The sequence below is a fragment of the Oricola thermophila genome (assembly GCF_013358405.1).
Lineage (GTDB): Bacteria > Pseudomonadota > Alphaproteobacteria > Rhizobiales > Rhizobiaceae > Oricola > Oricola thermophila.
Map to the genome: position 1 here is coordinate 1,637,708 of NZ_CP054836.1, position 56,999 is coordinate 1,694,706.

At 63.3% G+C, this 56,999-nt stretch carries 56 protein-coding genes and 1 tRNA gene (1 of these 57 cut by a window edge); 35 read left to right on the forward strand and 22 right to left on the reverse strand.

Annotation, left to right across the window (positions count from 1 at the left end; translation table 11 throughout):
* A protein-coding gene (locus HTY61_RS07945; protein ID WP_175276283.1) for an MFS transporter crosses the window boundary here: on the forward strand, window positions 1–1,192 show its 3' portion. 92 nt of this gene lie to the left of the window's left edge; only the last 1,192 of its 1,284 coding nucleotides appear in the window; its start codon lies beyond the left edge, outside the window; its stop codon occupies window positions 1,190–1,192.
* Window positions 1,189–2,343 (forward strand): ribonuclease D, encoded by a 1,155-nt coding sequence (gene rnd / locus HTY61_RS07950; protein ID WP_175276284.1) that lies wholly within the window; start codon window positions 1,189–1,191, stop codon window positions 2,341–2,343. The genes HTY61_RS07945 and rnd overlap by 4 nt, the downstream gene beginning before the upstream one ends.
* Window positions 2,344–2,350: 7 nt before the next feature.
* Here the strand turns inward: rnd and ppx are convergent, their stop codons facing one another.
* From ppx to HTY61_RS07975, 5 genes are all read right to left on the reverse strand, one after another.
* Window positions 2,351–3,868: an exopolyphosphatase gene (gene ppx / locus HTY61_RS07955; RefSeq protein ID WP_197945410.1), complete on the reverse strand. Its 1,518-nt coding sequence runs from the start codon at window positions 3,866–3,868 to the stop codon at window positions 2,351–2,353.
* 32 nt (window positions 3,869–3,900) lie between these two features.
* Entirely contained in the window at window positions 3,901–6,108 is a 2,208-nt protein-coding gene (locus HTY61_RS07960) for an RNA degradosome polyphosphate kinase (protein ID WP_175276286.1), read from the reverse strand.
* A gap of 100 nt (window positions 6,109–6,208) precedes the next feature.
* On the reverse strand, window positions 6,209–6,910 hold the full coding sequence (locus tag HTY61_RS07965) for an HdaA/DnaA family protein (RefSeq protein ID WP_175276287.1): 702 nt from the start codon (window positions 6,908–6,910) through the stop codon (window positions 6,209–6,211).
* A gap of 38 nt (window positions 6,911–6,948) precedes the next feature.
* Entirely contained in the window at window positions 6,949–8,067 is a 1,119-nt protein-coding gene (locus HTY61_RS07970; protein WP_246272964.1) for an AI-2E family transporter, read from the reverse strand.
* Window positions 8,064–8,636: a CDP-alcohol phosphatidyltransferase family protein gene (locus tag HTY61_RS07975; RefSeq protein WP_246272965.1), complete on the reverse strand. Its 573-nt coding sequence runs from the start codon at window positions 8,634–8,636 to the stop codon at window positions 8,064–8,066. Before HTY61_RS07975 ends, HTY61_RS07970 begins: the two co-directional genes overlap by 4 nt.
* A 163-nt stretch (window positions 8,637–8,799) precedes the next feature.
* Between HTY61_RS07975 and purM the strand changes: the two genes are divergently transcribed.
* On the forward strand, window positions 8,800–9,882 hold the full coding sequence (gene purM / locus HTY61_RS07980) for a phosphoribosylformylglycinamidine cyclo-ligase (protein ID WP_175276289.1): 1,083 nt from the start codon (window positions 8,800–8,802) through the stop codon (window positions 9,880–9,882).
* Window positions 9,879–10,466, forward strand: a complete 588-nt coding sequence (gene purN, locus HTY61_RS07985; protein ID WP_175276290.1) for a phosphoribosylglycinamide formyltransferase — start codon at window positions 9,879–9,881, stop codon at window positions 10,464–10,466. The genes purM and purN overlap by 4 nt, the downstream gene beginning before the upstream one ends.
* Here purN and HTY61_RS07990 read toward each other — a convergent pair.
* Window positions 10,463–12,565 carry a molybdopterin-containing oxidoreductase family protein gene (locus tag HTY61_RS07990; RefSeq protein ID WP_175276291.1) on the reverse strand — a complete coding sequence of 701 codons (2,103 nt, stop codon included), beginning with the start codon at window positions 12,563–12,565 and terminating at the stop codon, window positions 10,463–10,465. The genes purN and HTY61_RS07990 overlap by 4 nt on opposite strands.
* 47 nt (window positions 12,566–12,612) lie before the next feature.
* Here HTY61_RS07990 and HTY61_RS07995 point away from each other — a divergent pair, with 47 nt between their 5' ends.
* From HTY61_RS07995 to HTY61_RS08005, 3 genes are all read left to right on the forward strand, one after another.
* The gene (locus HTY61_RS07995; RefSeq protein WP_175276292.1) at window positions 12,613–13,470 is read left to right on the forward strand and encodes a 23S rRNA (adenine(2030)-N(6))-methyltransferase RlmJ; all 858 of its coding nucleotides are present in this window, start codon (window positions 12,613–12,615) and stop codon (window positions 13,468–13,470) included.
* 123 nt (window positions 13,471–13,593) lie between these two features.
* Window positions 13,594–14,013, forward strand: a complete 420-nt coding sequence (locus HTY61_RS08000; RefSeq protein ID WP_246272966.1) for a hypothetical protein — start codon at window positions 13,594–13,596, stop codon at window positions 14,011–14,013.
* Between the two features lie 22 nt (window positions 14,014–14,035).
* Window positions 14,036–14,722: a ribonuclease T2 family protein gene (locus HTY61_RS08005; RefSeq protein ID WP_175276294.1), complete on the forward strand. Its 687-nt coding sequence runs from the start codon at window positions 14,036–14,038 to the stop codon at window positions 14,720–14,722.
* 29 nt (window positions 14,723–14,751) lie between these two features.
* On the opposite strand, the gene HTY61_RS08010 is transcribed toward HTY61_RS08005, so the two are convergent.
* On the reverse strand, window positions 14,752–14,904 hold the full coding sequence (locus tag HTY61_RS08010; RefSeq protein WP_175276295.1) for a hypothetical protein: 153 nt from the start codon (window positions 14,902–14,904) through the stop codon (window positions 14,752–14,754).
* Between the two features lie 137 nt (window positions 14,905–15,041).
* Between HTY61_RS08010 and HTY61_RS08015 the strand changes: the two genes are divergently transcribed.
* Entirely contained in the window at window positions 15,042–15,644 is a 603-nt protein-coding gene (locus HTY61_RS08015) for a glutathione S-transferase (protein WP_175276296.1), read from the forward strand.
* Window positions 15,645–15,705: 61 nt separating this feature from the next.
* On the opposite strand, the gene HTY61_RS08020 is transcribed toward HTY61_RS08015, so the two are convergent.
* Window positions 15,706–16,350 (reverse strand): outer membrane protein, encoded by a 645-nt coding sequence (locus tag HTY61_RS08020; protein ID WP_175276297.1) that lies wholly within the window; start codon window positions 16,348–16,350, stop codon window positions 15,706–15,708.
* A 242-nt stretch (window positions 16,351–16,592) separates the two neighbouring features.
* Here HTY61_RS08020 and HTY61_RS08025 point away from each other — a divergent pair, with 242 nt between their 5' ends.
* The 6 genes from HTY61_RS08025 (at window position 16,593) to HTY61_RS08050 (ending at window position 21,772) form a co-directional block, all read left to right on the forward strand.
* Window positions 16,593–17,537: a calcium/sodium antiporter gene (locus HTY61_RS08025; protein ID WP_175276298.1), complete on the forward strand. Its 945-nt coding sequence runs from the start codon at window positions 16,593–16,595 to the stop codon at window positions 17,535–17,537.
* A gap of 22 nt (window positions 17,538–17,559) precedes the next feature.
* On the forward strand, window positions 17,560–18,321 hold the full coding sequence (locus HTY61_RS08030; RefSeq protein ID WP_175276299.1) for an SDR family oxidoreductase: 762 nt from the start codon (window positions 17,560–17,562) through the stop codon (window positions 18,319–18,321).
* 65 nt (window positions 18,322–18,386) lie between these two features.
* A complete protein-coding gene (gene uvrC / locus HTY61_RS08035) occupies window positions 18,387–20,393 on the forward strand; it encodes an excinuclease ABC subunit UvrC (RefSeq protein ID WP_175276300.1) in 2,007 nt (668 codons plus the stop codon).
* A gap of 58 nt (window positions 20,394–20,451) precedes the next feature.
* Complete coding sequence (gene pgsA / locus HTY61_RS08040; protein WP_175276301.1) at window positions 20,452–21,039, forward strand: CDP-diacylglycerol--glycerol-3-phosphate 3-phosphatidyltransferase; 588 nt, start codon at window positions 20,452–20,454, stop codon at window positions 21,037–21,039.
* Between the two features lie 6 nt (window positions 21,040–21,045).
* Window positions 21,046–21,300: a molybdopterin converting factor subunit 1 gene (gene moaD / locus HTY61_RS08045; RefSeq protein ID WP_175276302.1), complete on the forward strand. Its 255-nt coding sequence runs from the start codon at window positions 21,046–21,048 to the stop codon at window positions 21,298–21,300.
* Between the two features lies 1 nt (window position 21,301).
* Entirely contained in the window at window positions 21,302–21,772 is a 471-nt protein-coding gene (locus HTY61_RS08050; protein WP_175276303.1) for a molybdenum cofactor biosynthesis protein MoaE, read from the forward strand.
* A 44-nt stretch (window positions 21,773–21,816) separates the two neighbouring features.
* On the opposite strand, the gene HTY61_RS08055 is transcribed toward HTY61_RS08050, so the two are convergent.
* Window positions 21,817–21,892, reverse strand: a tRNA-Ala gene (locus tag HTY61_RS08055).
* Between the two features lie 98 nt (window positions 21,893–21,990).
* Window positions 21,991–22,632, reverse strand: a complete 642-nt coding sequence (gene trhA / locus HTY61_RS08060; protein WP_175276304.1) for a PAQR family membrane homeostasis protein TrhA — start codon at window positions 22,630–22,632, stop codon at window positions 21,991–21,993.
* Between the two features lie 131 nt (window positions 22,633–22,763).
* On the opposite strand from trhA, the gene HTY61_RS08065 reads away from it, so the two are divergent.
* Window positions 22,764–23,204: an acyl-CoA thioesterase gene (locus HTY61_RS08065; protein WP_175276305.1), complete on the forward strand. Its 441-nt coding sequence runs from the start codon at window positions 22,764–22,766 to the stop codon at window positions 23,202–23,204.
* Window positions 23,205–23,256: 52 nt separating this feature from the next.
* On the opposite strand, the gene ndk is transcribed toward HTY61_RS08065, so the two are convergent.
* Window positions 23,257–23,679, reverse strand: coding sequence for a nucleoside-diphosphate kinase (ndk, locus tag HTY61_RS08070; protein WP_175276306.1), 423 nt, complete (start codon window positions 23,677–23,679; stop codon window positions 23,257–23,259).
* A gap of 215 nt (window positions 23,680–23,894) precedes the next feature.
* Between ndk and HTY61_RS08075 the strand changes: the two genes are divergently transcribed.
* Window positions 23,895–25,781 (forward strand): ABC-F family ATP-binding cassette domain-containing protein, encoded by a 1,887-nt coding sequence (locus HTY61_RS08075; RefSeq protein WP_175276307.1) that lies wholly within the window; start codon window positions 23,895–23,897, stop codon window positions 25,779–25,781.
* Between the two features lie 15 nt (window positions 25,782–25,796).
* Here HTY61_RS08075 and HTY61_RS08080 read toward each other — a convergent pair whose 3' ends face one another.
* Genes HTY61_RS08080 through HTY61_RS08095 form a run of 4 tightly spaced genes read right to left on the reverse strand, consistent with a single transcriptional unit; the run spans window position 25,797 to window position 28,708 of the window.
* On the reverse strand, window positions 25,797–26,087 hold the full coding sequence (locus HTY61_RS08080; RefSeq protein ID WP_175276308.1) for a hypothetical protein: 291 nt from the start codon (window positions 26,085–26,087) through the stop codon (window positions 25,797–25,799).
* Window positions 26,084–26,752 (reverse strand): class I SAM-dependent methyltransferase, encoded by a 669-nt coding sequence (locus HTY61_RS08085; protein WP_175276309.1) that lies wholly within the window; start codon window positions 26,750–26,752, stop codon window positions 26,084–26,086. The genes HTY61_RS08080 and HTY61_RS08085 overlap by 4 nt, the downstream gene beginning before the upstream one ends.
* Window positions 26,749–27,201 (reverse strand): DNA polymerase III subunit chi, encoded by a 453-nt coding sequence (locus HTY61_RS08090; RefSeq protein WP_175276310.1) that lies wholly within the window; start codon window positions 27,199–27,201, stop codon window positions 26,749–26,751. The genes HTY61_RS08085 and HTY61_RS08090 overlap by 4 nt, the downstream gene beginning before the upstream one ends.
* Window positions 27,202–27,211: 10 nt before the next feature.
* Window positions 27,212–28,708, reverse strand: a complete 1,497-nt coding sequence (locus tag HTY61_RS08095; protein WP_175276311.1) for a leucyl aminopeptidase — start codon at window positions 28,706–28,708, stop codon at window positions 27,212–27,214.
* Window positions 28,709–28,980: 272 nt separating this feature from the next.
* On the opposite strand from HTY61_RS08095, the gene lptF reads away from it, so the two are divergent.
* The 6 genes from lptF (at window position 28,981) to rsmA (ending at window position 36,578) form a co-directional block, all read left to right on the forward strand.
* Window positions 28,981–30,159, forward strand: coding sequence for an LPS export ABC transporter permease LptF (gene lptF, locus HTY61_RS08100; protein WP_210268628.1), 1,179 nt, complete (start codon window positions 28,981–28,983; stop codon window positions 30,157–30,159).
* 1 nt (window position 30,160) lies between these two features.
* Window positions 30,161–31,249, forward strand: a complete 1,089-nt coding sequence (gene lptG, locus HTY61_RS08105) for an LPS export ABC transporter permease LptG (RefSeq protein ID WP_175276313.1) — start codon at window positions 30,161–30,163, stop codon at window positions 31,247–31,249.
* Between the two features lie 65 nt (window positions 31,250–31,314).
* Window positions 31,315–33,600, forward strand: coding sequence for an LPS-assembly protein LptD (locus HTY61_RS08110; protein ID WP_246273018.1), 2,286 nt, complete (start codon window positions 31,315–31,317; stop codon window positions 33,598–33,600).
* A 133-nt stretch (window positions 33,601–33,733) separates the two neighbouring features.
* The gene (locus tag HTY61_RS08115; RefSeq protein WP_246272967.1) at window positions 33,734–34,678 is read left to right on the forward strand and encodes a peptidylprolyl isomerase; all 945 of its coding nucleotides are present in this window, start codon (window positions 33,734–33,736) and stop codon (window positions 34,676–34,678) included.
* 20 nt (window positions 34,679–34,698) lie between these two features.
* Window positions 34,699–35,730, forward strand: coding sequence for a 4-hydroxythreonine-4-phosphate dehydrogenase PdxA (gene pdxA, locus HTY61_RS08120; protein ID WP_175276315.1), 1,032 nt, complete (start codon window positions 34,699–34,701; stop codon window positions 35,728–35,730).
* On the forward strand, window positions 35,727–36,578 hold the full coding sequence (rsmA, locus tag HTY61_RS08125; protein WP_175276316.1) for a 16S rRNA (adenine(1518)-N(6)/adenine(1519)-N(6))-dimethyltransferase RsmA: 852 nt from the start codon (window positions 35,727–35,729) through the stop codon (window positions 36,576–36,578). The genes pdxA and rsmA overlap by 4 nt, the downstream gene beginning before the upstream one ends.
* Here the strand turns inward: rsmA and gmk are convergent.
* From gmk to fabD, 7 genes are all read right to left on the reverse strand, one after another.
* Window positions 36,575–37,240 (reverse strand): guanylate kinase, encoded by a 666-nt coding sequence (gene gmk, locus HTY61_RS08130; RefSeq protein ID WP_175276317.1) that lies wholly within the window; start codon window positions 37,238–37,240, stop codon window positions 36,575–36,577. The two genes, rsmA and gmk, sit on opposite strands and share 4 nt — an antisense overlap.
* A 7-nt stretch (window positions 37,241–37,247) precedes the next feature.
* Entirely contained in the window at window positions 37,248–38,135 is an 888-nt protein-coding gene (locus tag HTY61_RS08135; protein WP_246272968.1) for a YicC/YloC family endoribonuclease, read from the reverse strand.
* A 36-nt stretch (window positions 38,136–38,171) separates the two neighbouring features.
* A complete protein-coding gene (mltG, locus tag HTY61_RS08140; protein ID WP_175276318.1) occupies window positions 38,172–39,278 on the reverse strand; it encodes an endolytic transglycosylase MltG in 1,107 nt (368 codons plus the stop codon).
* Window positions 39,279–39,510: 232 nt separating this feature from the next.
* Complete coding sequence (gene fabF, locus HTY61_RS08145) at window positions 39,511–40,773, reverse strand: beta-ketoacyl-ACP synthase II (protein ID WP_175278475.1); 1,263 nt, start codon at window positions 40,771–40,773, stop codon at window positions 39,511–39,513.
* Between the two features lie 63 nt (window positions 40,774–40,836).
* Window positions 40,837–41,073 (reverse strand): acyl carrier protein, encoded by a 237-nt coding sequence (locus tag HTY61_RS08150; RefSeq protein WP_175276319.1) that lies wholly within the window; start codon window positions 41,071–41,073, stop codon window positions 40,837–40,839.
* Between the two features lie 119 nt (window positions 41,074–41,192).
* Window positions 41,193–41,930, reverse strand: coding sequence for a 3-oxoacyl-[acyl-carrier-protein] reductase (gene fabG, locus HTY61_RS08155; RefSeq protein WP_175276320.1), 738 nt, complete (start codon window positions 41,928–41,930; stop codon window positions 41,193–41,195).
* A gap of 23 nt (window positions 41,931–41,953) precedes the next feature.
* On the reverse strand, window positions 41,954–42,901 hold the full coding sequence (gene fabD, locus HTY61_RS08160) for an ACP S-malonyltransferase (RefSeq protein ID WP_175276321.1): 948 nt from the start codon (window positions 42,899–42,901) through the stop codon (window positions 41,954–41,956).
* A 139-nt stretch (window positions 42,902–43,040) separates the two neighbouring features.
* Between fabD and HTY61_RS08165 the strand changes: the two genes are divergently transcribed.
* The 13 genes from HTY61_RS08165 (at window position 43,041) to HTY61_RS08225 (ending at window position 56,911) form a co-directional block, all read left to right on the forward strand.
* Window positions 43,041–44,690 (forward strand): FAD-binding dehydrogenase, encoded by a 1,650-nt coding sequence (locus tag HTY61_RS08165; protein ID WP_197945381.1) that lies wholly within the window; start codon window positions 43,041–43,043, stop codon window positions 44,688–44,690.
* A gap of 118 nt (window positions 44,691–44,808) precedes the next feature.
* Complete coding sequence (locus HTY61_RS08170) at window positions 44,809–45,789, forward strand: calcium/sodium antiporter (protein ID WP_246272969.1); 981 nt, start codon at window positions 44,809–44,811, stop codon at window positions 45,787–45,789.
* Window positions 45,790–46,028: 239 nt separating this feature from the next.
* On the forward strand, window positions 46,029–46,445 hold the full coding sequence (gene rpsF, locus HTY61_RS08175) for a 30S ribosomal protein S6 (RefSeq protein ID WP_175276323.1): 417 nt from the start codon (window positions 46,029–46,031) through the stop codon (window positions 46,443–46,445).
* A complete protein-coding gene (gene rpsR, locus HTY61_RS08180) occupies window positions 46,445–46,693 on the forward strand; it encodes a 30S ribosomal protein S18 (RefSeq protein ID WP_019170551.1) in 249 nt (82 codons plus the stop codon). The genes rpsF and rpsR overlap by 1 nt, the downstream gene beginning before the upstream one ends.
* Window positions 46,694–46,825: 132 nt before the next feature.
* Window positions 46,826–47,806 carry a DUF2232 domain-containing protein gene (locus HTY61_RS08185; RefSeq protein ID WP_175276324.1) on the forward strand — a complete coding sequence of 327 codons (981 nt, stop codon included), beginning with the start codon at window positions 46,826–46,828 and terminating at the stop codon, window positions 47,804–47,806.
* Between the two features lie 13 nt (window positions 47,807–47,819).
* Entirely contained in the window at window positions 47,820–48,443 is a 624-nt protein-coding gene (gene rplI, locus HTY61_RS08190) for a 50S ribosomal protein L9 (protein WP_175276325.1), read from the forward strand.
* A gap of 118 nt (window positions 48,444–48,561) precedes the next feature.
* Window positions 48,562–49,821, forward strand: coding sequence for an SAM-dependent methyltransferase (locus tag HTY61_RS08195; protein WP_246272970.1), 1,260 nt, complete (start codon window positions 48,562–48,564; stop codon window positions 49,819–49,821).
* A gap of 174 nt (window positions 49,822–49,995) precedes the next feature.
* Entirely contained in the window at window positions 49,996–51,492 is a 1,497-nt protein-coding gene (locus HTY61_RS08200; protein ID WP_175276326.1) for a replicative DNA helicase, read from the forward strand.
* A gap of 25 nt (window positions 51,493–51,517) precedes the next feature.
* On the forward strand, window positions 51,518–52,675 hold the full coding sequence (gene alr, locus HTY61_RS08205) for an alanine racemase (RefSeq protein WP_175276327.1): 1,158 nt from the start codon (window positions 51,518–51,520) through the stop codon (window positions 52,673–52,675).
* A gap of 3 nt (window positions 52,676–52,678) precedes the next feature.
* The gene (gene radA, locus HTY61_RS08210) at window positions 52,679–54,088 is read left to right on the forward strand and encodes a DNA repair protein RadA (RefSeq protein WP_175276328.1); all 1,410 of its coding nucleotides are present in this window, start codon (window positions 52,679–52,681) and stop codon (window positions 54,086–54,088) included.
* A 75-nt stretch (window positions 54,089–54,163) separates the two neighbouring features.
* Window positions 54,164–54,685 carry a CvpA family protein gene (locus tag HTY61_RS08215; protein ID WP_175276329.1) on the forward strand — a complete coding sequence of 174 codons (522 nt, stop codon included), beginning with the start codon at window positions 54,164–54,166 and terminating at the stop codon, window positions 54,683–54,685.
* Window positions 54,682–56,145, forward strand: a complete 1,464-nt coding sequence (purF, locus tag HTY61_RS08220; protein ID WP_175276330.1) for an amidophosphoribosyltransferase — start codon at window positions 54,682–54,684, stop codon at window positions 56,143–56,145. The genes HTY61_RS08215 and purF overlap by 4 nt, the downstream gene beginning before the upstream one ends.
* 25 nt (window positions 56,146–56,170) lie before the next feature.
* Window positions 56,171–56,911 (forward strand): SDR family NAD(P)-dependent oxidoreductase, encoded by a 741-nt coding sequence (locus HTY61_RS08225; protein ID WP_175278478.1) that lies wholly within the window; start codon window positions 56,171–56,173, stop codon window positions 56,909–56,911.
* Window positions 56,912–56,999: the final 88 nt, after the last annotated feature.

A 56,999-nucleotide genomic window follows, 5' to 3' on the forward strand; every position in this document is an offset into this window, starting at 1 on the left:
CGCCCAGGAGGGATTCTCCACCAGCCTTATCGGTTTCATGGGCACCGCATATTTCGGCGGGTTCCTGCTCGGCTGCGTGATGATCAGCCGGATGCTCAACGCGGTCGGGCATATCCGCACCTTCGCCGCCCTGGCGGCAATCGCCGCTTCCGGAACGCTCCTGCTCGTGCTGCTGCTGAACGGCCCGGCCTGGATCGCGATCCGCTTCGTGATGGGATTCTGCTTCTCCGGCCTCTTCACGACGATCGAAAGCTGGCTCAATTCCAGCGTCGACAATTCCGGCCGCGGGCGGCTGCTTTCGATCTACCGGATCATAGACATCGTGGCGGTGACGGGCGCCCAGTTCATCCTTCCGGCATTCGGCACCGGCGGTTTCACCGTGTTCGCCGTCATGGCGGTGATGATCACCATGTCGCTGGTTCCGGTCTCGCTCGCCGACCGCTCCAGCCCGACGCCGCCGCGCGACATACATTTCGACATGAAAGGCATCTGGCGCCTGTCGCCACTGGCCTGCATCGGCTGCCTGGCCATCGGCGCCACGAACAGCGCATTCCGTCTAATCGGACCGGTTTACGCGCAGGATATCGGGCTGTCGATCACCTCCGTCGCCACATTCATGAGTGCCGGCATCTTCGGCGGTGCGATCCTGCAATATCCGCTCGGTTACTGGTCCGACAAGCACGACCGGCGCGTGGTCCTGATGGCCGCAAGCGGAGGCGCGGTCGTCGCCGGACTGTTCCTCGGCTTCGGCGCCGGCGTATCGCCGATTGCAAATTATGCCGGTATCTTCCTGTTCGGCGCCTTCGCCCTGCCCCTCTACTCGCTGTCCGTCGCGCACGCGAACGACTACGCGGAACCGACACAATATGTCATGGTCTCGGCCGGCCTGATGTTCTGCTTCTCCGCCGGAGCGATGGTCGGCCCGTTCGTCTCGTCCTTCGTGGTCGAGCTTTACGCCCCCCCGGCACTGTTCACCTATACCAGCGCGGTGCACGCTACATTGATCGTCGCGACGCTCTGGCGCATGAGGGTACGCGGTCCCGTCCCGGCGGCACGTCGCGGCGCGTTCACCATGCTGCTGCGCACATCGCCGCTGCTGGCGCGGCTGGCAGGCAACGGAAAAATGCGCAAAACCGACGAGCCGAAACAATCGACAAACCCCGGAGACACGGCTAAAGACCTGTCCGCATGAAACCAATTGAATCGACGGAAGAGCTTTCCGCAGCCTGCGCGCGCCTTGCGCAACATCCCTTCATCACCATCGACACCGAGTTCATCCGGGAAACCACGTTCTGGCCGGAATTGTGCCTCGTCCAGCTGGCAAGCACCGAAGAAGCCGTTCTGGTCGACCCGCTGGCCAAGGGCATCGATCTCGGACCACTGTTCGATCTCATGGCGGACACAAGTGTGCTCAAGGTGTTCCACGCCGCGCGTCAGGACATCGAGATTTTCTTCAAGCTGACCGGGAAGGTTCCGGACCCCGTGTTCGACACGCAGGTTGCCGCGATGGTTTGCGGGTTCGGCGACGCCATCGCCTACGACCAGCTCGTCAAGCGTATCACCGGCGAACATATCGACAAGTCGTCGCGGTTCACCGACTGGCGGCAGCGCCCGCTCAGCGACCGGCAGCTCACCTATGCGCTTGCCGACGTGACACATCTGCGCGATGTCTATGCCGACCTCGCGGAGCGACTGAAAACCGAAAACCGGGAGCACTGGGTCGCTGAGGAAATGGGCGTACTGACAGCGCCCGAAACCTACGACCTGAAACCGGAAGACGCCTGGACGCGGTTGAAGCTGCGGGTACGCAAGCCGATCGAACTGCAAATCCTCAAGAACATCGCGGCATGGCGCGAGCGCGAGGCGCGGTCCCGCAACCAGCCGCGGCGGCGCATCCTGAAGGACGACGCCATCTACGAGATTGCGCAGCAACAGCCGCAGACGCCGGAGGCGCTGGGGCGCCTGCGCTCGCTCAACAAGGGCATCGAACGTTCCGCACTTGCCGCTCCGTTGATCAAGGCCGTGACGGACGCGCTGGAAATGGACAAGGACGATCTGCCGAAGATCCCGCGCCCGCCCGCATCCCCGGAAGGCACCAGTGCCGCAGTCGACCTGCTGCGGGTGCTCCTGAAGCTCACGGCAGAGGAACACGGCGTGGCGCAGAAGATCATCGCCACCACCGACGACCTGGAGCAGATCGCCATTCACGGCGAGCAGGCCGATGTCGCAGCGCTCAAGGGCTGGCGACGCGAGGTGTTCGGCGAAAAGGCGTTGCGCGCAGTTCGAGGCGAACTCGCCATCCGCTTCGAACAGCGCAAGCTCGCCGTCATCGAACTCGACTGAAGTGCCCCTAGTCTTCCACCACCAACGCGATGGGGCGGCCGACGACCTTCGACAGCTGATTGATGCGACCGAGCGGACGTGAACCGTGCAGTTCGGCAAGCCGACGCGGCAGGACCAATTCCATCGAACCGTCCTCCTTCTCCCGCCACGTGATGTCGCCGATCACGCCGGGCATGGCCGCCGTGAAGAGATAGGCCACGCGGAAGAACGCACCCAGATAGCGGCTGCGTTCCCAGATCCGGTCCGACGTGATTGTGCGGATCTCGGGCGCAAGGGTGGGATTCTTCAGGCCGTCGTGGCGGAAATAGTTGGCAAGCGCGATATAGGCCCGACCGGGATGATCTATCTGGGTGAATGACCCGTAGGCGATGACGTTCAGCGCCTGGTCGCCGCGGTAATCCGGATGGGCGCGCCACGAAATGTCGGCCAGTCGGCAGGCCGCTTCGCGGTAACGCGCCTCGTCTTCCGTCTCGTCGATGCCGAAAGCCCTGAAGGCATTCCCGGTCCACACCGCCAACTCGCGTGCATGGCGAGGCGACCGCGACCGCAGGATCGACAGTTCCTCTGCCGCCTCTATCAGCGCGTCACGTTTCCGCGTCTCCTCGTCGAGCAGGCCATACAGATAACCCTCGCGCACGCCTGCCGAGGAAAAGACGACCTTTTCCGGCTTCATGGCGCGGATGATTTCCGCCAGCACGATGGCACCGTAGGGCAGGAGCGAACGGCGCGACCGCGATACCTGACCGATACCCCGCATCTTCTCCACATTGTTGCGCCCGACGCGGCCGAGAAAGCCGGCTGCGCGTTCGGCATCCATCTCGTAGTGATGGGTGACGTGCAGCGGGTAACCGGTGTTGGCCATGTGAAGCTTGGCAAGATTGCGCCATGTACCCCCGACGGCATAAAATGTGCGTCCCCTGCCGCCCTCTAGAAAGGCCGCGCGCTTGATTTCCTGCCGCGCGATCTTGACCGCCTGTTTCAGTTCGCCGCCGGCACGTTCGGAGAGGCGAATGACGCCGATCGGGAGCGTCATGCCCTCACCGATGGCTTCACCCTTCATATCGACGACTTCGAGGCTGCCGCCACCGAGATCGCCCATCACGCCGTCGATGGCCCGGAAAGCCGACTGGACGCCATAGGCGGAATAAAGCGCCTCCTCGCGACCGGACAAGACGGTAATTTCCTGGCCGAGAATTCGTTCAGCCTCCTCAATGAAGGCCGGTCCGTTGCCTGCCTCGCGCGCGGCAGCCGTCGCGAGAACCACGAGCCTCTCCACGCGCCCCTGGTCGGCGAGAGCACGGAAACGGCGCAGGGCATCGAGCGCGCTGCGCACCGCCCCCTCGTCCATGTTCCCGGTCTCGGCGATACCGCGGCCAAGGCCGCATTGCACCTTTTCGTTGAACAGTATCGACGGCGCACGCACCAGGCCCTCGTAGATCACGAGGCGTACGGAGTTCGAGCCGATGTCAACGACTGCGATCGGACGCCTGTTTCGCAGGCGCCCCTGAGCGTCTTCAGTTTCAATCAAATGTCAATTTCCGACCCGGCACGCGCTCGCTACGACTGCTTGTTTTCTGCCCGCTTCTTGTGGGCGATCAACCTCGGCGCGGAGGATTTCAACGACTTTCCGCGCCCCGACAGGCTGGGATTGGTCATGAAATACTTCTGCGCGTCAAACGGCTTCTCGTCCTCGCCGGGCACCATGCGCCGAGACCGGCCGTCCGGCAAGAGTTCGAAGCTCTGCTGGTTGTCGAGCAGGTTTGCAAGCATGATCTGGCCGAGCACCTGCTCATGAACGGTCGGATTCTCGAGCGGAACGAGCGTTTCCACGCGCCGGTCCAGGTTGCGCGGCATCAGGTCCGCGGAGCCGATATAGACGATGGCATTGTCGCTCGGCAGGCCGTGACCGTTGCCGAAGCAGTAGATCCTGCTGTGCTCGAGGAACCGTCCGACGATCGACTTGACCCGGATATTCTCCGAAAGGCCGGGCACCTGCGGGCGGAGACAGCAGATGCCGCGCACCACCAGATCGATCTGAACGCCGGCCATGCTCGCATCGTAGAGCGCGTCGATGATGCTGGCATCGACGAGAGAGTTCATCTTCATCCAGATTTCCGCCGGACGGCCGGCCCTGGCGTGCTCGATCTCGTCGGCGATGTGCCTGAGAATGCGATTGCGCAGGAAACGCGGCGATACCGCTAGTTTCATGTCCGAGCCGGGGTCGGCGTATCCGGTGATGAAGTTGAAGACCTGCGCCACGTCGTGGGCGATCTCCGGATCGCAGGTGAAGTAGGACAGGTCCGTGTATATCTTGGCGGTCACGGGATGGTAGTTGCCGGTACCCAGGTGCACGTAGTTGCGCAGCCTCCCGTCCTCGCGACGCACGATCAGCGACATCTTCGCGTGGGTCTTCATCTCGAAGAAGCCGTAGACGACCTGCACGCCGGCGCGCTCAAGGTCACGCGCCCAGCGGATGTTCGCCTCCTCGTCGAAACGTGCCTTCAATTCGACCAAAGCGGTCACCGATTTCCCCGCCTCCGCCGCATCGATCAGCGCCCGGATGATCGGACTGTCCTTCGAAGTGCGATAAAGCGTCTGCTTGACCGCAAGCACGTTGGGATCCTGCGCTGCCTGACGCAGGAACTGGACGACCACGTCGAAGGACTCATAGGGATGATGGACAATGATGTCCTTCTCGCTGATCGCGGAAAAACAATCGCTGTTATGCTCACGAATGCGCTCGGGAAAGCGCGCCGAGTACGGCTCGAACTTCAGGTCGGGCCGATCCGCGAACGAAACGATTTCGGACACCGTGTTGAGCGCGAGGAACCCCGGCTGTACGCTCACGCGAGATTCCGGAACCTCCAGCTCGTGGGCCACGAACTCGCGAAGGCTTTGCGGCATCTCGTGATCGAACTCGATGCGCACAACCTGGCCGCGACGGCGACGCTTGAGCGCGGTTTCGAACAGGCGCACCAGGTCTTCGGCCTCTTCCTCGACCTCGATATCGCTGTCACGAATGATGCGGAAGGTCCCCTTCCCGCGCACTTCATAGCCCGGATAGAGCTTGGCGATATAGAGGCCAATGATATCCTCGAGACTGATGAAACGGTATCGCGGACCGCTTGTGGGGATCGACACGAAACGATCCAGCGCGACGGGAAAGCGCAGAAGGGCGCTCATGTGCGCGCGCGTCGCGCGATTGACGAGATCCAGCGCGATCGAAAATCCGAGATTGGGAATGAACGGAAACGGATGCGCCGGATCGATCGAGAGCGGCGTGAGGACGGGGAATATCGTCTGAAGGAAATGATCCTCCAGCCACTCGAGATCCTCCCTGCCCAACTGCTCGCTCCGGACAAACTGGATTCCCTGTGCCTCCAGTTCCTCCTGCAATTCTGCAAGAACCACCTGCTGTTCGGTCTGCAGCTTGCCCGCTTCGTCAAGGATCGCCTCGAGCTGCTCATTCGGCGTGAGTCCGTCGTCCGACCGCTCCGTGATACCCTCGCGCACCTGCCCCGCCAGGCCGGCAACACGAACCATGAAGAACTCATCCAGATTGTCCGCCGAGATCGAGAGAAAACGCAGGCGCTCCAGCAATGGGTGCTTGATGTTGCGTGCCTCGTCGAGCACCCGCCAATTGAACTGCAGCCAGGAAAACTCGCGATTGACAAAACGCGCCGCATTGTCGCGCAAGCTTTCACCTCCGGCAAAGTCTTCGGCAGGCTCGGCAACTGCGACATTAGGCGTATTCACTTTGTCCATATCTCCAATGCTTTCCCATGGTGCGCCTGAGGCGCCATAAACGACCGCTTAAAGACAAAATGCCACGTTTCCATGACACGCGCATTCGCATCGGGCGACTTTAAAAGTCGAACTCGCTCTGTCCGGCATCGTACTCACGAACATAGGCCGCGGCAAAGGCCCTTGTAATCCGGGCCTTTCGGGCAAGCGAAGCCTTGTCGAGACGGTCGACGATGGAAAGGGCGCTGGCCAGAGAACGTTCAATGCGGCTCGCGATGTAGCTTATGACCGAGGGATCGACCACTATTTGCCTGTCCGCGAACAACTTGCTCATCACGCCAATCAGAAGTTCGTCGTCCGGCTCCGATATCTCAACGGTCGTTGCAGCCTGAATTCGGGAGCGCAAGTCCGGCGTCTGCACCTGCCAGGCTCCGGGCCAGCGGGCCGAGGTCAGAAGCAGGCTGCCGTGATTGGCGCGCACCGCGTTCATTATGTGAAACAGTTCGTTCTCGTCGAAGTTGCCGGGTTCAATCCCGTCGATCAGAAGCGCTTCGCCGCGCTGGGCGGCATCAAGTGCGACGCCAGAAAGGTCTCGCGCTTCGCATGCCAGAGCGCCTGACATATCGCGCCATATCGTAGCCAGGTGCGTCTTGCCGGAACCCGGCGGACCGGCGAGCACCACGACCGGTCCCGGCCAATCCGGCCAGCTTTCAACGAGCATGACCGCGGCGCGGTTCGAACGCGTGACGACGAGATCGTCCCGCGTCATCGACCCCGACAACCCAATATCAAGCAGCAACTGGGAATCGTCAGCTTTCGTCATGGGAGAAACGCGTTACACGACATGGCTATCCGATGTTGTCAATCCACGGCAGAGGCATCATCGGACGCCTCGGAACTGCCGATATAAAGATCGGAATCGAGGTACTTCTCGATCGCGAAGCGCACCAATACGCCAACAGCGGCGGCGGCGGGGACGGCGACAAGGAGGCCGGTAAAGCCGAACAGGGTGCCAAATGCAAACAGCGCGAACATCAGCCAGACCGGATGGAGGCCGACGCTGCCGCCCACCAGCTTGGGCTGCAGGAAGTTGCCCTCCAGGAACTGCCCGGCGAAGAAAACCCCGGCGATGACGACGATCATGATCCAGTCGGGCCAGAACTGGACCAGTGCAACGCCGACGGACAGGACAAGGCCGACCATCGAACCGACATAGGGAATGAAGCTGATCAGGCCGGCGAACAGGCCGATCAGAAGGCCAAAATTCAGGCCGGCGACGGTCAGGCCGATCGCATAGAACAGGCCGAGAATGAGACAGACCGTACCCTGCCCGCGCACGAAGCCGGCAATCGCCCGGTCGACGTCAGCAGCCAGGCGCCGAACCGTGTCGACATGATCGCGCGGGACCCAGCTGTCGACCCGGGCGACCATCTTGTCCCAGTCGAGCAGCATGTAGAAGGCGACGACGGGAGCGACAACGAGAAGGCCGGCGATATCGACGATCGCCTTGCCCGAGGACCAGATGCCCTGGAACAGCGTGGTCAGGAAGCCCGCGCCCTGCGCAACGAGCTCGTCGAGACTGCTCTGCAGGCTGTCAACATCGATACCGACATGTTCGGCAAGCCAGGTCGTCTCCACGCTCAGACTGGCAATCAGGCCCTGAAGCTGCGCGATGTAACCCGGCAGCCGCGCCAGCAGCTCGTTCGCCTGGGTGGCCAGGATCGGAACGATCACCGCGAGGGCGATGATGAACAGGACGAGGAACGCAAGCAGGATGAAAACGGTCGCGGCGAGCCGCGACAGGCCCCGCCTCTCGAGGAAATCCGCGACCGGGTCCATGAAATAGGCAAGCGCCAGCCCGGCCAGGAAAGGCAACAGGACGGCCCGGAACACGTAGAGGAAGAGAACCAGCGTGCCCACCGTCGCCAGCCAGAACACCGCTTGGCGTTTCAACGATGCGGTCGAGATGTGTTCGGTCACTTGGGTCCATCCTTTCTTTCCATCGCGCGACGGATCTTCCCTGCCACCAAGCGACCATAGGCGGCCGCAGACACCGCGGTCAGGAATACCACAAGGCCGATCAACGCGCCCTCGATGATCGGGAACGTCCAGCCGAACGCGCCGGCCGCCAGAAGCCAGCCTGCCAGCAGGATGAGGACGGTGGTGTTGATCTTGGATATCATCAACGGCCGGATAGCGGCTGCATCCCCGAAAGAAGCCATCAGGCCCGCCCCCACGACAATCGCGACGTCGCGTGCGACGATCAGCGCCAGCAACCAGAATGGCATGATTCCATGGGCGACGAAGGTCGAGAAGACAGCGATGGTCAGGGCCTTGTCGGCAAGCGGATCGAGATAGCTCCCCAAGCGGGAATGCTGTTTCCAATGACGCGCGATGAATCCGTCGATGCCGTCCGACGCGCCGGCGAGCGCGAACAGAACGAAGGCGGTTGTCCAGGCGCCATTCAGCATCGCCCAGACGATGAACGGAATCGCGATCAGCCGCGCAATCGTTATGACGTTCGGGATGGTAAATATCACGGTGTCCATCGATACCTGTTTGCCGTCATATAGAGGCGCGCATGGCGTCACGCAAAAACCTTTCGTCCGATACGCAAGAATTTGCTGTGGCTCGGACGCACCGGGCTGGAAACGGCGGCGGCACCGTGCGATAGGACCGCGCAACAGGCAGAATGCGCGAAACAGGACGATCATGTCAGGTTCACCGAATACCCCGAATGACGGCAACGGGCTGTCCTATGCCGACGCTGGCGTCGACATTGACGCCGGTAACGCGCTGGTCGAAGCGATCAAGCCGATGGTGCGCTCGACGCGGCGTCCCGGCGCCGACGGCACGATCGGCGGTTTCGGCGGACTGTTCGACCTGAAAGCGGCCGGCTTTTCCGATCCGGTCCTCGTCGCCGCCAATGACGGCGTCGGCACCAAGCTCAAGGTTGCCATCGAGGCGGACATCCATGACACGGTGGGCATCGACCTTGTCGCCATGTGCGTCAACGACCTGATCGTCCAGGGCGCGGAACCGCTGCTCTTCCTCGACTATTTCGCCACCGGCAAGCTGAACGTGAAACAAGGCTCGGACATCGTTTCCGGCATTGCCGAAGGGTGCCGGCAAGCCGGCTGCGCGCTGCTCGGCGGCGAGACGGCCGAAATGCCGGGCATGTACGGGGACGGCGACTACGATCTCGCCGGATTTGCCGTCGGCGCGGCTGAGCGCGGACAATTGCTGCCGAAACCGGACATTGCCGACGGCGACGTGATCCTGGGCCTTGCTTCCGCCGGCCTTCATTCCAACGGCTTTTCTCTAGTACGGCGCATCGTGGAGATGTCCGGCCTGTCCTACGGGGCTTCGGCACCGTTCGACAAGGAACGGACGCTGGGCGAAGCGCTGCTCGATCCCACCCGCATCTATGTAAAACCGGTACTGGCGGCGATCCGCGAGACCGGCGCGATCAAGGCGCTTGCGCATATCACCGGCGGCGGCTTCACCGAAAACATCCCGCGCGTCCTGCCCGACGGCATGGCAGCCGAGATCGACCTTTCGGCGATCCGGGTGCCGCATGTCTTCGCATGGCTCGCCGCACAGGGCGGGGTGGCGCGCGACGAAATGTTGCGGACCTTCAACTGCGGCGTCGGCATGGTGGCCGTCGTCTCGCCTGAACGTGCGGAAGCTGCCGCCGAGGTGCTGGAACGCGAGGGTGAGACCGTGACCCGCATCGGCACGATCCGGGCACAAGAGGGCGACCGCGTAACCTACAAGGGAACACTCGACCTTTGACGGCAAAACGAAAACGCTGTGCCGTGCTGATCTCGGGACGCGGCTCCAACATGGAAGCGCTGGTCCAGGCGGCCAAGGCGCCGGACTATCCCGCCGAGATCGTGCTGGTGATCTCGGACAAGCCCGAGGCGAAGGGTCTGGATACGGCGCGCGATCACGGCATTCCCGCCCGCGCGATTTCGCGGGCACCCTACCCGTCGAAACGGGCGCACGAAAAGGCGATCCAGGAAGCCCTCGACGAGCACGAGGTGGATATCGTCTGTCTCGCCGGCTTCATGCGGCTGCTGTCGGGCGAGTTCCTGGAACCGTGGGCGGGACGGATCATCAACATCCATCCCTCGCTGCTACCGCGGCACAAGGGCCTCGACACCCATGCCCGCGCCATCGAGACCGGCGACACCGTTCACGGCTGCTCGGTGCACCATGTCACCGCCGGCATGGACGAAGGTCCGGTCATCATGCAGGCCCAAGTGCCGGTGCTGCCGGACGACACGCCCGACACGCTGGCCGCGCGCGTTCTGACGGAAGAGCACCGGATCTATCCGCTGGCGCTTGCGGAGTTGGCGGAAGAACTCGCCGACTAAAGCGCCCTCACCCAGACCCTGATGTCGTGAACGGCCGCGCCGCCGTAGGGCGCGATTGAGTCTGCGCCGGTCAGCGTGTTGATGCCGCAACCGTTCAGGTGCGCGCCGTTGGGCCAGAGGCCCTCGGCGACCAGCGTGCCTCTCCCGGGGCGATCCGAAATCCTCAGATGAAGGTGAACCTCGCCGCGGTGATTGCCGAGAGCGACGGCCGCACCGTCCTCCAGTCCGAGCGCTGCTGCGTCGTCGGGATGGATCATCACTTCCGGCCTGCGCTCCTTCTTCACCGAACCGGGCGTCTCCGAAAAGGTGGAATTGAGGAAGGAACGCGCCGGCGACGTCGCAAGCCGGAACGGGTGCTCGGCATCCGGCGTCTCGGTCAGGTCCAGATAGTCCGGAAAGGCCGGCAGGCGAGTGGCCGGCCCCTGCGGACCGAGCGATCCGGGCGGGCTGTTCGGCGCGGGCGTCGCCATCCAGTCGGGACAGAAGCGGAATTTCCCGTCCGGATGACCGAAGCCGCCGATGTAGTGGGCGGTCTCGAAATCGGGCTGCACGTCGATCCAGCCCTTTTCCCTCAGCGTTTCGTATGTCTCGCCCATCGGCGCCAGCAAGCCGTCGATCAACTCGCGCTCGGTCTTGCCGAAGCCCGGCAGGTGATCAATGCCGAGCCGCTTAGCAAGTTCCTCGAACACGAAATGGTTCGGCCGCGCTTCGCCCGCCCCCTCGATCAGCTTCGGCCCGAGCATGACATGCTGATGCCCGCCTCCCCTGTAGACGTCGTCATGCTCCAGGAACATCGTCGCCGGCAACACGACATCGGCGAGTTCGGCCGTCTCGGTCATGAACTGCTCGTGGACCACCGCGAACAGGTCCTCGCGCGCGAAGCCCTTCCGCACCAGCGCCTGTTCCGGCATGACATTCACCGGATTGGTGTTCTGGATCAGCATGGCCGTGACCGGCGGACCGCCGGCCAGTGCCTCGGCGTCACCGGTCAGCACGCGTCCGATCTTCGACTGGTCGAGCCAGCGCACGGACGGATCGGCATAGGCTTCGCCCGTGAGCTCGCGCTTGTCGAAACGGTAGATGGCCCCGTTGTTGTGAAAGCAGCCACCGCCCTCGTACTGCCAGGAGCCCAGAACCGTGGGCACGCAGACGGCGGCGTGCATGGACACCGAGCCGTTGCGGTTGCGGGTAAATCCGTATCCGAGACGGAAAAAGGTCCGCCTGGTGGTGCCGACAAGTCTTGCGAATGCCTCGATCTCTTCGACAGCCAGGCCGGTGATCTCGGCGGCCCACTCCGGCCCGCGCGACTGAAGATGCTGTTCAAGTTCCTTCGGCTTGTCACTGTATTTATTGAGATAATCCCAATCCGCATATCCATCGCGGAAAGCGACATGCATGACCGCACAGGCCAGTGCGGCATCGGTCCCGGGCTTCAGGACCAGCCCCATGTCGGCCTGAGCCACGGTATCGCTGGCGTAGATGTCTATGGCGACGATCTTCGCGCCGCGTTCCTTGCGCGCCTTCACGGCATGCGTCATCACGTTGACCTGGGTGGACACGGCATTTGTGCCCCAGATGACGACGCAATCGGCCTTCGCCATCTCGCGCGGATCCGTGCCGGCCAGCCGCCCGGTGCCCATCACGTAGCCGGTCCATGCGGTGTTGGTGCAGATCGTGTCGAACTGGTTGGAATAGCGTTTCGCGTGGCGCAGGCGGTTGATGCCGTCGCGCTGCACCTGTCCCATCGTGCCGGCATAAAAGTAGGGCCAGACGGTTTCGGATCCGTACTTTGCCTCCGCGGCGAGGAACTTCTCCGCGACCAGGTCGAGCGCGGCCTCCCAGGAGGCCCGCTGCCAATCGCCCTCGCCCTTTGCGCCCTTGCGGACGAGGGGATGAAGCAAGCGGTCCGGGTGATGGATGCGCTCGGCATAACGTGCCACCTTGGCGCAGATGACGCCGGCGGTATAGCTGTTGTCCTTCGAGCCGCGGACGCGACCGATACGGCCGCCATCGATCACCTCCACATCCAGCGCGCAACTGGACGGGCAGTCATGCGGACAGGTGGAACGAAAGATTCGGGACTTCGATGCGATATTCATGCGGCGAACACTAGCCTGCAGGCGCATGGCGCGATAGGAGCGGCATCATGAATTACCGTCACATTTTCCATGCAGGCAATTTCGCCGATGTGTTCAAGCACATCGTGCTGGCCCGCGTCATAACCTACATGCAGCGCAAGGACGCCGCCTTCCGTCTGCTCGACACCCACGCCGGACTCGGCCTCTACGACCTCTCGTCGGAACAGGCGCAGAAAACCGGCGAGTGGAAGACCGGCATCGCCAAGGTACTGGCGGCGGCGGACAAGGCCCCGGCCGAGGTGCGCGACCTGATCGCTCCGTACCTGGACGCCGTGCGCGCCTGCAACCCCGAAGGCGGCCTCACCTTCTATCCCGGCTCGCCGATGATCGCGCGCAAGCTGTTCCGCAAGCAGGACCGGCTGACCGCCCTGGAACTGCACCCGGACGATTACGAGGTGCTGCGTTCGCATTTCGAGGGCGACGTGCAGGCCCGCGTGACCGAACTCGACGGCTGGCTCGGCATCAAGTCGCACCTGCCGCCCAAGGAACGCCGCGGCATCGTCCTTGTGGACCCGCCATTCGAGGTCTACCACGAGTTCTTCAACATCCTCACCGCCCTCAAGGAGGGCCACAAGCGCTTCGCCACCGGCACCTTCCTGCTGTGGTATCCTGTCAAGCACCGCAAGGGCGTATCGGAATTCCGCGAGGAACTCAGGGCGCTGAAGATTCCGCGCATCCTCGACGCAACGCTGGAAGCCCGCTCATCGGGCGCCGAGGTGAGCTTCGACGGTTCCGGGATGATCGTCGTCAACCCGCCCTACACGCTGGAAGCCGAATTGCGCACGATCCTGCCCTGGCTGGCGAGCGTACTGGAATTCAAGCGCGGTTCGGGCGGTTACTCGGTCAACTGGATCGCAGGCGAGTAGATTTCCGCCGCGAAAGCGGGTGACGGCGGCAGGCGAATAGGCTAATCAGTCGAATCCAAAGCGACAGCGAAAAAGGAACACGCGATGACGAGCCGGATTTCATCTGTGTTGCGTAGCGTTCTGATGACAACAGTCCTGATTGCAGCTCCCGCCACCGTTTCCCGGGCGGCCGACTTGGTGGCGCCGGGCACCTATGCCGCCGTGACCGATTCCGACTGCGCCGCGCCGCGGAATCTTGCCGCCATCGAACGCAAGTTCCGGGTGCAGGCCAACGAGGTGCATCACCAGCCGGCCCTCGATATCGTTTCCATCACCGACATCCGGGAGAACCGCTACCTGCCGGCCCGGGAAGACATAACCTCGGTCGACCGCCTCTACTGCAAGGCCAGCGCCGGGATGTCGGACGGACGGACACGCACACTTTGGTACATGATCGAATACGGCGAAGGCTTCGCCGGCGCATTCGGCGACAATGTCGAGTTCTGCCTGTCCGGGCTCGACCGCTGGAACGTCCATGACGGGGCCTGCCGCGTCCTGCGCTAGGACGCGCGGCCGCTCGCGAGGAATGCGCCTGCCTTCGGCTGCCGCGCTCGTTGCCGTTGCGGCCCTTACCCTTGCCGCCTGCCGACAGGAAAGCACCGCGGAGGAGAGCGGTCGCCCTGAGGTTCCCCGGGCGTCCGGTTTCGACTTTTTCGTCCTGGCGCTGTCCTGGTCGCCCAGCTACTGCGCATCGGAAGGCAAGCATGCGAACCGGCAGCAATGCGGCCCCGACGCGCCGGACTACGGATTCGTCGTGCACGGCCTGTGGCCGCAATACGAAAGCGGATACCCGTCCGACTGCCCGACGGACCACTCGCTCGACGTGCCGCGCGACCTCGCCGGCACCATGCTCGACATCATGCCATCGACCGGGCTTATCCAGCACGAATGGCGGAAGCACGGCACCTGTTCCGGCGTATCCCCGCAAGACTATTTCACGCTGACGCGACTGGCATTCGAACGCGTCGCGATACCCGGCGAGTACCGAGGCGCGGAGGCAATCCGTCCCGTCGACCCCGACAGCGTGGAGGCGGCCTTCAGGGCGGCTAATCCGGGACTTGCCGCAGATGCGATCGCGGTGACTTGCGACCGGCACTATATCCGGGATGTCCGCATATGCATCAAGCGCGACCTTTCCGGCTTCGTCGCCTGCCCGCAGGTCGATGACGACGGGTGCCGGCGCGACACCGCCGTTATGCCGCCGGTGCGCTGACCGGGACAGGACGGCGGCGCGGCCCGCTCTTAGCGGGCGGATTCGCCGGAACGTTTCCGTTCGGCCTCCTTGCCGTCGCTCCTTTCGTCCTCGCGAAGCTCCTTGTTTGCCTCGACGATGGTGCGCTTTTCGGGATTTTCGGCGGTGTGGGCGTCCTTGTGACGTTTCGGCGTGTCGGCCATTTCGCTCTCCTGTTTGCATCCATGTATCAAACGTGCTCAGGAGAAATCCGTTCCATGCCGGACATAGGTCCGGCCGAACGCTGCCCCGCGCCGCGCGCGGTTGTGTTCCTGACCTACAATCCCGGGAGAAAGCCATCATGTCCCGCCTGCTCTATTCGCCAGCCTCGCCCTACAGCGCAAAGGTGCGCATGGCCGCAGCATGGCTCGGCCTGCCGATCGAGACGGAAACCGTGAACACGAACGACGAGCCGGCGCTGCTGGTCGACAGCAACCCGCTCGGGAAGATCCCGACGCTGCTGCTCGACGACGGTTCGGCGCTTTTCGACAGCCGCGCCATCATGCAGGAGCTCGACCGGATGAGCGGCAGGAAGCTCTATCCGCGCAATGCGCAGAAACGGATGGAGGCGGAACGGCTGGAGGCGCTCGCCGACGGAATCTGCGACGCATTGCTGGCCCAGGTCTACGAGAAACGCTTCCGGCCGGCGGAAAAGGTGCACCAGCCCTGGCTCGACCAGCAGGCGCGCAAGGCGGCACGCGGCCTCGACTGGCTGGAAAGGAATGCGCCCCGCGTGACGACGAAACTGACCGGCGGGCAGTTCGCCGTGGCGGCGATGCTGGGCTATCTCGACCTGCGGTTCGGCGACACGAACTGGCGGCGCGGCCGGCCGCGGCTGAAGCGGTTCGAAACCCGCTTCGCAGCGGCCTTTCCCGAATACGCGACGCTGCGGCCGCAGGGGTAAAGAAAAGGCCCGCGCGGATCGATCGTTCCGCGCGAGCCTGCAACTGCCGACGGTGGAACCGTCAGAACTTGACGCCGATACCGGCGTTGACCGTGTGGGCGCTGAAGCCGGACGATACGGTGCCGGCACTGGTCGCGTAGTCCTTGTCCTGGTAGTCCGAGTAGCGGTACTCGAGACGCCCGAACACGTTGTCGGTAATCAGCGCATCGGCACCCGCACCGATTGTCCAGCCCAGATGGGTGTTGCTGTCGGTAACCGTGCCGTCGTCCACTTCCGCGCCGCTGATCGCCAGGCCGCCGGTGCCGTAGATCATCACCGGATCGAAGGCATAGCCGACGCGGGCCCGAAGCGAACCGAAACCGGTCTGCTTCGCCTCAATGCCGCCAAGCGTTCCCTCGGTGCCGGAATAGCCTGCATCAGCCTCGACACCGTAAACCATCTGGCCGCTCTGCATGTTGTAGCCGGCAAAGGCACCGCCGCTCCAACCGTCGGCATCGATATCGGCCCCTGTGGCATCGAAAGTGCCCCAGTTGTAACCGCCGAACACGCCGGCATAGAAACCGGACCAGCTCGCCTGCGGCGCGTATTCGACCGGCGCAGCCATCGGCGGCTCCGGCGGTGCCTCGATTGCATCGGCCGCATGAGCGACATTCGCGGCCAAGGCCGCCAAGGCGACCCCGCCGGCAAGTTTCGTCAATCTGCGCATTTCATTCTCCTTAGGTACCCTGATACATGCCCCAGGGCGACGCGCCGTTTGGAAAGCACGCTTGTGCCCAAACTCCCGGCAACCGGTTTCATCCCAGAATGCGGCAACAGCGTTGCGGGAATGCGGAGATTCAGTGGCGGAAAGATGGAGGTGCGACAGTGTGCCCTTCGCGCAACATATCTGCGTGTATTCTCCGGAGGGACGCCTATATAGAGGAGACATGTAGATGCACCCGGAACCCCATGCTTCTCGATTCCCTCATGCTCGTCGTCGGGCTGGTCCTGCTCGTTTTCACCGGCGACTATCTCGTCAAGGGTGCCGCAGGCCTCGCCGAAGCTCTTGAAATCCCGCCCCTCATCATCGGTCTGACCATCGTCGCGTTCGGAACATCCGCGCCAGAGCTGATGGTGTCCCTGCAATCGGCGCTTGCCGGCGCGCCCGACATCGCCGTCGGAAATGTCGTCGGTTCCAACATCGCCAATGTGCTGCTGGTGATGGGGCTTCCGGCACTGATTGCCGCAATTCACGCCAACCAGGCCGGACTGGCACGCAATGTCGCAATCATGTTGGCGTTCACTGTCGCATTCATGTGGATGATCAGCGACGGGCAACTTGCGCGCGTCGAGGCGGCGTGGCTGTTTGCAGGCCTTCTCATCTTCATAGTGGTCCAGATCGTGCGGGCACGCACGCATGTCGATGACGTGGGTATTGAGGACTACCACGACGAACTCGGCGAAATGCCGCACTCGCCGGTGCGCATCGCGTTCTACCTGGCAGGCGGCATCATAGGCCTGCCGGTGGCTGCCCACCTGACGGTGGCCGGCGCATCGGGGCTGGCCGAAAGTTTCGGCGTGTCGCAGGCGGCTATCGGCCTGACGATCGTCGCCGTCGGCACATCGCTGCCGGAACTGGCCACGACCATGATGGCGGCGTGGCGCAAGAATGCCGACGTCGCGCTTGGCAACATCATCGGCTCCAACATATTCAATATTGCGGCGATCATGGGCATAACCGGCCTGATCGTGCCCGTGTCGGTCTCCCCTGTCCTCGTCGAACGCGACATGTGGTTCATGCTGGCGACTTCCGTCGTGCTGACCGTCCTGTGTTTTGCCAGGATCACAACGGGAAAGATCCTGGGCGGGCTCATGTTCGCGATCTATCTGGCCTATATCGTATCCGTCTTCTAGACTGGCGACAGGGAGAACGCAGTTGGAAAACAAGGCTTTGGCGCTTGTCACCGGCGGTGCGAAGCGAATCGGCCGCGCGATTGTCGAGGATCTCGCGGCCAACGGGTTCACCGTGGTCATCCACGCGCACCATTCCATTCGCGACGCCGAGACGCTTGCGGGCGCGTTACGACAGCGCGGCGCCGACGCGCACGCGATGGAAGCGGACCTCACAGACATGCAGGCGGTGACAGGCCTCGTGGCACGGACCGCGGAGGCGTTCGGGCCGGTGGAACTCCTTGTCAACAACGCCTCGGTGTTCGAGCACGACGAGATCGGCGACCTCGACGAAGACTTGTGGGACCGGCATTTCGCGGTCCATGCCAAGGCTCCCGCTTTCCTCGCGCAAACGATGGCGTCCGCGCTGCCCGACGACCGGGAGGGCCTGGTTGTCAACATGATCGACCAGCGGGTCTGGCGGCTCACGCCGAGATTCTTTTCCTATACGCTTTCCAAGTCGGCACTCTGGACCGCAACACAGACCATGGCGCAAGCGCTTGCACCACGCATCCGCGTGAATGCCATAGGCCTCGGTCCGACGCTGAGAAGCCCCAGGCAAAGCGAGGCCGATTTCGTCCGCCAATCCAAGGCGGTACCTCTCGGTCGCGGGCCAACGACGAACGAAATCGGCGCGACAATCCGATATTTCTGGAGCAACCGGTCCGTGACCGGGCAGATGATTGCACTTGACGGAGGGCAGCACCTCGCCTGGGAAACCCCGGATGTTGCGGGCATCACGGAATAGCACCATCTGTCAGCAACGGAATGGCCACCATTGATGCAGCATGCCTACAAGGCTGAAATAGCGCCATGAGCGAGAAACCGATTCCCGACGACAGCATCGCCGAAACGGAAGTTGACGGCGGCGGAGACCCCGTTGTCGCCGCTCTCGGGAAGAATCTCGCCTGGGACACGACGGAGAATCTCCCGGCCGGCCTGCAGGGCGCGGAACTGATCAAGGCGCACGTAAAGCGGCTTCCCAATGCACCCGGCGTCTACCGAATGTTCGATGCCAATGGCGACGTGCTCTATGTCGGCAAGGCGGCGAACCTGAAGAAGCGGGTCACGAACTACGCCCAGGGACGGGGCCATTCCAACCGCATCACGCGGATGATCGGCCTGACGACGGCGATGGAATTCGTCACCACGCGCACCGAGACCGAGGCGCTACTGCTGGAAGCCAATCTCATCAAGAGGTTGCGCCCTCGCTTCAACGTGCTGATGCGCGACGACAAGTCGTTTCCGTATATCCTGATAACCGGCAATCACGAGGCGCCGGGCATATTCAAGCACCGCGGCGCGCAAACCAGGAAGGGCGACTATTTTGGCCCGTTTGCCTCGGCGACCGCCGTCGGCCGCACGATCAATGCGCTGCAACGCGCCTTCCTGCTGCGCACATGCACGGACAGCGTCTACGAGAGCCGCACACGCCCCTGCCTGCTGTACCAGATCAAGCGGTGTTCAGGGCCCTGCACCGGCGAAATCTCGCCGGAGGACTATGGCGAGCTGGTCAAGGAGGCCAAGGCGTTCCTTTCCGGGCGCAGCCGGTCGGTGCAGGCGACCATGTCGAAGACAATGCAGGAAGCAGCGGACGAGCTCGATTTTGAACGAGCCGCAATCATACGCGACCGGATCGCCGCGCTGACGGCAATCCAAAGCCACCAGGGCATCAATCCCCAGACGGTGGAGGAAGCCGACGTCTTCGCGATCCAGCAGCAGGGCGGCATGACCTGCATACAGGTATTCTTCTTCCGGACAGGCCAGAACTGGGGCAACCGCGCCTATTTCCCGAAGGCCGATCCGGTACTGGAACCCTCGGACGTGCTCGGCGCCTTCATATCGCAGTTCTATGACAACAAACCCGTGCCGCGACTGATCCTGACATCCGAGACACTGCCCGAAGCGGATCTCCTCGCGGAAGCACTGTCATTGAAGGCGCCACGCAAGGTGACCGTCACCCGCCCGCAACGCGGCGAGCGGCGCGATCTTGTCGAGCACGCTCTGTCCAACGCCAAGGAAGCGCTCGGACGCAGGCTCGCCGAAACATCCTCGCAGGCGAGGCTCATGGCCGGCATGGCCGAGGCGCTGCAGCTCAGTCGCGTGCCGCGCCGCGTGGAGGTCTACGACAACTCCCACATCATGGGCACCAACGCCGTCGGCGCGATGATCGTCGCCGGCCCGGAGGGCTTCGCCAAGAACCAGTACCGCAAGTTCAACATCAAGTCCGAAACGGCGACGCCCGGCGACGACTTCGCGATGATGCGCGAGGTAATGGAACGCCGGTTCTCGCGGCTGGTGAAGGAGGAAGGCATTCCCGACCGTTCCGCCGATCGTGGGGACGAAGACGCGGACACCCTGCCCGCCTGGCCAGACCTGCTGCTGATCGACGGCGGGCTCGGCCAGCTCAACGCCGTGATGACGGCCCTGAGGGAACTCGGAGTGGACAAGGCAGTCGACGTGGTCGGCATCGCCAAGGGCATCGACCGCGATGCGGGGCGCGAACGGTTCTTCATACCCGGCAAACCCGACTTCACCCTGCCGCCACGCGATCCCGTGCTCTATTTCATCCAGCGACTGCGCGACGAGGCGCACCGTTTCGCCATCGGTTCCCACCGGGCACGACGCAAGAAGGAAATGGTCAGGAACCCGCTGGACGAGATCGCCGGTATCGGGCCGGCGCGCAAGCGTGCGCTGCTTCATCATTTCGGATCAGCCAAAGGCGTGGCGCGCGCCGCGCTGGAAGATCTCCAGAAGGTCGACGGCATTTCGGAGTCGATGGCGCGGCAGATCCACGACCATTTCCGGCAGTCGGGTTAACCGCCTCGACAGTACGTTCCACTTGACCGCCAACGATTCCAGTGCTTCTCACTAGAACATGGCCAGCAACGCATTCAACCTGCCGAATATCCTTACCTATGTGCGCATCCTCGCGGTGCCGCTGATCGTCCTCTGCTTCTTCCTGGAGGGGCGGCTGCAATCAAGCGATTTCGCGCGCTGGCTGGCACTCGGCATATTCGCCGCCGCCTCGCTGACCGATTTCTTCGACGGGTACCTGGCGCGAAAGTGGAAGCAGACATCCAATATCGGTCGCATGCTGGATCCGATCGCCGACAAGCTCGTCGTTTCGGTTGTCCTGCTGCTGCTCGCGGCCGAGGGCTCGATCGCCGGATGGAGCCTGTGGGCCGGCGTGATCATCCTGTGCCGGGAGATCCTGGTGTCGGGACTGCGCGAATACCTGGCGTCGCTGGAGGTCAGCGTACCGGTGACATGGCTGGCCAAGTGGAAAACGACGATCCAGCTTGTCGCCATCGGCTTCCTGCTTGCCGGGCCTGCCGGCGACAAGATCGTGCCCTATGTCACGGAAACGGGCCACGTGCTGCTCTGGATCTCCGCGATCGTGACCCTCTACACCGGATGGGACTATTTCCGATCCGGCCTGAAACACGTGATCGAGGACGCATAGCGAGCCATGACGAAGCTGGTCTATTTCGCCTGGGTGCGGGAACGCATCGGAACGAACGAGGAAGAAATCGACCTGCCGGACTCGGTGAAAACCGGGACCGACCTGCTGGCCTGGATGAAGACGCGCGGCGAAAACTACGAGGCGGCGCTGGCAATGGACAACGCAATCCGCATCGCCATCGACCAGGAGCATGTCGATCATGACGCGCCGCTGGGAAACCCGCGTGAAATCGCCCTGTTCCCCCCGATGACCGGGGGCTGATATGGCCGCCGTCGAACCCGTCGTCCGCGTTCAGGCGGACGACTTCGACATTGCCACCGAAAATGCCCGTTTGACCGAGGGCAGGACAGATGTCGGCGCGGTCGTCACCTTCACCGGCCTGTGCCGCGACGAGGGCGGCACGCTCGCCGCACTCGAACTGGAACATTATCCCGGCATGGCGCAAGCCGAAATCGGCCGCATAGCCCGCGAAGCCGCGGAACGCTGGCCGCTGACCGGCCTGACGGTCATACACCGCCACGGCAAGATCGCCCCGGGCGAGAACATCGTTCTCGTGGTCACCGCCTCGGCGCACCGCCAAGCCGCGTTCGAGGCAGCGAATTTCCTCATGGACTTCCTCAAGACGCGCGCGCCCTTCTGGAAGAAGGAGCACCGCCGGGACGGTACGGAAGGCGGCTGGGTGGAAGCGAGGGACATCGACGACAAGGCAGCAGAACGCTGGCACAAGACCTGACGGCCATGTGCATCCACGAGGCTGTTCAAATTTCGGGGGGAACATGGTGGAGCCGAGGGGAATCGAACCCCTGACCTCGTCATTGCGAACGACGCGCTCTCCCAACTGAGCTACGGCCCCACACTGGCATCCCGCAAGCGACGCAAGACATCACCCGGTGGACGGACGCCTTCTTATCAATTCTGCCGCATTCGTCCAGAGGGTATTTTCGATTTCGATCAGGCGAGCGCGAATGTTCCGGTCGCCACGGCGGTGAAATGGCAGGCAGAAGCCGCCAGCACAAAAGCGTGCCAGATCGCGTTCTGGAATTTCAACCCGTCCCAGAGGTGAAAGATCACCCCGACGGAATACAGGATGCCACCGGAGAGTATCAGTACGGACACAATGACAGGCAATGTGACGAAGATGGGCCATGCAAGCGTCAGGCTCGCCCATCCGAGGACAAGAAATATCCCGACGGTGATCCCCTCGAGCCTGCGGTCGAAAGCGAATTTCGCCAGTGCACCCAATATGGCGGCGATCCATACGAAAACCAGCACGCCATAAGCGAATGCGCTGCCGAGCAACACGACCAGCGGCGTGTAAGTGCCAGCAATCTTGAAGAATATCGCAGCCTGATCGAACTTGCGCAGTACCGACTTCAGGCCATCTCGCGTAACCATGTGATAGGCAGCCGAAACCGAGAACAGCATCACCACGGTCACGCCGTACACCGCAAGCGCGGTGGTGGAAAACGCATCCAGCGTCGGAACGGCCGCAACCAGAAGCATCGCCACTGCAATCACGCTGGCAGCGATGCCCGTCACGTGAATGATGCCGTCGGCGATGCGCTCGGCCCGCGTGTAGTCCGGATAGCTCATCGCATCCCTCGAAATGTCCCGCCCCGACTCTACCGCAGGAAATACAGCAAGACTGTGTCATATCCCGGCGAAGGCATTTTATCGCAACGCACAATCGGGTAATGCGCATTCACCCAATAGCGGAGACACGGATGACAGTGACGACAGAACGCCCCTCGCGCGACGCCTTCCCGGCGAAGACGATACAGACGTTGCGCTACAACGACATGGACACGGCCGGACACGTCAACAACGCGGTCTATGCGACGCTGTTCGAGGCGGGACGCGTCCCCCTGCTCTACAATCCGGAGCAGGAGATGCCGCCGGCCGGCTGCCATTTCTCGATCGTTCGCCTGACGATCAACTTTCTCGCCGAGACAACATGGCCAGGAGAGGTGACGATCGGCACCGCCGTGACGCGAATCGGCAATTCCTCCGCCGACCTGTTCCAGGCGATCTTCGACGGGGACCGGTGCTGCGCGACCGCCGAAAACGTTATCGTCCTTACGGACTCGACCACCCGCAAATCCACCAAGCTGCCCGATCACGCGCGGGCATGGCTGCAGACGCTGATGCTGCAGGAACAAGGATAAAAAAAACCGGGCGCAAGGCCCGGTTTTCCAGTTCCGAAGAATTCGGCGGCTGTCAGCCGACGATCTCGCAGCCGGCGAACCAGAAGGCGATTTCCTCGGCTGCCGTTTCCGGGGCGTCGGACCCATGCACGGAGTTTTCCCCGATCGACTTGGCAAACTTCTTGCGGATCGTGCCCTCGGCTGCTTCCGCCGGGTTGGTCGCGCCCATGATCTCGCGGTTCCTGGCGATGGCGTTTTCGCCCTCGAGCACCTGGACGACCGTCGGGCCGGACGACATGAACTCGGTCAGCTCCTGGAAGAAGGGGCGGTCCTTGTGGACGGCATAGAAGGCTTCAGCCTGACGCTTGCTCATCCAGACGCGCTTGGAAGCGACAACGCGAAGGCCGGCCTCCTCCAGCATCTGGGTGATCGCGCCGGTCAGGTTGCGTGCCGTGGCGTCCGGCTTGATCATGGAAAAGGTGCGCTCGATGGCCATGTATCAGTCCTCTTGGTCTTGTAAGGGGGAGAAGTGAAAGTCGCGCGGTCTATAGCCGCCCGCATGGCGCTTGCCAAGTGGGCGGCGGTGTCTCGCGTCCCCGGGCGAAAACAATCGTCCCGGCTTGAACGCCCCCCGGAACGGGCGGGCCGCCAGAAACGAATTCTTGCCCGCAGGCTTGCACTCCGGCCGCGTCCACGGCATGGACAGCGGCCATGCTTCAGATAACCGATCTCACCTTCCGCATGATGGGCCGGCCTCTCTTCGAGGAGGCGAGCGCAGTCGTGCCCGAAGGCATGAAGGTCGGCCTCGTCGGACGCAACGGAACCGGCAAGACGACGTTGTTCAGGCTCATCACGGGCGATCTCGCGCCCGACGGCGGATCGATCGAATTGCCGAAGGGGCTGCGCATCGGCCAGGTGGCACAGGAAGCGCCGGGCACGGAGCAGACACTCATGGAGGTCGTCCTTGCCGCCGACACGGAGCGCGCCGCACTGCTGGCGGAAGCCGAGACGGCGACCGACCCGGACCGCATCGCCGCAATCCACACCCGGCTGGCGGACATCGACGCCCATTCGGCCGAGGCGCGCGCCGGCGCAATCCTGAGCGGGCTGGGCTTCGACGCGGAGGCCCAGCAACGCCCGTGCTCCACCTTCTCCGGCGGCTGGCGGATGCGGGTCGCACTGGCCGCGGTCCTGTTCTCGGCACCCGACCTGCTATTGCTCGACGAGCCGACCAACTATCTCGACCTGGAAGGTACGCTGTGGCTGGAAAACTACGTGCAGCGCTATCCGCACACGGTGATCGTGATCAGCCACGATCGCGACCTGCTCAATGCGACGACCAATGCGATCCTGCATCTCGAAAACCGCAAGCTGACCTTCTATCGCGGCAACTACGACCAGTTCGCCCGCACGCGCGCCGAGAAGATCATGCTGGCGACGAAGATGGCGGAAAAGCAGGCTGCGCAGCGCCGGCATATGGAAGCCTTCGTCGAGCGCTTCCGCTACAAGGCCTCGAAGGCGCGCCAGGCGCAAAGCCGGCTGAAGGCGCTGGAACGAATGGCGGCGGTCGAAGTGCCGGTCGATACCGCCGTGCAGCCCATCCACCTGCCCTCGCCCGAGCGACAGCCCGCCTCTCCCATCATCGCGATGGAAGGCGTCAGCGTCGGCTATGCGGACGCCGCGCCCGTACTGTCGCGTCTCAGCCTGCGCATCGACAATGACGACCGCATTGCGCTCCTCGGCGCCAACGGCAACGGCAAGTCGACCTTTGCCAAACTCGTCGCCGGCAGATTGGGGGAATTGGACGGCAGGATCACCCGTGCGGACAAGCTGAAGATCGCAATGTTCGCGCAGCACCAGCTGGACGACCTCGTTCCCGAACAGACTCCCTACGATCACGTGCGCGCACTGATGCCGGACCAGCCGGAAGCGAAGGTGCGCGCCCGGGTGGCGCAAATGGGGCTCGGCGGCGACCGCATGGACACAAAGGCAAAGGACTTGTCGGGCGGCGAACGGGCACGGCTGCTGATCGGCCTCGTCACGTTCGAGGCGCCGCACCTGCTGATCCTCGACGAACCGACCAACCACCTCGACATCGACAGCCGCGCCGCGCTGGCCGATGCGCTGAACGACTATCGGGGCGCGGTCATACTTATCAGCCATGACCGGCACCTCATCGAGGCATGCGCCGAGCGGCTATGGCTGGTGCACGACGGCACCGTGCGGCCGTACGACGAGGACATGGAGGCCTACAAGCGGCTGATCCTCAAGGGACCGGAAAAGACAACGGATGAGACAGGCGCGGCCAATGCGCAGAACCGGTCGTCCAAGGAGAAGCGCAAGCAGGCCGCGGCGAAGCGCGCGGAATTTGCGCCGCTAAAGAAAAGGATCGCCGTCCTGGAAAAACGCATCGAGAAGGCGCAGCAGGAAATCATCGGCATCGATGCCGAGATGACAAAGCCCGACGTTCTGGCCGACAGCCAGAAAATCATCGACCTGTCGAAGAAGCGTTCCGGACTGGAAAACGACATCGCCAACTGGGAAGAGGAGTGGATGACCCTGTCCGCGGAATATGAGGAGGCGATGGCGGACGCCTGATCCCTCCAAAGCGGATCAGTCGTTGTCGCCCTCTCGGCCCCAGACGATACCCGGCTTGCTCTCTTCGGGCTTCGGCGCAGCCCGGCGGTAGCCGATGGACGAGGTTTTCGAAACGCGGCCAGCACTTCCGGCATCGCGATTGCGTCGCCGGCGTCCGCCGAAAAGCAACATCACGCCACCCACCGCGACGAGCACGCCGCCCATCGGCTGCAGATCGGCGACCGGCAGTTCAAGCCCGATGCGACCGGGACCGAAGGATGCCGCAAGGCCTGTCAACAGGACAAGGAAGCCAAGGAACCGGATCATTCGCCCTGTATCCCTTCTTCCCTTTTCCATACCGCGAAACTGTGCGGCACCTTGCGCCCGTGCCGGTCGACCGTGAACAATTTCTCGCCCGACAGAGTGAAACCGAGCTCCTCGAACACGCGGAGCCGCGACTTCTCCAGCGGCCAGGGCGGTCCCTCGACCTGCGCGCCGTCCTCCCGCCAGCGCGCGTAGACGAGCAATGTGCCGCCCGGCCTGACAAGCGAGGCGATCGACGCCGCAGTGTCATCCAGCATATCGGGCGACAGCGATTGCAGCGTATAGCATTCGTTGACGAGATCGAAGGCGCCGCGCCAGCTCTCCGGCAGGGCAAACAGGTCGGCAACGACAAATTCGACCCCGGAATCCGGGAAACGTCGTCGCGCCCAGCCAATGGCATGTTCGGACAGGTCGAAAGCCGTCGTCACATAGCCGGCCCTAGCGAGCGCATCAGCGTTGTCTCCGAGGCCGCAGGCGATATCGATGGCCGTCAGCCTGCCTTGTCCGGGATGCCGCACGAGCCATTCGTGAAGCGTAGCTTTCGCCGCCAGGTCCGCCCAGGGAATCAGTCCGGGATCGCCTCCGGCACGACGATAGATGTCCTTGAAGAAACCGCGGCGCTCGTCGAGCGACGTGCCCTCCCCCGGTTCACCCGAGCGCCCGCTCATGCCGCGCGTTCCCAGCCGCCATCGGGCTTCTGCTTGTAATAGGCGAGATCGTGGTTCCCGGCCTTCAGCGCCTTCCAATGCCCCCGCGCCTCGTGAAGCGCCTGTTCGTCGAGGCCGTCGAACATGAGCACAGCACGGTCATAGCCGGCAATATCTTCCGGCGGCACCGCGCCATCGACAAGGAACCGGATCCGGGCACCGTTCGGGTTGTCTTCGGAAACAGTCAGAAAGACCGGCTGGTCCGCCGGCCGCGCCTCGCCGTCGCGGCCGTGCGGCAGGAAGCTTTCGGGGCGATAGGTCCAGAGATGGGTGTCCAGACGGTCACGCACCTGCTCTCCACCTGACTGAATGACCACCCGCCAGCCGCGGGCAAGCGATTTCTCGACGAGCATCGGCAGCGCATCGTCCAGTGTCGATTCAGTCAGATGATAGAACAGAATCTCGGCCATCGCGCCCCGATCAGCTCTCGTAGTTTTCGGCAACGAGGCGATCGAGAAGGCGAACGCCGTAGCCGGAGCCCCAGGAGTGGTTGATGTCGGTCGATGGCGACGACATTGCCGTTCCCGCAACATCGAGATGCACCCACGGCACATCGCCGACAAAGCGTTTCAGGAACTGCGCCGCGGTGATCGCGCCACCGAAGCGCCCTCCGACATTCTTCATGTCGGCGAACTTGGAATCGATCATCTTGTCGTATTCCGGGCCCATCGGCATGCGCCATACGGGCTCGCCGGTGACCTTCGCGGCTGCCGCCAACTTCTCCGCAAGCTCATCGTCATTGGAGAACAGACCGGCGTGATGCTGGCCCAGCGCCACCATGATGGCGCCAGTCAGCGTGGCCAGGTTGATCATGAATTTCGGCTTGAAGGTCTCCTTGCAGTACCAGAGCGCATCGCAGAGCACGAGGCGTCCTTCCGCGTCGGTGTTGATGACCTCGATGGTCTGGCCGGACATGGAAGTGACGATGTCGCCCGGACGCTGTGCGTTGCCGTCCGGCATGTTCTCGACTAGGCCGATAATGCCGACGGCATTGACCTTCGCCTTGCGAGCAGCAAGCGCATGCATCAGGCCGGTCACGGCAGCCGCGCCGCCCATGTCGCCCTTCATGTCCTCCATGCCGCCGGCCGGCTTGATGGAAATACCGCCGGTATCGAACACGACGCCCTTACCGATGAAGGCGACCGGCTTGTCCTTGGCCTTTCCGCCGTTCCATTTCATCACGACAAGACGCGGCGGACGCACGGACCCTTGGGCAACGCCGAGAAGCGCGCCCATGCCCAGCTTCTTCATTTCCTTCTCGGTCAGGATGTCGACCTCCACGCCGAGCGCCGTAAGCGCCTCGGCACGGGCCGCGAACTCGACGGGGCCAAGGATGTTGGCTGGCTCGTTGACGAGATCGCGCGCCAGCATGATGCCGCGCGCCACCGCTTCCGCGACCGCCCAGGCCTTCTTCGCGGCCGAGGCATCGGCGACCAACATGGTCACCTTCTGGGCGACCTTCTTGTCCGCGCCATCATCGTCGTCCGACTTCTTCGTCTTGTACTTGTCGAAGTCGTAGGCGCGCAGCTGGTATCCCTGGGCAAAGGATGCCGCAGCCTCAGCCGTCACGTCGACGCCGTCGCATTCCAACAGAACGGAAACATGCGCGTCGGATGCCGTCTTAGAGCGAACGACACCGCCAAGGGCGGTCCAGTCGGTTTCCTTGATCGCCCCCGGATCACCGACACCGACGACAAGGATCCGGTCGACCGGCGAATCGACCGGTGCGACGACATCGACGACGGATTTCGCCTTGCCCTTGAACTTCGCAACCTCGAGCGCCTTCGCGACAATGCCGGAGGAATCGATTTCGCCTGCGAGCGGCGGAAGCTTTCCTTCCTTCGCGGCCAGAATCACGGCCGTGCCTTTTTTCGGTGCGGCGATCTTGGCGAATGAAATGGTCGGGAGAACGGTCATGATATTCCTATCAGAGTGTTTGGAAGAGCCCGGAACGGGGAACATTCCGGCACCGCGCAATGCGGTGACTTGATTTTGCCTTTGCGGGTGGCGATAGCAAGACCTCGCGACGGCGGCAACGCCCCGTTAACCAAGTCCCTTGGCGAAAGTTTAGCACGGGACCCGATATTGTTAACGAGCGATTGTTCGCCGCAGGCGAAATTTAGACAAATGGCCGTCAGCCGCAGCCCTTGCGATCCGCGCTGCGCGACGGCGATGCCGAGAGGTGCGTATTGAATACGCTTCAGCGCTACATTTTTCGACGGATCGCCATCATGACGCTGGCGGCTTTCGTGGCCGTGCTCGCGGTCGTCTGGGTCACGCAGGTACTCAGCCGGATCGACTTCGCAACAAATTCCGGCCAGTCGATCGTGGCTTTCCTCAAACTGGTGGTGATGCTGACGCCCCAGCTCGCGGCGATCGTGCTGCCCATCGCGGTTGTCATCGGCACAGTGCAGGTGTTCTCGACAATGAACGGCGACTCCGAGATGGCGGTGATGTCGGCCTCGGGAATGTCGCGCGGCATGATCGCGCGTCCCGTGCTCGCAATCGCCGGTATCGCCAGCGTGTATCTCCTCGTGTCAAACCATTTCATCGAACCATATGCCAACCGGACATTGCGCGACGTGCTCGTCGCCGCGCGAACCGACCTGTTGACGACGCTCGTGCGCGAAGGCACCTTCACCAAGCTGGAAAAGGATCTCACCATCTATGTCGACCGACGCCTGCCCGGGAACGTGCTGGCCGGCATCATGGTTTCCGACACCCGCGATGACGACGTTCACCTGATCTACTACGCACAGTCCGGCGCGGTCGGCAAAGTCGACGGCAAGGAAGTGATGGCCATGACCAACGGCGAGATCCACCGCCGGAACATGGGCGATGGCACCCAGTCGATCATCCGGTTCAATTCGTACGCGATCAGCCTGGCGCAATTCGCCTCCTCGAACTCCCAGACATATTACGCCCCGCACGAACGAGATTCGGCGGACCTGGCGTACCCCGATCCCAATGACAGGATATTCCAGAACCAGCCGGGATGGGTTCGCGGCGAATTGCACAGGCGCATGTCGGACTGGCTTTATCCGATCCTGTTCGCCTATATCGCGCTTGTCGTTGCCGGGCAGACGCAATCAAACCGGCAGACACGGTTCAACACCTACTTCCAGGGCCTCGGCGGCGCCCTGATCTATCGCTGGGGCGCCTACGCGATCTACTCGGCCAACCGGAACAATCCGGAGCTCTGGTGGCTCTTCTACGCGCTGCCGATTGGCGGCATCGCGGCCAACATGACCCTCTATTACATGGGCGTCACGATCAGCGTTCCGGAACCGCTGATAAATGCCTGGGACAACCTGGCGAGGCGGGTCAGGCAGATGCGCGTGCGCGCGGCACGCGCGAGGGCGGCGTGACATGGGCCGGACGCTTCAGACATATTTCTTCTTCCATGCGCTGCGAATGATCCTGTTCTTCGCGCTCGGCGTTGCGGTGGTCGCGTATCTGATCGACTTCACCGAGCTGTCGAACCGCACATCCGGCCTGCCACAATACACGGTCGCATCCGCCCTGATGCTGTCGGCCATACGCATTCCGTTCATCCTCCAGGTCGCATTGCCGTTCATCGTGCTGTTCGCGACCATGACGACGCTGATGCTCCTCAACCGCAAGTACGAGCTGGTCGTCGCCCGATCGACCGGCATATCCGCCTGGCAGTTCCTGTTCCCGGTCCTTTTGGCCGCACTGATTGTCGGCATATTCGGAACGACCGTCCTGAATCCGCTCGCCACCAAGGGATACTCCCGGGCTGAGAGCATCGAGGGACAGTGGCGCTCTCGCCCGTCGAAAACACTCATCTCTCAGAACAGGCCCTGGCTGCGCCAGGCGCAGGATGGCGGCGGCCTCATGCTTATCGGGGCAACACGGGTCTCCCGCACGAACACGACACTCTTCGACGTGGTGTTTCTCGACATCGATGCGAATGACGAAGTCCGGCGGCGAATCGATGCCCGAACCGCACGTCTCGGCGACGGGGAATGGCAGCTCTCGAGCGTGAATATCAATCGCGCCGGTGAAGCCACCGAGTACCGCGAGGGAATGACGATTCCGACCAGCCTCAGTCCCGCAGTGATTACCGAAGCGCTCGTGCCGGCTGAAATGATCTCGTTCTTTGACCTTTCCGACCAGATCGAGGCGGCACGTTCATACGGCGTATCCGCCAATCCGCTGCGAATGCAGTACCAGTCGATGCTGGCATTGCCGTTCCTGCTCGTCGCAATGACGCTGATCGCAGCGACCGTTTCGCTCCGCTTCGTCCGATTCGGCCAGTCGGGAGGCATGATTTTGGCTGGAATAGGAGCAGGCTTCGTGCTTTATGTCTTCACCGTCATGGCCAAGTCTTTCGGGAGTGCGGGGATAATCCCTCCTGTCCTTGCGGCATGGCTTCCAGTAGCAGTTGCGTCTCTTTTCGGGGTCGCGTATTTGCTGTACCGAGAGGACGGGTAGTGAATGTAGCGGCGGGGCAGGTGTTGTCCAAACACTTGAAAAATCTGGCTTGTGGCTTGGCTGCAGTGGCGCTCGCCGCCGCCTTGGGCGATGGGCTGCCCGCATATGCCGCCCCCCTCGATTCCGTGGCCGGACTGACCGGCGTCGAATCGGATGCGCCGCTTTTGCTGCAAGCCGACGAACTCATCTACGACAACGACCGCCAGACAGTGGCCGCGGTTGGCGGCGTCCGGATCGATTACGGCGGTACGCGCATGGTCGCCGACCGCCTTGTGTACAACCAGCGCACCGGGCGTCTGTCGGCCATCGGCAATGTCGAGATCATCCAGCCGGACGGAACGCGCGCCTATGCCGACGAGTTCGACGTCACGGAAGACTTCGCTGACGGCTTCGTCAACGCACTAAGGATCGTGACACCGGATCGCGCACGATTCGCGGCCGAGAGCGCGGTGCGCGAGGGTGGCGAGACAACGACCTTCAACAATGGCATCTACACCGCCTGCGAGCCGTGCAAGGACAATCCCGAAAAGCCGCCGATCTGGCAGATCAAGGCACGCCGGATCATCTGGAACGGCAAGCAGAAGACGATCCGCTTCGAACGTGCCTCGTTCGAATTCCTCGGAATGCCGCTGGCAGCGTTCCCGGTGTTCACGACCGCCGATCCGACCGTCAAACGCAAGACCGGCTTCCTGATGCCCAGCATCCGCTTCGCCGACGAACTCGGATTCGGAGCGTCGATCCCCTATTTCATCGCGCTGGCGCCAAATTACGACCTGAAGCTGACCGGCACGGGACTTACCCGGCAGGGCTTCCTTGGCGAAGCGGAATTCCGGCACCGGCTCGTCAATGGCACCTACACGCTGAAGATCGCGGGCATCCACCAGATGTCGCCGGATGCTTTCGATGCGAACACGGAGGACGCCACCCATACCGATCGCGGCATGATCGGATCGAAAGGCCGGTTCGAGATCAATCCGCGCTGGACATTCGGCTGGGATGTCATGGCCCAGACCGACAAGAATTTCTCTCGCACCTACACGGTGGAGGGATTTGACGAGAAGGTTCGGCAGAACGAGGTCTATCTGAGCGGGCTGAACGATCGCAATTCCCTCGACCTGCGGATGATGAAGTTCAACATCCAGGAGACATATGCCGACGGCAGCGGCAGCGATCGCGATGCGGAACAGCCGTGGGTCCTGCCGAGCCTGGACTACGAGATTTACGCCCCGCGGCCGGTAGCCGGGGGCGAGCTGTCCTTCAACCTGAACGCACGCGGCATCTCTCGCGACAACGAGGACCTACGCGGATCGCCCAGCGACGACGATTTCGCGACCCGCGGACTGGAAGGCAAGACGGCACGCATCACCGCCGAGACGCAGTGGAAGCGAACATTCGTGACCGGTAGCGGCCTGACCGTCACACCGATCCTGGCCGCCCAGGGCGACACCAGCTTTATCGATGCCTCGACATCAGCAACCGACTACTCGAAAACCGGCGCTTCACTGACGGATGACGACACGTTCTCGCGCGGCATGGTGACCGCGGGCATGGAGATGCGCTGGCCGTTCCTCATCACGGCTCCATCCTCGACGCATGTCGTCGAGCCCATCGCCCAGGTATTCTTGCGCCCGAACGAGATGGGTGCCGGCGAACTGCCGAACGAGGACGCGCAAAGCTTTGTCTTCGACACGACGACCCTTTTCGCACGCGACAAGTTCTCCGGCTACGACCGCATCGAGGGCGGCCATCGGGCTAATCTCGGCGTGCGCTATACCGGCACCTACGACAACGGATGGTCCGTGCATGCCATGTTCGGCCAGTCCTACCATCTCGGCGGCACGAATCCATTCGCCGACGCAGACATGGTCAATGCCGGGGCCGAATCCGGCCTGGAAAGCGATGTTTCCGATTTCGTCGGATCCGCAGGTGCGTCCTTTGCCAACAGGCTAGACGGCGCGGTGCGTGCGCGTTTCGACGAGAAGACTTTCGAAGTACGCCGTGCAGAGACGGAACTTGGATTCCGCACCAACCGGCTGTCGGCCTCGGGCGGGTTTGCCTACATACAGGCGCAACCGACCTACGGTTTCGATTCCGACCGGCACGAGGTCAACGGCCGGGCGTCGCTGCGCGTCACCGACAACTGGAAGGTTACCGGCAACGCGACATACGACATCACCAACAACCGGCTGGCAAGGAACGGCATCGGTCTGGCATATGACGACGAGTGCTTCTCAATCGGCCTGAATTTCCGGCAGTCGCGGTCCAGCAGCGACGCCTTGAGCAACTCGGTCGGCTTCCAGATTTCCCTGCGCACGATCGGCGATTTCGGCGACAAATTCAGCGGCAACTAGGAAGGTACTCGTCCATGTCGCGCCAGGGGTGGCGTCGCGTCATGCTTTCGCCCACAATATGCGGCATCGCAGACAGCGACAGGGGCGTCTGGCCGGTGCAAGCACTCGGCACGAACAACACGGGCACAGAACAATGGGCGGGATGACAATAACGGGACTGAAAGCACGCGCGATCGCGGCAGCCTTGGCACTGGCATTCGCGGCACCGGCGGCAATGGTTTCTCAGCCAATTCCGGCTCATGCCTCGGACATAAAGGTCGTCGTCAACGACCAGGCGATCACCTCCTACGACATCGCGCGACGCAAGGCTTTCATGCGCCTGCAGCGCCGCAAGGGCAACCTGACCCAACTCGCGACGGACGAACTCATAGAAGAGGCCCTGAAACGCAGCGCCGTGCAGCGCGCCGGATATCGCATTCCCGACAGCCGCGTCGACGCGGCTTTCGCGAATTTCGCGCGGTCGAACAATCTTTCCTCCAGCCAATTGACGCAGATCCTCAACCAGGCCGGAGTTACCTCGAAGCATTTCAAGGAATTCATTCGGCTTCAGATCGGCTGGGGCCAGCTCGTCTCCGCTCAATCCTCCTCCGGCAAGCTCATGAGCGAGCAGGATGTCGTCGCCAAGATGCTGGAACGTGGCGGCGAAAAGCCGACCTCGACCGAATACACGCTTCAGCAAGTCATTTTCGTCGTACCGCAGGACAAGCGCGCTCGGCTGCCGGCACGCCGCAAGGAGGCCAATGCGATGCGGGGGCGCGTCGACGGGTGCCAGAACACCATCTCGCTTGCGGCGCAGCTGCGCGACGTCACGGTGCGGGATCTCGGACGCGTGCTGGAACTGCAGCTTCCGCCCGACTGGAAGAAATATGTATCCGGCCTGAAGACCGGTGAAACGACGCGGACCCGGGATACCGAGAATGGCGTCGAGTTCCTCATCGTCTGCCGGGCGAGAACCGTTTCCGACGACCGCGTGGCGCAGCTCGAATTCTCCACCGAAGCGATCGAGAGCGGCGAGGACGAGAGCGGCGCGAAACTGCTCGAGCAGCTGCGAAAGAACGCGCGCATACAGCGGCGCTGAGCGGGCGACACTGAACTGCGATGACAGCCGCAGCGCCACGGCCCTTGGCGGCCACCACCGGTGATCCCGCGGGCATCGGCCCGGATGTGATACTCACGAGCTGGCTTCGGCGCCGCGAGACCGGCTTGCCGGCCTTCTACGTGCTTGGCGACCCCGACCAGATGAAAACGCGGGCCGGGCTTCTCGACCTTGATGTGCCGGTGGCCGTCTGTTCGCCCGGAGAAGCCGTCGCTCTCTATCCGGACGCCCTGCCCGTCGTCCCTCTCAGGAACCGTCTCGCACACCCGGCCGGAGTGCCGGACAGGATCAACGCACCGGGAATCGTCGAGTCCATCGACCGCGCCGTTGCGGATGTCATCGCCGGTCGCGCGGCAGGTGTCGTCACCGCGCCAATCGCAAAAAAGCCGCTCTACGAGGCGGGCTTCGGTTATCCGGGCCATACCGAGTATCTCGCCGCGCTCGCGGAACAGCACTTCGGGCGGCGAACCATGCCGGTCATGATGCTGGCGGGACCGAAGCTGCGCGCGGTTCCTGTGACGATCCACATTCCCTTGCGCGCAGTCTTCGACACACTGACGACCGACCTGATTGTCGAAACCTGCCGGATCGTCGCCGGCGACCTGGAACACCGCTTCGGTATAGCGGAGCCCCGACTGGCACTCGCCGGGCTAAATCCGCATGCCGGAGAAGGCGGCGCACTGGGCCGCGAAGATGAAGACATCGTGCAGCCCGCGGTAGAAGCGCTGCGGGCGGAAGGCATCGCCGCCCGGGGTCCGCTGCCCGCCGACACCATGTTCCACGATCGCGCTCGTGAAACCTACGACGCGGCGATCTGCATGTATCATGACCAGGCGCTCATCCCGGCCAAGGCGCTCGGCTTCGACGACAGTGTCAACGTCACGCTGGGATTGCCCTTCATCAGAACATCGCCGGACCACGGCACGGCATTCGAAATCGCGGGCAGCGGGAAAGCGTTGCCCGACAGTTTCATGGCGGCCCTGCGCATGGCGGCAATTATGGCCGAACACGAAAGCCGGACGAAAACCGCGTGACCGAAACCGATTCCGATAAACTCGCCGTCGACGGCCTACCCCCGCTGCGCGCCGTCGTGGAGCGGCACGGGCTGGCGACGAAGAAGGCGCTCGGCCAAAATTTCTTGCTGGACCTCAACCTGACGGGACGCATTGCACGCGCGGCGGGAAGCATGGAGAAACATACTGTCATCGAGGTCGGCCCCGGACCGGGCGGGCTGACTCGAGCGCTGCTGATGCACGGTGCCCACAAGGTCGTCGTCATCGAGCGTGACGACCGCTGTCTGCCCGCGCTAGAGGAAATTGCGGCGCACTATCCCGGCCGTATCGAGATCATCCAAGGCGATGCTCTGAAAACCGATTTCACCGCGCTGGCGAACAAGGGGCCGGTCAAGATCGTCGCCAACCTGCCCTACAATGTCGGCACGCAGCTTCTCGTCGGCTGGCTGGAGGCGGAGCCATGGCCGCCCTATTTTGAATCGTTGACCCTGATGTTCCAGCGCGAGGTCGCCGAGCGGATCGTCGCCGCCGCGGGTGACAGCGCCTATGGACGACTCGGGGTGCTGGCCGGCTGGCGCACGCGCGCGGAGATCCGGTTCGACGTTCCGCCGCAGGCATTCTGGCCGCCGCCGAAGGTCACCTCCTCGGTGGTCCACCTCGTGCCGCGCTCGGATCCCCTCCCCGCAGACGGCAAACGCCTGTCGCTGGTGACGCAGCACGCCTTCGGCCAACGCCGCAAGATGCTGCGCCAGAGCCTGAAGCCGCTCGGCGGCCAGACACTTCTCGATGCCGCCGGCATCGACGGTACGCGCCGGGCCGAGACACTGTCGATCGAGGAATTCTGCCGGTTGGCGAATACGCGCGTCTAGATTTCCTCGCGAAGGAGCCCGTCGACGAATTCGAACAGACCCGGACGGCGGTCGCGCCGCAGCCGCTCCGCCCTGACTATGGCCTGTACGGCACCGAAGGCCCGGTCGAGATCGTCATTGACGATCACGTAGTCATAGGTCCGCCACTGCTCGATCTCAGTCGCCGCATTTCGCAAGCGTTTGCTGATCGTATCCTCGTCATCCTCCGCGCGGCGGTGCAGCCGCGTCTTCAGCTCCGCCATCGACGGCGGCAGCACGAATATCGAGACGACGTCGGCGCGCATCTTGTCGACCAACTGGTGGGCGCCCTGCCAGTCGATGTCGAACAATATGTCCCGGCCCTCGGCCATCGCCCGTTCCACCGGCTCGCGGGGCGAACCATAGTAGTTGCCGTGCACCTCGGCCCACTCGAGCAAATCGTCACCGTCACGCAGGCGCTCGAAATCGCGTTTCGACAGGAAATGGTAATGAACCCCGTCGATCTCGCTCGGACGGCGCTGGCGCGTGGTCACGCTGACCGAAAGCTCAAGGCCCGAGTCAGTCTCGAGCAGGTTGCGCGCGATGGTGGACTTCCCCGCGCCCGAGGGCGACGACAGCACCAGCATGAGCCCGCGGCGCTGGATACGGTCAGACGGAAGTTCGGAACTGTGCTTGTCGGTCATGGGGCGCCTACTGAAGGTTCTGGACCTGCTCGCGGAATTGCTCGATCGCGGACTTCAATTCAAGGCCGATCGCGGTCAGTGCGGAGGAAGCGGATTTCGAGCAGATCGTGTTGGTCTCGCGGTTGAATTCCTGGGCGAGAAAGTCGAGCTTGCGGCCGATCGCCCCGCCACCGGCCAGCAGGGCGCGCGCGGCGTCGACATGCGCCTTCAGCCGGTCGATCTCCTCCCGGATATCCGCCTTGGTCGCCAGCAGCGCCGCCTCGGCATGGAGCCGTGCCTCGTCGAAAGAAGCGGAGGCCTCCAGCAGCCTGCCGACCTGCTCCCCGAGCCGGGCGTGGATCGCATCGGGCTGGCTCGAAGGATCGGATTCGGCCAGCCCGGTCAGGCGTGCGATCTCCGACACGTGGGCGGACAGGACCTTGCGCAGTGCCTCGCCTTCATGGCTGCGCGCCTCCACGAGCCCCGCCAGCGCCTCGCGAACGGTTTCCATGCAGGTATCGCCTGCACTTTCGGGATCGACGCGGCCGTCGGGCTCGTCGGCCATCACCATGCCGCGAACGGCCAGCAGGCCGTCGGCCGTCGGCGGATTGACGGAACACTCCCGCGCCAGCCGCGTCGCGGCCTCGGCCAGGGCGCGAAACCGCACCTCGTCGATGCCCGCCGCGGTCTCTTCCGCCGCCATCCTGGCGGTCACGGTAATCTGGATGCTGCCGCGGGCGACATGCTCGCCGACCAGCTTCTTGATCGGGGGCTCCAGCGCCTCGAGCCCCGCCGGCAGACGCAGCCGGATGTCGAGTCCCTTGTTGTTGACAGACCGGATGTCGCAGGCAATCTCGAGACCTCCCACGCTGCGCGCCGCGCTGGCAAATCCGGTCATGCTCTGCACCGCGGTCATGTCGTCCCCCTCATCAAATGGCCGGACGCCAACGGGCTACTCCTGCCCGTCCCCGCCGGCCGCCTCCTCGGCGCGCTGCTTCTCTATCGCGCGCCAGCGCCGCACGTTCGCATTGTGCTCTTCCAGCGTCTTGGCAAACACGTGCCCACCGGTACCGTCGGCAACGAAATAGAGATCGTCGGTCACGGACGGATTGGCAACCGCCTCGAGCGCCGCACGGCCCGGAATCGCGATCGGCCCGGGCGGCAGTCCGTCGATCTGATAGGTATTGTATGGCGTCTTCTTGTCGATGTCCGACTGGTATATCGGCCGGTCGGCCGGCTTGCCCTCGCCACCGAACAGGCCGTAGATGATCGTCGGGTCGGACTGCAGCCGCATGCCCTTCTTCAGACGATTGATGAACACGGCCGCAACGCGAGAACGCTCGCCGGGCACTCCGGTCTCCTTCTCGACAATGGATGCGAGAGTGACGAACTCGTTGATATCCTTCAACGGCAAATCCGGACTGCGGTTCGCCCAGATCTCCTCGATGATCGCCTTCTGCTGGGCAACCATCGTGGCAATGATCTCCGCGCGCGTCGTGCCGCGGGAGAATTTCTGCGTGTCGGCGACAAGCATTCCCTCGGGTGGAAGCTCCTCCGGCATGTCGCCCACCAGGATTTCGTTCTCCTCGATGCGCTTCAGTGCCTGCGCCACGGTCATGCCTTCGATGATGGTGAGCGGGTGCAGGATGGCCTTTCCGGACACGAGCATATCCATGACGTCCTTCATGGAGGCACGCGCCTTGAACTCGTACTCCCCGGCCTTGAAGTCGTTCTCGTGGCCGTGAACGCGCACACCCGCCTCGAAGATGCGGGCGTTGGAAACGATGCCCCGGCTCTCCAGCCTTTGCGCTATCTGGCTGATATTCGATCCAATGGGAATCGTATAGGTCACCGCAGCGACAAGCGGCCCCGGTTCCTCGAAGCGGGACTTGCCGTAGTAGATTGCCCCGCCGACAGCGACAAGCGACAGGATCAGCAGCGTCAGCAGAAAGTTCAGGAACACGACCACCCGGCTTCGCGCGGCTCTCGCCCTGCGGCGCGGCGGCGGCGCAACCGCAGCCTCCGGGCGCAGCGCCTGGCGCGGCGACTGCAGGATCATGCGTCCCTTGCGATCGGAAGGTGCAGCGCCGCCGTTCCCCGGCGACGCCTGCCTACGCCCAAATTGGTGTTCGGTACTCACGATCGAGGCCCCATTTTCAACGTCTGCCGGCGCGGAGGCCCCGCGCGGCCGACTGATCAGCCAAATGCCGGTTCCCTGTCCGGCAACATGAAGCGCGAGCCGGTGGCGGTCACCGTAGAACAACCATTATGGCAGAAACTTGCAATGCCGGTCATGCACGATAACGGCGCAGGACCAGCGATGCATTCGTTCCGCCAAATCCGAACGAATTCGACAGCGCGATATCGATTTCGCGTTCGCGCTTGACGTTCGGAACAAGGTCGATCGCGGTCTCGACATCCGGATTGTCCAGATTGATCGTGGGAGGCGCGACATTGTCGCGAATTGCGAGGAGACAGAATATCGCCTCTACCGCGCCGGCGGCACCAAGCAGATGGCCGATGGACGATTTGGTCGACGACATCGAGACCTTGCTCGCGGCATTGCCCACCACGCGCTCGACGGCGGCCAGTTCGATCGAGTCGGCCATGGTCGAAGTGCCGTGCGCATTGATGTAGTCGATATCAGATGCCTCTATGCCCGCGCGCTTCAGTGCGGCCCTCATGCAGCGTTCGGCACCTTCGCCATCCTCGGACGGCGCCGTGATGTGGTAGGCGTCGCCGGACAGGCCATAACCGATCACCTCGGCATAGATCCTCGCGCCGCGTGCCTTGGCATGCTCCAGTTCCTCGAGCACTACAACGCCCGCTCCCTCGCCCATGACGAAGCCGTCGCGGTCGCGGTCATATGGCCGCGATGCCGCCTTGGGATCGTCGTTTCGCGCGGTCGACAAGGCCTTGCAGGCGGCAAAACCGGCAAGCGAGATGCGGCTGATCGGAGACTCCGTGCCGCCGGCCACCATCACGTCGGCGTCGCCGAGCGCAATCAGTCTGCTCGCATCGCCAATGGCATGCGCACCGGTCGAGCAGGCCGTCACGACGGCATGGTTCGGACCACGCAGCTTGTGGCGAATGGAAATCTGGCCGCTGGCCAGGTTGATCAGGCGCCCCGGGATGAAGAAAGGCGAAACGCGGCGCGGACCGCGATCGCGCAAGGTATAGCCAGCCTCGACAATTCCCTCGATGCCGCCGATGCCCGAACCGACGAGTACGCCGGTGGTGCACTGGTCCTCGTCCGTTTCGGGATGCCAGCCGGCATCCTCCAGCGCCTGATCGGCAGCGGCAATGGAATAGACGATGAACGGATCGACCTTGCGCTGTTCCTTCGGCTCCATCCAGTCGTCCGGATTGAACGTGCCTTCGGAACCGTCGCCGACCGGAATCCGGCACGCGATCTGCGCCGGCAGATCACTTACATCGAATTCGGTAACGCGCCCCGCTCCGCTCTCGCCCGCGAGGATCCGCTTCCAAGTATGCTCGGCACTTGCCCCCAAAGGGGAAACCATGCCGATGCCGGTTACGACAACGCGCCGCAAAGTCATGCCCTTACACCTGAAAACGCCGGCACGGGTGCCGGCGTGTTAGTGCCAATGCGCCGATCAGGCGTTGGCTTTTTCAATGAATTTCACGGCGTCGCCGACTGTCAGGATGGTCTCGGCCGCATCGTCGGGGATTTCGACACCGAACTCCTCTTCGAACGCCATCACCAGTTCGACGGTATCAAGGCTGTCGGCGCCAAGGTCGTCAATGAAGCTTGCACCTTCATTCACCTTCTCGGCATCGACGCCCAAATGTTCAACAACGATCTTCTTGACCCGTTCTGCGATGTCGCTCATGTCGGTTTCCCTCGACTTTGGAGTTTTCAGATTGTGGTTATCTTCAAGGTTCGGGCTAATCAAGTCGCAAGAATGCTTTTGGGACAACTTTGTTCACCCGGAAAGGCGCCAAAACGCCTTTAGATCATTGCCATTCCGCCGTTGACGTGAATCGTCTGCCCCGTGACGTAGGCGGCTTCCTCCGAGGCCAGAAACGCCACGGAAGCGGCGACTTCGGCGCCGGTACCCATGCGCTTCATGGGAATGGCGCCCATGATCGCATCCTTCTGCTTGTCGTTGAGCTTGTCCGTCATCGCGCTTTCGATGAAGCCCGGCGCGACGCAGTTCACGGTCACGTTGCGCGACGCGATTTCCTGTGCAAGCGACTTGGAGAAGCCGATCATTCCGGCCTTGGATGCGCAGTAGTTCGCCTGACCGGGATTGCCGGTAACACCCACCACGGAGGAAATGTTGACGATGCGGCCGTAGCGGCGGCGCATCATCGGATGGGCAAGCTGACGCGTAAGCCTGAACACCGACGTCAGGTTTATCTCGAGAACGCTGTCCCAGTCATCGTCCGACATGCGGACGAAAAGGCCGTCCCTGGTAATGCCGGCATTGTTCACCAGAATATCGACACCCTCGAGCTTTTCTTCGGCTTCCTCACCCAGCGCCTTGACGGCGTCGCGATCCGCGAGATTGGCAGGGAAAACATGAACGCGTTCGCCGAGATCGCCGGCCAAGGCCTCAAGTTTCTCGCGGCGGGTACCATGCAGCCCCACAACGGCGCCCTGGGAATGCAGCACGCGGGCAATCGCCTCGCCGATGCCGCCGGATGCACCCGTTACCAGTGCCTTGCGGCCGGTCAGTTCAAACATGTCGTCGTCCTTCCGGTTACAGGTCAGGCGTTCGCCTGAAGGAACGCTTCTATATCGGCAGGCGCGCCGATGGCAACGCCGGCCAGTGTCTTGTCGATCCGGCGGGCAAGCCCGGTCAGAACCTTGCCGGTTCCCGCCTCGACGAGTTGCGTGACGCCGGAGTCCGCAAACCACGCGACAGTCTCCCGCCAACGCACCTGACCGGTAACCTGCTCGACGAGACGGGCGGCGATGTCTTCGGGCTCGGTCACCGGCGCCACCGTGACATTGGCAACAACCGGCACGGAGGGGCGGTTGATCGCAACCTCCGCCAGCGCCTCGCGCATCGCGTCGGCCGCCGGGCCCATCAGGGCCGAATGGAACGGCGCGGACACCGGAAGCATCAGCGCACGCTTCGCCCCCTTTTCCGAGGCAAGCTCGGCGGCGCGCTCTACGGCTGCCTTTGAGCCGGAGATCACCAGCTGACCGCCGCCATTGTCGTTGGCAATCTGGCAGACACCGCCGCTTTCGCCGGCGGCAGCGTCGCACACCGCCTCCACGTCTGCCTGGTCGAGACCGATGATCGCTGCCATCGCCCCCTCGCCGACCGGAACAGCGGCCTGCATGGCATTGCCGCGAATGCGCAGAAGGCGCGCGGTATCGGCAAGCGAGAATGTCCCCGCTGCACAATGGGCGGAATATTCACCCAGCGAATGGCCCGCAACGTAGGAGACCTCGTCGGCAAGACGGTAGCCCTGAGCCTCCAGAACACGGACCACGGCCATAGAAACCGCCATCAGCGCCGGTTGCGCGTTGGCGGTGAGCGTCAACGCCTCCTCGGGACCGTCCCACATAATTGTGGAAAGCTTTTCCCCAAGCGCCTCGTCGACCTCCGCGAAGACATCCCGGGCCTCGGCAAAAGTCTCGGCGAGTTCCCTGCCCATGCCAACAACCTGGCTGCCCTGCCCCGGAAAGGTGAATGCTGTCGTCATAACGGCCTCTTTTCAAAGTCGCGCCCGTTTGGTCAATGCTTTCCGCGCTGTCAAGCCCGCCGGGCCGTTCCGTGACGTCGCGATTGCATGGCACCACCTCCCCTGTATCATGTCGGCAAGAGGAAAAGGGGAGGCTCGTTTGGACGACAGTTATGACGTTATTGTGGTCGGCGGAGGCCTTGCAGGACTCGTCGCAGCAGCCGAGCTTGGCGATCGCGGCAAGAAAACCCTGATCGTCGACCAGGAAGGCGAACAGTTTCTCGGAGGCCAGGCATTCTGGTCGCTGGGCGGACTTTTCATGGTCGACACGCCGGAACAGCGGCGCATGCGCATCAAGGACAGCCTCGAACTGGCCCGAATCGACTGGATGGGCTCGGCGCAGTTCGATCGGGAGGAGGATCACTGGCCCAGGCAGTGGGCCGAAGCCTATCTGGATTTCGCCGCGGGCGAAATGCGTCCCTGGCTGTCCGGCATGGGAATGCGCTGGTTCCCGGTCGTCGGCTGGGCCGAGCGCGGCGGCGCCTTCGCAACCGGACACGGAAACTCGGTTCCCCGGTTCCACATCACCTGGGGGACCGGGCCGGGCGTGCTGAAACCGTTCATCGACCGCGTCCGCGCCCACGAAGCAGCCGGTCGCATCAGATTCGCCTTTCGGCACCGCGTTACCGCCATAGACAAGAAGGCGGGCAGGATAGCGGGCATCTCGGGCGACATCCTCGCGCCAACCAGCGTCGCACGCGGCGAGAGGAGCAATCGCGACGTTGCGGGCGAATTCAGCTTCCGGGCCGAAAACATAATTGTCACCTCGGGCGGCATCGGCGGGAACCTGGAACTCGTCCGCAAGGCCTGGCCCCGTGACCGGCTCGGCTCACCGCCCGGGCACATGATCTCGGGCGTCCCCTTCCACGTGGACGGCAAGATGATCGGCATCGCGCGCGAAGCGGGCGCGGCAACGATCAACGAGGACCGCATGTGGCACTACACGGAAGGCGTGAAGAACTGGGCACCCATCTGGCCGGAACACGGCATCCGCATCCTGCCCGGCCCCTCCTCCATGTGGTTCGACGCCAAAGGCAACCGGCTGCCGCCCCCCTGCCTGCCGGGCTTCGACACGCTGTCGACGCTGAGATACCTGCGCGGCACGGGACACGACCACTCCTGGTTCATCCTGACGCAAAAGGTCATCGAGAAGGAATTCGCGCTGTCGGGCTCCGAACAGAATCCCGACTTCACGTCGGGCAAGTGGAAGGAGGTGTTGAAACAGCGACTCGGCAAGGGCGCCACCGACGCGGTCGAGGCTTTCAAGCGGCACGGCGAGGATTTCATCGTTCGAGACACACTGGATGAGCTGGTGGCCGCCATGAACGCCCTTGCCGGCGAGAAGCTGCTCGACCCGGCGCATATCCGCGCGCAAATCGAGGCGCGCGACGCACAAATCGACAATCCCTACTCAAAGGACGCGCAGGTGACGGCGATACACGGCGCGCGCGCCTATCTCGGCGACAAGCTGGTCCGAACGGCCAAGCCCCACAAGTTCCTCGACCCGGCCAATGGTCCGCTGATCGCGGTGAGGCTGCACATCATCACCCGAAAGACGCTGGGCGGGCTGCACACGAATCTCGATTCCCAGGCGCTGGGAGCCGACGGCCAGCCGATCGACGGCCTCTATGCCGCAGGCGAGGCCGCCGGTTTCGGCGGGGGCGGTTATCACGGCTACAACGCACTGGAAGGCACGTTCCTCGGCGGCTGCATCTTCTCGGGCCGGGCCGCGGGACGCGCCGCCGGCTAACCGCACCTTCGTCCGAATGGCCGGAGGCGAACTTCGTAACGGGCCTGACAGGCCCCTCGATCCCTTCGGCCATATCTTCCCGCGCGTCACGCTTTACTTACGCCGGAAAATCCTTGTTATGGCGATCCGCGCCGGACCGGATCCGGCGAAACGATGTACCGGGGCAACCATGCTGATCGATATCGCACTTGTCGCCGTGGGACTTCTCGCGCTTTTTGCCGGCGGCGAATGGCTCGTACGCGGCGCGGTCGCACTTGCGGCTCGCCTGGGGCTGCCGACGCTGATCATCTCCCTGACCGTCGTCGGCTTCGGCACATCCATGCCGGAGCTGCTCGTTTCCCTGCGCGCGGCGCTGGCCGACCAGGCCGACATCGCCCTGGGCAACGTTGTCGGATCGAACACCGCCAACATCCTGCTCATCATCGGTCTGTCCGCTCTCGTGTCCCCGATGACGCAATGGGATAACGCGGTCAAACGCGACGCCGTCGTCATGGTCTGCGTGGCACTGGTGGCGCTGACCCTGGTCCAGTTCGCACAGATCGGCCGTCCCAGCGGGCTTCTCATGGTAACATTTCTCGCTACCTATCTCGCCGTTTCATACATCGCAGGCAAAAAGGCGGGCGACACGGGCGAACTCGAAGAGACCCCGGACATTTCAAGCATCTGGACGGCTATCTATCTTGTCGCCGGCCTGGCCGTCCTCTTCCTCGGCGCCGAAGCCATGATCCGCGGCGCGGCCGGAATGGCGCGCGCATTCGGCATCACGGAAGCGGTGATCGGCCTGACGATCGTTGCCGTCGGCACAAGCCTGCCGGAGCTGGCAACATCGCTGGTTGCCGCCTTCCGCCGGCAATCGGATATCGCGATAGGCAATGTCGTCGGTTCCAACATCTTCAACATTCTCGGCATCCTCGGCATCACGGCCGTCGTCACGCCCGTCGGCGTGGCAGAGAACTTCGCCCGATTCGACGTCCCCGTCATGCTGGGCGCCAGCCTCGTTTTCGCGGTAATCCTGGTTGCCGGGCGGACGATCGGCCGGCCGATCGCACTGGGCCTGCTGGTCTGCTATGGCGCTTACATGTGCGCCCTTTTCGGCTGAAACGGGCCTTGCCCTTTGCATCAAAACCTGTATAAGCGCGCCATCTGCCGGTCAGCTGGGGGCTGAACGGAGGATGGCTGTTTGCCATAGCCAGGCCACAAGGCTTGCGCCTCCGGTGTCTCCGCTCTCGACCCGTCAAGTTCGAAGCGCCTTTCTCTCCCTCGTCCACGAGGTCCGGGACAGTCGCAGAGGCTTAGCCGCTAACCGGTGGATGGAAGAGAATCGAAAGGCAAGAAACCATGGCTTATTACGAGCACGTGTTCCTTGCACGCCAGGACATCTCGTCCCAGCAGGCCGACGAGCTTGTTGAACACTTCAAGGGCATCCTTGAGGAGCATGGCGGCAAGGTGGAAAAGGTGGAGAACTGGGGCCTGAAGTCGCTCCAGTACCGCATCAAGAAGAACCGCAAGGCGCATTTCGCGTTGATGAACATCGACGCACCGGCCAATGCCGTGCAGGAAATGGAGCGCCAGATGCGCATCCACGAGGATATCCTGCGCTACATGACGATCCGCGTCGACGAGCTGGAAGAAGGGCCGTCGGCAATGATGCGGCGCAACGATCGCGACGACCGGCCGCGTCGTGGCGATCGCGACGACCGTCCGCCGCGCCGTGACCGCGAAGAACGCCCCGAACGTGAGCAGGGAGCCCAGTAATGGTTGATATCAATCAGATCCCGACTCGCCGTCCTTTCCATCGCCGCCGCAAGACCTGCCCGTTCTCGGGCGCCAATGCGCCGAAGATCGACTACAAGGACGTGCGTCTGCTGCAGCGCTACATTTCCGAGCGCGGCAAGATCGTTCCGTCCCGCATCACGGCGGTCAGCCAGAAGAAGCAGCGCGAGCTGGCCAAGGCCATCAAGCGCGCCCGTTTCCTGGGCCTGCTCCCCTACGTGGTGAAGTGATCCTTCCCGGCCGGGGTCTCCCCGGCCGGTTTTCCGCAACCGCGTCGGGCGCGGCTGCAACAATGAAATCCCGAGTTGGGGCGACTACCGTATCGCCTCTAACTGCTTGAACCGGCAGGACAGCGCTTCAATATGCAATCTCAACTGACACCACAAACCATTGGCATCGGCGTGCTCGCAGGCGCGGCGACAACATTGTTGTGTCTCGGCCTGATCAGCGGCTCCGCGCTTTCCGTCATCCTGTTCTTCCTCTCGCCCGTCCCGCTGATGCTGGTCAGCCTCGGCTTCGGGTTGAAGGCGGCACTGGTCGGCACCTTCGTCGCGATTGCCGGCACGCTCGCCTTTTCCGCCGGACTGGTCGCGGTCCCCGTCGCACTCTCCATCGCCGCCCCCGCATGCGCCAGCGGCTACTGGCTCAACCTCGCCCGCCCGGCGGAAGAGATCGGCGGTCCACGGGATGCGCTGGCCTGGTATCCGCTTGCCGACGTCCTGTTCGCGCTCGCCCTTTTCACCGGGGTCGCCTACAGCGTGGTCGGCATCATCGTGGGTTTCGGCCCGGCCGTCGCCGCCCAGCTCGCGGACGAGATCATTGCCCGGTTTTACCTGACCAATCCCGAGATCGCCTTCAGCCCGGAAGGCCGGGAGAGCCTCCGCACATTCCTGGAAACATGGGTCCCGCCAGCCCAGTCCTTCATGTGGATGCTGTCGCTGACCCTCTCGGTCTACATAACGCTGGCCATTGCAAGAAAATCCGGCCTCGTCAGGCGCCCGAAGGATGACTGGCGGCTCGGCCTGCGGATGCCCCGCATCGCGATAGCGGGCCTGGCGATCGCCATTCTCGTCAGCTTCATGCCCGGACCCGCCGGCTATGTCGGCAGCAGCTTCGCCGGCGCGCTCGCCGCAGGCTTTCTCGTTGCCGGATTCGCCGTCATCCATTCCCGGTTGCGGAACAATCCCGCACGTCCGATCATCCTCTTCCTGGTCTATTTCAGCGTCGTCGTGATCGGCCTGCCGGCACTGTTCTTCTTCATCGTCGGGCTGTTCAGCACGGGACGGCACGTTCCGCTGACGCCGCTCAACGCATCACCACAATCCCCACGACTTACGGACTGAAAGGAACCAGCAAATGCAAGTCATACTACTTGAGCGCATCGCCAAGCTCGGACAGATCGGCGACGAAGTGACCGTGAAGGACGGCTTTGCCCGCAACTACCTGCTGCCGACCGGCCGGGCGCTGCGCGCCAACGACGCCAACCGTGCCCGCTTCGAGGCCGAACGCGCCGAGATCGAGGCTCGCAACGCCGAACGCAAGTCGGCGGCGGAAAAGGTCGCCGAGGGCCTTAACGGCAAGACCTTCATCGTCGTGCGTTCGGCCGGCGAAACCGGTCAGCTCTACGGCTCCGTGTCGACCCGCGACATCGCCGAAATCCTCACCACCGAGGGCTTCGAGGTCTCGCGCAACCAGGTCGACCTGAAGAACCCGATCAAGGCCATCGGCCTGCATGAGGTCGAAATCGTCCTTCACCCCGAAGTCGAAACCAAGGTTGTCCTGAACGTCGCGCGCTCGACCGACGAGGCGGAACGCCAGGCCGCAGGCGAAGACCTGACTTCGGCAGAAGCCATCTATGGCATCGACGAGGATGCCCAGCTCCAGACCTTCGAGGAATCCGAAGACCTCTTCGAGGAAGACGCCTCGACCGCCGAGGATGCGGCGGAAGAAGGCAACGGCGAAGAGGAAGACGCTTCCTGATCGCGATCAGGAAGCCGAATGCCGGCATTCAGGTGCGGCCCCGGTCCTGGCGACCGGGGCCGTCTTGACTCGCGGGGCAGAAATCCCCTCCAATAGTTGCCAAAATCGGACGAAGACGATGCTGGCAGCGATCCTGGAGTTACTGAACCGGTTCCTGGACAGGTTGGACCTTCGCGGGACCCTCACCATCACCTGTCCGAACAAGGAGACCCGCAGCTACGGTGACGGGAACGGCGAGACCGTTCACGTGAGCATCAACAGCTGGACGGCCCTCTGGCGAATAGTCGTCGCGCCGGACCCCGGTGTGCCGGAAGCGTACATGGACGGCGAACTCACCTTTGTCGAAGGCGACCCGGCAACGTTCCTGAAGGTGATCTATTCGGGCAAGACATCGGCGCCCGGCCAGGAACTTCATCCGATCCTGCCGACGGACAAGCTGCGCTACCTGATGCGCCGGTTGCACCAGTTCAACCCGAAATGGCGCTCGCGCACGAACGTCAAGCATCACTACGACCTCTCGCGCCGCCTGTACGACCTGTTCCTCGACGCCGACCGCCAGTATTCCTGCGGCTACTTTCCCAAACCGGACCTGACGCTCGAACAGGCGCAGATCGCGAAGAAGCGCCACATAGCCGCCAAGCTGCTGCTGGACGAGGGAATGCGGGTGCTCGACATTGGGTCCGGCTGGGGCGGTCTCGGGCTGACGCTCGCCCGCGACTACGGGGCACGTGTCCGGGGCGTGACCCTGTCCGACGAGCAGCTGGCACTGTCGCGGGAACGGGCGGAAGCCGAGAAGCTTGGCGAACGCGTGAACTTCGATCTCATCGACTACCGCGACGTGAACGGCCGGTTCGACCGCATCGTCTCGGTCGGCATGTTCGAACATGTCGGGGTCAATCACTACGGCGAATTCTTCGACAAGGCCTATTCGCTGCTCGAGGACGAAGGCGTGATGGTGCTGCACACCATCGGGCGCACGGGACCACCGGATGCCACCTCGCCCTTCATCCGCAAGTACATCTTCCCCGGCGGGTACATCCCGGCCCTTTCCGAAATCATGCGCTCCGTGGAAACAAGCGGCCTGCATGTCACCGACGTGGAAGTGCTCACCGACCACTATGCTGAAACGCTGAAACACTGGCGCGAACGGTTCATGGCGCGCCGCGACGAAGCCGTCGCCCTCTATGACGAGCGCTTTGCCCGGATGTGGGAGTTCTACCTCGCGGCATCGGAAGCGGCGTTCCGATACCAGGACATGGTGGTGTTCCAGCTGCAGCTTGCCCGCGACAAGCTGTCGGTCCCGAGAACCCGCGACTACATCACCGATCTCGACCGTGCCGGCACGCAGAGACGCGGCAAGATGAAGGCCGTAAGCTGATCGCCAAGCGGCCCGCGAATCATCTAAAAGGTCAAGCAGAAAAAAAATTTTCGCGGAATTATGCACCGGCTGTGAATCACGGGCGTGAAAGGCCCCGAGTTGGCTATTCGTTCAATTCGGGGCTGTTGCCACGTCCGCCGGGGGGTATAGGTGAGCCGCACGCAGGAGACACCAATGGCTGACGCAGCCCTCAAATTCGATGACGGCAATCAGGGAAACGAACTATACCGCGAAGCGCCGAACAACATCGAGGCAGAGCAGGCGCTTCTGGGTGCCATTCTCGTCAACAACGACGCCTTCTACCGGGTTTCGGACTTTCTGAAACCGGAGCACTTCTACGAGCCGTTGCACCGGCAGATCTATGCGGTTGCCGCCGACCAGATCCGCATGGGCAAGATCTCCAACCCGGTCACGATCAAGACGTTTCTGCCCGCCGACGAGAAGGTCGGCGAAATCACGGTCGCGCAGTATCTCGCGCGCCTGGCCGCCGAGGCCGTGACCATCATCAACGCCGAGGACTACGGCCGCGCGATCTACGACCTCGCGACGCGGCGCTCCCTGATCGGCATCGGCGAGGACATGGTCAACATCGCCTATGACGCTCCGGTCGAAATGAGTCCTCAACACCAGATCGAGGATGCCGAGCGCCGGCTATTCGAACTGGCGGAGACCGGACGGTACGACGGCGGATTCCAGCCCTTTACGGACGCAGTCCGGACGGCCATCGACATGGCCAATGCCGCGTTCCAGCGCGAAGGCCACCTGTCCGGCATTTCTACCGGCATCCATTCGCTCGACCTGCGCATGGGCGGGCTCCAGCCCTCCGACCTGATCATCCTTGCCGGCCGTCCGGGCATGGGCAAGACGTCGCTTGCCACGAACATCGCCTTCAACATCGCGAATGCATTCAAGGGCGAGCAACAGTCGGACGGTTCCATCAAGGCCGTCGACGGCGGTGTCGTCGGCTTCTATTCGCTGGAAATGTCGGCTGAACAGCTCGCCACGCGTATCATTTCCGAGCAGACGGAAATCTCATCCTCGAAAATCCGTCGCGGCGAAATCACCGAGGCCGATTTCGAAAAACTGGTCGCCTGCTCCAACATGATGCAGAAGATCCCGCTCTTCATCGACCAGACGGGCGGCATCTCGATCGCACAGCTTGCGGCACGCGCGCGGCGCCTGAAGCGTCAACGCGGGCTCGATGTCATGGTGATCGACTACGTGCAGCTGATGACGGGCTCTTCGGCGAAGGCCTCGCAGAACCGCGTGCAGGAAATCACGGAGATCACGACCGGCCTCAAGGCGCTGGCGAAGGAACTCAACGTCCCGATCATCGCCCTGTCGCAGCTTTCCCGCCAGGTCGAAAGCCGCGATGACAAGCGGCCGCAGCTGTCCGACCTTCGCGAATCCGGTTCCATCGAGCAGGACGCCGACGTGGTGCTGTTCGTCTATCGCGAGGAGTACTATCTGAAGAACAAGGAGCCGAAGCCGGGCACCGAGGAATACATCGCGTGGGAAGGCGAGATGGCCGAAGCGATGGGCAAGGCCGAGGTCATCATCGCGAAGCAGCGCCACGGCCCCACCGGAACGGTGCCGCTTGCCTTCCACGCCGAGTACACCCGCTTCTCCGACCTCGCCTTCGACGACCGTTTGCCGGAACGGTTCGAGTAAGCCGACGGCCCGGGCGGACATACCGATGAAACTCGTACAGACCGGCGCGGACCCACGGCTCGCTGGCGGACGCCTGACGATCGACCTCACCGCGCTGGCCGCGAACTGGCGCGATCTGGCCGACCGTTCCCGACCTGCGAATTGCGCGGCGGTCGTCAAGGCCGATGCCTACGGACTCGGCATCGCGCAGGTGGTTCCCGCCTTGCTGAACGAGGGATGCGACACCTTCTTCGTCGCGCTTCCAGAGGAAGGCATCGCGCTGCGCAAGGCTGCGCCGAGAGCGGACATCTTCGTTCTCAACGGCGTCCACGAAATGTCGGCAGCCACCTTCATCGAGGCCAACCTGATCCCGGTCCTCAGCAGTCTCGGCGAAATCGAATTGTGGTCACGCCATTGCAGCCGACGCGGCCTTCACCGTCCCTGCGCCATCGGCGTCGACACCGGCATGAACCGGCTCGGCCTGACGGTCGAGGAGGCGCTTGCCTTTCGCCAGCGGAACATGGCCGAGCACATGGTCTCACTTGTCCTCATCATGAGCCATCTCGCCTGCGGGGACGAGCCCGGGCACCCGATGAACGAGAGACAACGCGAATCATTTCAACGGGTTGCCGAGGCTTTCTCGGACGTCGATTCAAGCCTTGCCAATTCCGCAGGCATTTTCCTCGGACGTGACTACCTGTTCGACCTGACCCGACCGGGAATAGCACTGTACGGCGGCAGCGCCGCAGCGGACGGCAGCACGCCCATGCGACCCGTGATCTCTCTCGACGCGCGCATCGTCCAGGTTCGCCAGGCCTCGAAGGGAGAAACCGTCTCCTATGGCGCAGCGCAGACGCTCACGCGCGACACGCGCATAGCCGTCGTCTCGGTCGGCTATGCCGACGGATACCCGCGCTCCGGATCGCGGGTCGGCGTGCCGATACGATCGGTGCTGCCGGAAGGCCAATACGGTTTCATCGGCGGACGACGCGTGCCGCTGATCGGCCGCATCACGATGGACCTGACACTGTTCGACGTGACCGACGTGCCGCAGGACGCGCTCGAGAATGGCTGGATCGAGTTGATAGGGCCGAATATTCCTTTGGATGAGGCGGCCAGAGCTGCGGGGACCATAGGCTACGAGCTTCTCACCAGCCTCGGCGACCGCTATGAGCGACGCTACATGAACGCCGACGAGAACTGACAATTGGCAAAGGCCCGCGTACAATTCGTCTGCCAGAACTGCGGCACGGTGCATGCACGATGGGGCGGGCGGTGCGATGCCTGCGGCGAATGGAACACCATCATCGAAGAAGACCCGACCGGCGGGATCGGCGGCGGCCCTGGCAAGCAACCACAGCGCAAGGGGCGCGCGGTCACGCTCACCACATTGTCCGGGGAAATCGAGGACGCGCCACGAATTCTTTCGGGCATTTCCGAACTCGACCGGGTGACGGGCGGCGGGATCGTGCGGGGATCGGCGCTGCTGGTCGGCGGCGATCCGGGAATTGGCAAGTCGACCCTGCTGATGCAGGCCGCCGCCGCGCTGGCGCGCCGGGGCCACCGGATCATCTACGTTTCCGGCGAAGAAGCTGTCGCCCAGGTGAGATTGCGCGCACAGCGGCTCGGCGCCGCCGACACCGACGTGAAACTGGCAGCCGAGACCAATGTCGAGGACATTCTCGCGACACTGGCACAGGAGCGCAGGCCTGACCTGGTCATTCTCGACTCCGTGCAAACACTGTGGACCGACGCAGCAGAGTCCGCGCCCGGCACCGTGACACAGGTGCGCTCGGCCTCGCAGGCCATGATCCGCTACGCCAAGTCCACCGGCGCGGCCGTCATACTGGTCGGCCACGTCACCAAGGAAGGCCAGATCGCAGGACCGCGCGTGGTCGAGCACATGGTGGACGGCGTGCTCTATTTCGAGGGCGAAGGCGGCCATCACTACCGGATCCTGCGGACGGTGAAGAACCGTTTCGGACCGACCGACGAAATCGGCGTCTTCGAGATGACCTCCGACGGGCTGCGCGAGGTCGCCAATCCGTCGGAACTGTTTCTCGGCGAGCGCAACGAGAGCGCGCCGGGCGCGGCGGTTTTCGCCGGCATGGAAGGTACGCGGCCGGTACTGGTCGAGATTCAGGCGCTCGTCGCCCCCTCCTCTCTCGGCACGCCGCGGCGCGCCGTGGTCGGCTGGGATTCGGCACGCCTTTCCATGATCATCGCCGTGCTGGAGGCTCATTGCGGCGTTCGCCTCGGCCAGCACGACGTCTATCTAAACGTGGCCGGCGGATACCGCATCTCGGAACCCGCCGCCGACGTCGCGGTTTCCGCCGCACTCGTGTCCTCGCTTGCCGGGCTTGCCCTGCCGACCGATTGCGTCTATTTCGGCGAAGTCAGCCTGTCGGGTGCGATCAGGCCGGTCGCGCATGCCGCGCAACGTCTGAAAGAGGCCGAAAAGCTGGGTTTCAAGTCCGCCGTCATGCCGAAGGGCAGCCAGGATGTACCGGAGGCCAGCCGCCGGAATTCCGCGGAGATCGCGGATCTGCCGGAACTCGTGGCCCGCATAGCCGGCGGAAAGATTTTGACTCGCGAGCGCGACGGGGAAGACTATTGAAGCGGCATGCGCCGCGAGGGGAAACACAGCAGGCGATGACAGAACCAGGCGCGCCTTTTCCGGAGAATACCTTACATGCCAATTACCCTGCTTGACGGCCTGTTTCTGGGACTGACACTGGTATCGGCGGTGCTCGCCATGGTGCGCGGATTCTCGCGCGAGGTGCTGTCGATCGTCTCATGGGCGGCCGCGGCCGTCGCCGCAATCAAGTTCTACGGACTGGGCGTGCCCTATGTTCAGCCCTATGTCGACAACGAACTGATCGCCAAGCTGATCTCCGGCGGCATCATTTTCCTGGTCGTGCTGATTATCGTGACCCTTATCACCATGCGCATCGCAGACATGATCATCGACAGCCGCATCGGGCCGCTCGACCGAACGCTCGGTTTCGTGTTCGGCGCGGCACGCGGTATATTGATCGCGGCGGTGGCACTCTGGTTCCTCGGCTTCTTCATCGGAGGACGCGAGATCGCATGGATCGATGGCGCGAAGTCGAAACCGTTTCTGGATTCGCTGGCGCAAAGCCTTGTCAACATGCTGCCCGAGGACCTCGACGAGTACCTGCCGGGCGGCGAAACGGACGGCACCGACGCATGAACGAGATCGAACATACCAGGGCAGAGGCCGACGACCACTTCCACGACGAATGCGGCGTGTTCGGCATATTCGGCCGCGTCGACGCCGCCTCCTTCGTTGCCCTCGGCCTGCATGCCTTGCAGCACCGCGGCCAGGAAGCCGCCGGCATCGTCACCTTCGACGGATCGCAGTTCCACGTCGAACGTCACGTCGGCCTGATCGGCGACAATTTCACCAAGCCCTCCGTCATCGCCCGCCTTTCCGGCGACCGCGCCATCGGCCACACCCGCTACTCGACCACCGGCGGATCGGGCCTGCGCAACGTCCAACCGTTCTTCGCGGAACTGGAATCCGGCGGCCTGGCGATCGCGCACAACGGCAACATCACAAACGCGATGACCGTGCAGCGCGAATTGCAGCGGTCCGGCTCGATCTTCTCGTCGACATCCGATACCGAGACTCTGCTGCATCTCGTCGCCGTCAGCCCGGAAAACGACCTGCTTTCCAAGTTCATCGATGCGGTGAAGCGGCTGGAAGGCGCGTATTCCTTCGTCGCCCTTTCCTCCAAGAAGATGATCGGTTGCCGCGATCCTCTCGGCATCCGGCCGCTGGTTCTTGGCGACCTCGACGGGTCATGGATACTCGCATCCGAGACCTGCGCGCTCGACATCATGGGCGCCCGCTTCGTGCGTGACGTCAAGCCGGGCGAAGTCGTCGTCATCACCGACAAGGGGCTTGAAAGCCACTTCCCGTTCGAGCAGCAGAAGCCCCGGTTCTGCATTTTCGAGTATGTCTATTTCGCGCGCCCGGACAGCCAGATCGAGGGCAGCAATGTCTACGAGGCGCGCAAGAACATCGGAATCGAACTGGCCCGCGAAATGCCGGTCGAGGCCGACATCGTGGTACCCGTTCCCGATTCCGGCGTGCCGGCGGCCATAGGCTACGCGCAGGAAGCCGAACTGCCCTTCGAGCTCGGCATCATCCGCAACCACTATGTCGGACGCACATTCATCCAGCCGACGGACTCGATCCGGCACATGGGCGTGAAGCTGAAACACAATGCCAACCGCCGCTCGATCGAGGGAAAGCGCGTCATCCTAGTCGACGACTCCATCGTCCGCGGCACGACCAGCCAGAAAATCGTACAGATGGTGCGCGAGGCCGGCGCGAAGGAAGTGCACATGCGCATCGCCTCCCCGCCGACCATCTCCTCCTGCTACTACGGCGTCGATACGCCGGAGACCAACAAGCTGCTCGCCTCGCGCATGAGCGTCGAGGAGATGGCGGAATTCATCCGCGTGGATTCCCTCGGTTTCCTCTCGATCGACGGTCTCTATCGCGCGGTCGGCGAGAATGCCCGCGACACGGAGCAGCCGCAATACTGCGACGCCTGTTTCACCGGTGCCTACCCGACCCGGCTGCACGATCGCGACGGCACAGACAATGTGCGCCAGCTGTCGATCCTCGCAACAGGCAACTGATCCGCAAAGAGCCCTTTCCATGGACATGACTCCCGACCTGACCGGCCGTCTCGCACTCGTGACCGGAGCATCCCGCGGCATCGGCCGCGAGATCGCGCTGCAAATGGCCGCGCTCGGCGCGCACGTGATAGCCGTCGCACGCACGCCTGGCGCGCTCGAGGAACTCGACGACGAGATCAAGGCGAAGGGCGGACAGGCCACGCTCGTTCCGCTCGACCTGACCGATCTCGAGGGCATCGACCGCCTCGGCGGCGTCATTCACGAGCGGTGGGGCAAGCTCGACATCCTGGTCGCCAATGCCGGCATCCTCGGGCCGATCTCTCCCATCGGGCACGTCAAGGCCAAGGACTTCGAACAGGTCATGTCGATCAATGTCACCGCGACCTGGCGGCTGATCCGCACGACCGATCCGCTGCTGCGGAAGGCGGATGGGGGCCGTGCCATCATGATGTCATCCGGCGCGGCGCATGGCGGCAAACCGTTCTGGGGCGTCTATGCCGCGTCCAAGGCTGCCGTCGAGGCACTGGCACGGGCATGGGCGGCCGAGACCCGGAACACGGCCCTGCGAATCAACAGCGTCAATCCGGGGCCGACGCGCACGCGCATGCGCGCCCAGGCGATGCCGGGCGAGGATCCCGCCATCCTTCCCGCACCCGACGAGGTGGCGGCAAAGATCGTCCCGCTTGCCGGCCCGGACGTGACGCAGACCGGAATGATATGGGACGTTCGGTCCCTCGAATGGCGAGAATACCGGCTGCCCGAGTGAGAGGAGCGCCGCGATCGAAGGACCGGTACGGCGCAGCCCCTGCCCGCATATACACTTTGACCTGACGTACCGAAACGGTATCGTCTCC

Excerpts from the sequence above, each read along its gene's own strand:
- rnd (WP_175276284.1), top strand. The coding sequence starts at position 1,189 with ATGAAACCAATTGAATCGACGGAAGAGCTTTCCGCAGCCTGCGCGCGC.
- HTY61_RS07960 (WP_175276286.1), bottom strand. The coding sequence starts at position 6,108 with ATGGACAAAGTGAATACGCCTAATGTCGCAGTTGCCGAGCCTGCCGAA.
- HTY61_RS07965 (WP_175276287.1), bottom strand. The coding sequence starts at position 6,910 with ATGACGAAAGCTGACGATTCCCAGTTGCTGCTTGATATTGGGTTGTCG.
- HTY61_RS07975 (WP_246272965.1), bottom strand. The coding sequence starts at position 8,636 with ATGGACACCGTGATATTTACCATCCCGAACGTCATAACGATTGCGCGG.
- purM (WP_175276289.1), top strand. The coding sequence starts at position 8,800 with ATGTCAGGTTCACCGAATACCCCGAATGACGGCAACGGGCTGTCCTAT.
- HTY61_RS07990 (WP_175276291.1), bottom strand. The coding sequence starts at position 12,565 with ATGAATATCGCATCGAAGTCCCGAATCTTTCGTTCCACCTGTCCGCAT.
- HTY61_RS07995 (WP_175276292.1), top strand. The coding sequence starts at position 12,613 with ATGAATTACCGTCACATTTTCCATGCAGGCAATTTCGCCGATGTGTTC.
- HTY61_RS08000 (WP_246272966.1), top strand. The coding sequence starts at position 13,594 with ATGACAACAGTCCTGATTGCAGCTCCCGCCACCGTTTCCCGGGCGGCC.
- HTY61_RS08005 (WP_175276294.1), top strand. The coding sequence starts at position 14,036 with ATGCGCCTGCCTTCGGCTGCCGCGCTCGTTGCCGTTGCGGCCCTTACC.
- HTY61_RS08010 (WP_175276295.1), bottom strand. The coding sequence starts at position 14,904 with ATGGCCGACACGCCGAAACGTCACAAGGACGCCCACACCGCCGAAAAT.
- HTY61_RS08015 (WP_175276296.1), top strand. The coding sequence starts at position 15,042 with ATGTCCCGCCTGCTCTATTCGCCAGCCTCGCCCTACAGCGCAAAGGTG.
- HTY61_RS08020 (WP_175276297.1), bottom strand. The coding sequence starts at position 16,350 with ATGCGCAGATTGACGAAACTTGCCGGCGGGGTCGCCTTGGCGGCCTTG.
- HTY61_RS08025 (WP_175276298.1), top strand. The coding sequence starts at position 16,593 with ATGCTTCTCGATTCCCTCATGCTCGTCGTCGGGCTGGTCCTGCTCGTT.
- uvrC (WP_175276300.1), top strand. The coding sequence starts at position 18,387 with ATGAGCGAGAAACCGATTCCCGACGACAGCATCGCCGAAACGGAAGTT.
- pgsA (WP_175276301.1), top strand. The coding sequence starts at position 20,452 with ATGGCCAGCAACGCATTCAACCTGCCGAATATCCTTACCTATGTGCGC.
- moaD (WP_175276302.1), top strand. The coding sequence starts at position 21,046 with ATGACGAAGCTGGTCTATTTCGCCTGGGTGCGGGAACGCATCGGAACG.
- HTY61_RS08050 (WP_175276303.1), top strand. The coding sequence starts at position 21,302 with ATGGCCGCCGTCGAACCCGTCGTCCGCGTTCAGGCGGACGACTTCGAC.
- trhA (WP_175276304.1), bottom strand. The coding sequence starts at position 22,632 with ATGAGCTATCCGGACTACACGCGGGCCGAGCGCATCGCCGACGGCATC.
- HTY61_RS08065 (WP_175276305.1), top strand. The coding sequence starts at position 22,764 with ATGACAGTGACGACAGAACGCCCCTCGCGCGACGCCTTCCCGGCGAAG.
- ndk (WP_175276306.1), bottom strand. The coding sequence starts at position 23,679 with ATGGCCATCGAGCGCACCTTTTCCATGATCAAGCCGGACGCCACGGCA.
- HTY61_RS08075 (WP_175276307.1), top strand. The coding sequence starts at position 23,895 with ATGCTTCAGATAACCGATCTCACCTTCCGCATGATGGGCCGGCCTCTC.
- HTY61_RS08080 (WP_175276308.1), bottom strand. The coding sequence starts at position 26,087 with ATGATCCGGTTCCTTGGCTTCCTTGTCCTGTTGACAGGCCTTGCGGCA.
- HTY61_RS08085 (WP_175276309.1), bottom strand. The coding sequence starts at position 26,752 with ATGAGCGGGCGCTCGGGTGAACCGGGGGAGGGCACGTCGCTCGACGAG.
- HTY61_RS08090 (WP_175276310.1), bottom strand. The coding sequence starts at position 27,201 with ATGGCCGAGATTCTGTTCTATCATCTGACTGAATCGACACTGGACGAT.
- HTY61_RS08095 (WP_175276311.1), bottom strand. The coding sequence starts at position 28,708 with ATGACCGTTCTCCCGACCATTTCATTCGCCAAGATCGCCGCACCGAAA.
- lptG (WP_175276313.1), top strand. The coding sequence starts at position 30,161 with ATGGGCCGGACGCTTCAGACATATTTCTTCTTCCATGCGCTGCGAATG.
- HTY61_RS08115 (WP_246272967.1), top strand. The coding sequence starts at position 33,734 with ATGGGCGGGATGACAATAACGGGACTGAAAGCACGCGCGATCGCGGCA.
- pdxA (WP_175276315.1), top strand. The coding sequence starts at position 34,699 with ATGACAGCCGCAGCGCCACGGCCCTTGGCGGCCACCACCGGTGATCCC.
- gmk (WP_175276317.1), bottom strand. The coding sequence starts at position 37,240 with ATGACCGACAAGCACAGTTCCGAACTTCCGTCTGACCGTATCCAGCGC.
- HTY61_RS08135 (WP_246272968.1), bottom strand. The coding sequence starts at position 38,135 with ATGACCGCGGTGCAGAGCATGACCGGATTTGCCAGCGCGGCGCGCAGC.
- mltG (WP_175276318.1), bottom strand. The coding sequence starts at position 39,278 with ATGATCCTGCAGTCGCCGCGCCAGGCGCTGCGCCCGGAGGCTGCGGTT.
- HTY61_RS08150 (WP_175276319.1), bottom strand. The coding sequence starts at position 41,073 with ATGAGCGACATCGCAGAACGGGTCAAGAAGATCGTTGTTGAACATTTG.
- fabG (WP_175276320.1), bottom strand. The coding sequence starts at position 41,930 with ATGTTTGAACTGACCGGCCGCAAGGCACTGGTAACGGGTGCATCCGGC.
- fabD (WP_175276321.1), bottom strand. The coding sequence starts at position 42,901 with ATGACGACAGCATTCACCTTTCCGGGGCAGGGCAGCCAGGTTGTTGGC.
- HTY61_RS08170 (WP_246272969.1), top strand. The coding sequence starts at position 44,809 with ATGGCGATCCGCGCCGGACCGGATCCGGCGAAACGATGTACCGGGGCA.
- rpsF (WP_175276323.1), top strand. The coding sequence starts at position 46,029 with ATGGCTTATTACGAGCACGTGTTCCTTGCACGCCAGGACATCTCGTCC.
- rpsR (WP_019170551.1), top strand. The coding sequence starts at position 46,445 with ATGGTTGATATCAATCAGATCCCGACTCGCCGTCCTTTCCATCGCCGC.
- HTY61_RS08185 (WP_175276324.1), top strand. The coding sequence starts at position 46,826 with ATGCAATCTCAACTGACACCACAAACCATTGGCATCGGCGTGCTCGCA.
- rplI (WP_175276325.1), top strand. The coding sequence starts at position 47,820 with ATGCAAGTCATACTACTTGAGCGCATCGCCAAGCTCGGACAGATCGGC.
- HTY61_RS08195 (WP_246272970.1), top strand. The coding sequence starts at position 48,562 with ATGCTGGCAGCGATCCTGGAGTTACTGAACCGGTTCCTGGACAGGTTG.
- HTY61_RS08200 (WP_175276326.1), top strand. The coding sequence starts at position 49,996 with ATGGCTGACGCAGCCCTCAAATTCGATGACGGCAATCAGGGAAACGAA.
- alr (WP_175276327.1), top strand. The coding sequence starts at position 51,518 with ATGAAACTCGTACAGACCGGCGCGGACCCACGGCTCGCTGGCGGACGC.
- HTY61_RS08215 (WP_175276329.1), top strand. The coding sequence starts at position 54,164 with ATGCCAATTACCCTGCTTGACGGCCTGTTTCTGGGACTGACACTGGTA.
- purF (WP_175276330.1), top strand. The coding sequence starts at position 54,682 with ATGAACGAGATCGAACATACCAGGGCAGAGGCCGACGACCACTTCCAC.
- HTY61_RS08225 (WP_175278478.1), top strand. The coding sequence starts at position 56,171 with ATGACTCCCGACCTGACCGGCCGTCTCGCACTCGTGACCGGAGCATCC.